The following is a 57,671-nucleotide window of genomic DNA, read 5'->3' as shown; positions in this document are numbered from 1 at the left end:
TTTCCTTGTCTGACAGTGCCGCCGGGCGAGCTGCCGCGTGGTACTTCAATACCCGGATCGACATCCACGCCCAGCTCTTCACCGGCGCCGACTTCATCGATTCGCAAGCCTATTCCCCCCTTCAGTTCACTGATGCCCAGCAGTCCTCTGAAGGTATTGGTGCTGTGAGCATCGGTTGCTACGATCCATTTTCCCGGGCTGTTGAGGTAGACGTCACCGGTCATGATGTCGTTGGTCAGGAAGGTGTTCATCATTTGCTCGTCGACGGAGGGCAGCGGTGTTTTCATTTTGTAGCTGGCGGCGCAATCGATCGCCTGAATCCGAACCCCGTTCGCTCGCGCGACCTGGACCAGTTCCAGTGGGTTGAATCGACCGGCGGGATCGGTGCCCAGACTGTTCAAGTAAGTGTGTAAATCCGCAGTCATATTGCCGCTGGTGAAGTAGCGGTTCAGTTCCACTTGAGCGAAGTCACTGAGCAGGCCGCGCAGGTAGAGGGTTTTCACGTGTCGGGCCAGCGCCGGCATGTTTTCGATCAGAAAACCCATGCTGGCAATGCGATCAAGGGTTTCTCCGACCACCAGTCCGGAGGCACTTTCAAAAACGCCATCGACAAGATCGGTCAGTGGCATCAGCCGGTTGATCTCGGGTATCACCGGGCGCGGGGGCTGGATGACCCACGGCAGGTTCTTGAAAAAACCTCGGGCTGAACTTTGCAGAAGTTGGCGTTTGCCGGCGGCATACAACTCGAACGGATCGTCCATGGCGAAACCGCCGGCACCGTCGGGCTGCAACCGGGCATGGGTTTCGTTGAGGTTTAACGCCCAGGCTTTTATCGAACGGCGTACCGACGGTTCGATGTCAAAGGCACTGGTCACCGGGCGTGGGGGCCTCGATGTCGAGGGTTGCGGTTCTTCTGCCGGTTGCACGGGCGTTTCGGGCGAGGCAGGTTCGAAGGTGTCGAGTTCGAGATCCGGAGTGCATTGTTTGCCCATGCACTGGCCGCCACCCTTGAGACCCAAGGCTGGCATGCGCTCCCATTCTCCTTCGCCATTGAGACGGACAGGCAGCGCGTGGACAAGCTGGTTTGGGCGCTCAGGGTCGACGATCGCCCAGTCGCCGTTGCCGTGAGCGTTGGCGAAGTAGCGCACATAGTACGGCGTGTCATTCATCAGAATGGCATAGGGCGGATCCGAGTCGAGGCGGTAGACACCGTGGAACTTCCCGGACTCTTCGCCGAGTGCTGTGCCATCAAGCAGCTCGTTGCATTGGTAACGTTCGGGCACCGGAGGCGGTAGGGCGTTTTGCGCCGGAATTAGCGTCGTTTCATCGACATTTGGCAGGGTGATGTCGGCATCGTCCGGCACCATGATCGGCTCTTGGTAATCGGCTTTGGCAGAGGCATTCCAGGTTTCGCTGTACTCAGCCATCTCGGCGGCTTCTGCAGCCTCGACCTCGGCGCCAACCTCCAGCATCGGCCCGGTGCCGATCAGCAATGGAAGGTTGAATAACAGATTGATACCACTCAAAACCGCACCCAGCACGCCGGCCTTGCGTTCGGCCCTTGTCTTGCCGTTTTGCGCCTGATCGATATTCAGACCCATGCTCGCAAGGGTGGCGCCAATCACCGGTAACGCCAGCGGCCAACCGACAGTGGCCATCGGAGCAAATACCTTGAGGCCCGCACTCAGATAGCCGATCCACAGTTTCTTGCGCAGATCGCCATTGGATGTCAGAGACAGGTGGGCTTCAGCAAACATCGCCTGACGTGTTGAGTCGCGCAGCCAACTGAATGCATCATCGCTCAGTTCCTGGTTTGTGCGGTTGATCAGGTGATGGTCGGCCCGGCCCCAGGTGGCCACCAACCGATTCATCAGATCGGGCATGTTCTCGCTCATGTGCTGACGATCGGCGAGGGCAAAATGCTCCAGGAAGGTCGCGCGGCGTTTGGCGTCGTTCAGTTGATCCAGAACCCACCAATGCAGGTCTGCCGGCGTTTCCTTGACCACGAACGCTGCGGTCGCACTCGGCAGATAGATAATCTGCCGACCGGCAGAATCGACGAAGCGTAGCAATTGCGTGGAGATATGCCCGTCAATGTCGAAGGCGAACACATCCCCCGTTGTCGTGTGGCTTGATTGCAACATGCTCAGGGTGACCGGCCAGCTAACCGGTCCCACCACTGAGTCCACCAGCCATTGAAAGTCACTGCGGGTGAGTTGCCCAAGGTCCAACGCCTGCACTGCACGGCTAAGGAAATTGCACTTGGCCAAGGTGCGGAAATCCTCGCCGTGGCTGTTCCAGAAGTCCGTCAGCGTGGCGCTGTAGTACCCACTGAAATCGAGGCTCCAGAACGCCTTCAAGACCTCGTTGCCGTGCAGGCACACCTGGTTTTTTTCGTCGAAATTTTCGCCCTGCGGACCTTCGCTGTAGAAGCCACCGTACAGATCGGGCAGGTCGGCGTTGTCCTGGTCGGTGGCACGAAAACGATGAATGACCAGCTGTGTCAGGGTCATCGATTCGTAGGGTTTCTCGCGGATGTGCTCCCAGCCGGTAAACGAGCGAGTGCTGCTCTGGGCCGTCTTGAAGCGATGGAAATAAACCTCATCCGGGTCGAGGCTCGACAGGCCTTTTGCTTCCAGCAGATCACGGGCGGCTTCATGGGCAGCGTCCTGCAGTCCGGGGCAATTGTGGACGACGGTATAGGCGATTCGCTTCAGAGCTGCCTTGTCTGCCGCGTTAGGCAGAAGGCTTTGTTGGGTGGCGTACATGCTTTCTCCATCCTTGAGAAATGAAGGCCGAGCATGGCCGATTCGCTCAAGAGGAGTGCACTACATATATACCGCACATGATCGTTGGAAACGTGTCGGGGTCAGCGCCGTGCCACGTCGGAAAAGTAGAATTTGTCGAGGGTGTGGCGGGATTCGGTGTACTCGAACTGACGCCCGTCCTGGAGGAAGGTCTGGTTGCTGACCACGATCACATGGCTCTGGCCATCGAGGTCCAGGTGCAGTTGATCATCCTTGCTGCGCGGCACCGCTTCGATGGTGCGTTGGGCGTAGGCAATCTGTAGCTGCAGGGTCTGCTCGATATGGGCGTAGATCGATTGCTCGGCGATGTCGAGGGACAGGCCGGGAATCACTTCGCTGACGAAGTGGTTGATGTCGAGGATCACGCGTTTACCGTCGATCCGCCGCACACGTTTGATTCGGGTGATGAGGCTGCCGGGTTCGGCATGGATGTGCTCGAGCAGGGCACCTTCGAGCGGGATCTGGCTCAGCTCGACCACTTCGGTGCTGACATCTTTGCCCAGGCGCGGATAGGTTTCCTGGAAACTGACGATGCCGCCGAGCTGAAATTCGATCGGGTTGGTCGAAAGCACAAAGGTGCCCTTGCCGTGGATTTTCTGCGCAAAGCCGCGCTCCTGAAGCAGTTCAATGGCTTTGCGCACCGTGCCTCGGCTGGCCTGATAGCTGTCCATCAGTTCGGTTTCGGAAGGCAGGCGTGCGCCGCGCTCCAGGCGTTCAGTCGTGATGCTGGCCAGCAGATCGCTATAGATCTGGTTGTATTTGCTCATGGGTAGGCTCGGTGCCGACTGTGCTCAAAGCTTCGAACCTTAAGGCCAGGGTAGGGCTTTGTCCATGTGGGCGATGGAAATCACCCTAAGGCAGGGTAGGAAAATTCGCCTTCGGTCTGGCAGGAACATACATAAACAAACTCGTCTGTACGAGTTGTTGCATTAACTCGTACAGACGAGTATTTTTCGCTTCGGCGTGCTGCCAATAACAACAATCCATAGCGGAAGAACTAGCATGAGCCACGACTATCCGAACATCACCAGGCAATTGCTGCAAAGCCTCGGCGGCAGCGACAACCTCGAACAGGCCGCCCATTGCGTCACGCGGTTGCGGCTGGCCCTGAAAGATCCGGGCCTGGTCGACAGTGCCATGCTCAACCAGATCGACCTGGTCAAAGGCTCGTTCTTTACCGGTGGCCTGTATCAGGTGGTGATCGGTCCGGGCGAAGTGGAAAAGGTCTATGCCGAACTGCGTCGTCAGACCGGTCTCGCGGCGTCGACGATCGCTGACGTCAAACAAAAAAGCACTGAAAAAATCAACGCCATGCAGCGTCTGGTGCGGGTGTTTTCCGACGTGTTCATGCCGATTCTGCCGGCACTGATCATTGCCGGCCTGCTGATGGGCATCAACAATCTGCTGGGTGCCAAAGGCATGTTCATCGACGGGCAGACCCTGCTCGATGCCTACCCGAAACTCGATGGGCTATGGAGCCTGATCAATCTGATGGCCAACACCTCGTTCGTGTTTCTGCCAGCGCTGGTGGGCTGGTCGGCGGCCAAGCGCTTTGGCGGCAGCGAGATCCTCGGCATCGTGCTCGGTCTGATGCTGGTGCACCCGGATCTACTCAACGCCTGGAACTACGGCAAGGCCGTGGCCGGGCTGGACGGGCAGCAGTTGCCGTACTTCGACATTCTCGGATTGTTTCAGGTGGAAAAGGTCGGCTATCAGGGGCAGATCTTGCCGATTCTGCTGGCCGCTTACGTAATGAGCGTCATCGAAAAATGGCTGCGCGCGCGCGTGCCCAACGCCATTCAGTTACTCGTGGTACCGATCACCACCATCGTCGTTACCGGCGTATTGGCGCTGGCCGTGATTGGCCCGGTAACCCGCCACATCGGCATCTTCATCACCGAAGGGCTGGTCATGCTGTTTGACCTGGCACCAATGGTGGGTGGCGCCATTTTCGGTCTGCTGTATGCGCCGCTGGTGATCACCGGCATGCACCACATGTTTCTCGCGGTCGACCTGCAATTGATCTCGACCCAGGGCGGTACCTTCATCTGGCCGATGATCGTCATGTCCAACCTTGCTCAGGGCAGTGCCGCCCTGGCGGTGTTCTGGATGACCCGTAATGCACGGGACAAGAGCATGGCGTCGACTTCGGCAATCTCTGCCTACTTCGGTATCACCGAGCCGGCGATGTTCGGCGTCAACCTGCGCTACAAGTTTCCGTTTTATGCCGCGCTGACCGGTTCGGCACTGGGCTGCGTGTTCCTGTCGCTGAACAAGGTTCAGGCCTCGGCCATCGGCGTCGGCGGACTGCCGGGGTTCATCTCGATCATCCCGCAGTACATCCCGATGTTTGTGCTGGGGATGCTGATTGCCATGCTCGTGCCGTTTGTTTTGACCTGTGCATTGAGCATGAAGATTGTCCGGCCCGGTTATCGGGTTGCCTGAACAATCGCTTTCGCGAGCAGGCTCGCTCCCACAGTTGATTGCATTTCAATCTGGGCGCGAGCCGCACGGACTTATTGAAGGAGTTGTGCCATGCAAGACTGGCAGCGTTCGGTGATCTACCAGATCTATCCGAAGAGTTTTCATAGTCACGCCGGCAACCCGACGGGTGATCTGCTCGGTATCGTCGCCAAACTCGATTACCTGAAGTGGCTGGGCGTCGACTGTTTATGGATAACGCCATTTCTGCGTTCGCCGCAACGCGATAACGGCTATGACATCAGCGATTACTACGCCATCGACCCGAGCTACGGCAGCATGGCCGACTGCGAATTGCTGATCGCCGAGGCGGGCAAGCGCGGGATCAAGCTGATGCTCGACATCGTGGTCAATCACACCTCGATCGAACACGTCTGGTTTCAACAGGCGCGCAGCAGCCTCGACAACCCGTACCGTGACTTCTACATCTGGCGTGATCAGCCGAACAACTGGGAATCCAAGTTCGGCGGTTCCGCCTGGGAGTACGAAGCCCAGACCGGTCAGTATTACCTGCACCTGTTCGACCACACCCAGGCCGACCTGAATTGGGACAATCCCAAGGTGCGCGCTGAAGTATTCCGGATGATGCAATTCTGGCGAGACAAGGGCGTCGGCGGTTTTCGCCTGGACGTGATCAATCTGATCTCCAAGCCTGCGGACTTCCCCGAAGACGACAGCGATGGCCGACGCTTTTATACCGACGGGCCGAATGTCCACGCGTACTTGCAGCAGATGCACCGCGAAGTCTTCGAAGGGCACGACCTGATCAATGTCGGCGAGATGTCATCGACCAGCCTCGAACACTGCATTCGCTATTCGAATCCGCAGTCGAAAGAGTTGTCGATGACCTTCAACTTTCATCACCTGAAAGTCGATTATCCAAACCTGCAGAAGTGGGTACGCGCCGACTTCGATTTCCTTCAGCTAAAGAAAATTCTGTCCGACTGGCAGACCGGCATGCAGGCGGGTGGCGGCTGGAACGCGCTGTTCTGGTGCAACCACGATCAGCCGCGCGTGGTCTCGCGCTTCGGCAACGACGGCGAGTACCGCGAATGCTCGGCGAAGATGCTCGGCACCGCACTGCACTTTCTGCAGGGCACGCCGTTCGTGTATCAGGGCGAAGAGTTGGGCATGACCAATCCGGGGTTCGAATCGATCGAGCATTATCGCGATGTCGAGACGCTGAACATTTTTCGCCTCAAGCGCGAGGCCGGCAGCAGCGATACCGACAACATGGCAGCGATCATGCAGAAATCCCGCGATAACGGGCGCACGCCGATGCACTGGGACGCCGGGCCAAACGCCGGTTTCAGCCGTGTCGAACCGTGGATCGGAGTGCCGGCCAATGCTGCGCAGATCAACGTCGCAAACCAGCTCGACGACCCGGACTCGGTGTTGCATCACTACCGCCGTCTGATCGCGCTGCGCCGCAGTGAACCGTTGATCACCGACGGGCTGTACCAACAATTACTGCCCGAACATCCGCAGGTCTGGGCGTATGTGCGTGAAGGTGACGCCGAGCGTTTGTTGGTGGTGAACAACTTCTACGGGACAACCTGTGAAGTGGAATTACCGGCGACGGTCATCAGTGAATCGATGAGCCAGCGCCAGTTGATCAGCAATTATCCAGAGGGCGCGTTGCGCAAGCGCCAGGTGACGTTGCGACCTTACGAGTCCTTCGTCCTGCACCTGATCGATCCCTGACCTTTAACTAAAAAAACAACGTTCAAAAAACACGCAGAGCACTGCGCGGGGGATTTCTGCGCGCCGAATTCATGCAACCAGACAATAAAAACAATGGGGTGGCTTATGAAAACAACAATAAATCGCAGCCTTGCAGTCGCAGGTTTTTGCCTGGCCTTACCGCCAACGTCACAAGCGCTGGAGTTTGGCGGCTACCTGCGCAGCGGTGTCGGCACGTCAGTCAACAGCAGCGGTCAGTCGTGCTTCCAGTTACCGGGTGCGCAGACCAAATATCGCTTGGGTAACGAATGCGAGCAGTACGGCGAACTCGAGTTGCGGCAGGACCTGTACACCCTTGACGACGGTTCGGTACTGAGTGTCGACGGGATGGCCTCGCTGTATAACCGTTACGACCGCAGCCCCACGTTCAAAGACGACAATGGTTCGATCCGCTTGCCGCAGGCCTACGCACAGTGGTCGGCGATGCCCGCGCTCAACGGTGGTTCATTGTGGGCCGGACGCCGTTACTACAAGCGCAATGACATCCATATTTCCGACTTCTACTACTGGAACCAGAGCGCCACGGGGGGCGGGGTCGAAGACGTGTTGATCGGCGATCTGAAATACAGCTACGCCTTCTCGCGCAAGGACAACCTGTACCAGAAGGACTACATCAATCGGCACGACTTCAACATCGCCGGTTTCAAGACCAATCCTGGCGGTGAGCTGGAGTTCGGCTTGAGTTATATCGACAAACCCGACAGCCGCGATGCCCACCGGGGCTGGGCGATCACCACGCAACATGTGCAGACGGATTTTCTCGGCGGCAAAAACAAACTGGCGCTGCAATACGGTGAAGGGCCGGGCACCGGACTGGGTTATACCGGCAACGTCAAACTGGACGACAGCAATAAAAGTTATCGAGTCGTCGAGTTTTTCGACTGGCAGGTGACGCCGCGCTTCGGCGGCCAGATTGAAGCGGTGTACCAGAAAGACATCCGCCCGGACGGTGTCGACCAGAACTGGATCTCGCTGGGGGTGCGACCGACTTATGCGCTCAGCGAACACTTCAAACTGGTCACCGAGCTGGGTCACGATCAAGTCGAAGCTCCGGGGGGTACGCGCAAACTGAGCAAATTTACCTTTGCCCCGACCTGGTCGCCGAAAGGCCCGGAGTTCTGGGCGCGTCCCGAGGTGCGGCTGTATTACACGTACGCCACCTGGAACGAGGCGGCCAAACGCGCGGCCAACGAACTGGCCAAAGGCTCGGCACTCTCCGACACCGGCGCCTTCGGTAGCGCTCGCCACGGTGCGAATGTCGGATTGCAGGTCGAATACTGGTGGAAATAAGCGATGCTGATGGAGCGTCGCGCTCCATGGGCACTTCAAAGAACAAAACTGCAGGTGACGTCATGGCCACACCCCAACCATTGCAATTGCTGGCTCCCTTGTCCGGTGTCCTGATCGCGCTTGAGCAGGTGCCCGATCCGGTGTTTTCCGGGCGCGTGATCGGCGACGGTCTGTGCATCGACCCGACTTCATCGACCCTGTGTGCGCCCATGGCCGGCGTCATCAGCAACGTGCAGGCCAGCGGGCATGCCGTGAGCATCACCGATGACCATGGCGTACAAGTGTTGATGCACATCGGCCTTGATACCGTGAACCTCGGCGGGCAAGGCTTCACCCGCCTCGTTGAAGAGGGGCAACGGGTTGCCGCCGGACAAGCGTTGATCGAATTCGACGCAGATTACATTGCCCGGCATGCGCGCAGCCTGATGACGTTGATGCTGGTGGTCAGCGCAGAGCCGTTCACCTGGCGGGTCGCGTCGAGCGGATGGGTCGAAACCGGTCAGCCGTTGCTTGAGCTCGCCCGTACTCAGGCTTGTGGCGTGGATGCTGGCGCGGCAGAAGGTCAGGCCGTGTTCTCTCAAACGTTGAAACTGCCCAATCCCAACGGATTGCACGCGCGCCCGGCAGCGGTGTTCGCGCAAGCGGCAAAGGGCTTCGCGGCAAAGATTTACCTGCATAAACAGCAGGCTCAGGCCAACGCCAAATCCCTGGTGGCGATCATGGCGTTGCAGACCGCGTGCGGCGACAGCGTGCAGGTCAGTGCGGTGGGCGAAGATGCTGACGCGGCAATCGAGGCGCTGACTCGATTACTGATTGAAGGCTGCGGTGAAACGGTGACGGCGGTGGCGCCTGTCGAGCTGGTCGAAACCGAGGTTCTGACCCTGTTGCGTGGCGTCTGCGCGTCACCCGGTTCGGCGTTGGGCCAAGTGGTGCAGATCAGCGAGCCGGTGTTCGACGTCAGCGAGTTCGGCGGCGGAGCAGACGGCGAGCGCGAGGCCCTCGCCAATGCCCTGATCGAAGCCGATCTGGCCTTGCAGCATTTGCGCGACACCGCCGCTGGCGAGGCCGAGGCCGAGATCTTCAAGGCGCATCAGGAACTGCTCGAAGATCCGGGGCTGCTCGATCAGGCCCAGGCATTGATCAGTGAAGGCAAAAGCGCGGCGTTTGCCTGGCGCGCGGCCACTGAAGAAACCGCGGCGATGTTTCGCCAACTGGGCAGTGCGTTGCTGGCTGAACGGGCGGCGGACCTGACCGATGTCGGGCGCCGCGTGCTCAAGCTATTGCTGGGGATAGGCGAGCAGGCGATGGAGCTGCCGCATGGAAGCATTCTGATTGCCGATCAACTGACCCCGTCGCAGACCGCCGGCATCGATACCAGCAAGGTGCTGGGTTTTGCCACGGTCGGCGGCGGCGCAACCAGTCACGTGGCGATTCTTGCGCGCGCCTGTGGTCTGCCGTCGATCTGCGGGGTGCCGGTGCAGATGTTGGCGTTGAGTAACGGCACCCCGGTGTTGCTCGATGCCGACAAGGGCGAATTGCATGTGCGTCCCGATCCTGCGGCCGTCAGTCAATGGCAGGCGCGGCACGCACAACAGCGTCAACGCCATGAGCATGAGTTGGCCAGCGCAACGCTCGCGGCGCGGACCCGTGACGGCCATCACATCGAGGTGTCGGCCAACGTCGCCTCGTTAGCGGAAACCGAGCAGGCCATGGCCCTCGGCGGTGCGGGCGTCGGCCTGCTGCGTTCGGAGTTTCTCTACCTGGACCGTAATCATGCGCCGAGCCATGACGAACAGGCTGCGACCTACAGCGCCATCGCTCGCTGCGTGGGACCTGCGCACAATCTGGTGGTGCGCACCCTTGATGTCGGTGGTGACAAACCGCTGGCCTACGTGCCGATGGACAGCGAAACCAACCCGTTCCTTGGCGTGCGCGGCATTCGTTTGTGCCTGGAGCGCCCGCAGTTATTGCGGGAGCAGTTCCGGGCCATGCTCGGCTGCTGCGAGCTGACACGTTTGCACATCATGTTGCCGATGGTCACACAACTGTCGGAGCTGCGTCTGGCGCGGCAAATGCTCGACGAGGAAATCCTCGCGCTGGGGCTAACGCAACGGCCGAAACTGGGGATCATGATCGAGGTGCCGGCCGCGGCGCTGATGGCGGACCTGTTTGCGCCGCTGGTGGATTTCTTCTCGATCGGCACCAATGACCTGACGCAATACACCCTGGCGATGGATCGCGATCACCCGCGTCTGGCCAGTCAGGCGGACAGTTTTCATCCCTCGGTATTGCGCCTGATCGCCATGACCGTCAAGGCCGCGCACGCCCATGGCAAATGGGTCGGAGTCTGCGGGGCAATGGCCTCGGAACGTCTGGCGGTGCCGTTGTTGCTGGGGTTGGGCGTGGATGAACTGTCGGTGAGCGTGCCGATGATTGCACCGGTAAAGGCGACGGTGCGCGAACTCGAGCTGGCCGATTGTCAGATCATCGCCCAACAGGTGCTGGGGCTGGAAAGTGCCGGGCAGGTGCGCGAGGCGTTGCAGCTCTTTCACGAGGCAACCGTCGATACTTTACGGGTTCTGGAGAACTGAAGATGTTGGATAAATTGCAGAAGGCATTCTGGAAGGCCCTGACCCCGGATCTGGTGGTGGACACACCCGAAGCACCCGCCGAGCCGAGCGCCGGATTGAGTGCCGCCATCGTCGCGGCGCTGGGCGGTGTGGATAACCTCCAGTCACAGCAACCGCTGGCGTTGACGCGGGTGCGGGTAGTATTGCGTGATGTGTCGGGTATCGATCAACAGGCGTTGAGCGCCGCCGGGGTCGCGGGCGTGATGCCCTTGGAGGATGGTGTCGTGCACCTGATTACCGGGCTGCGACCTTAAGCCGGTCAAGGGCATGCGGCCTCAGGTCGCCCTTACTGTTTCTCAACCGCAGGTGTATCGTATTCGCCTTTTGCAGGCTTTCAGGGCCTGTCGCTGATACGTGAGGTAGTTGAGTTCATGTCCTTTACCCGTCGCCAAATCCTCGGTGGCCTGGCCGGTCTTGTTGTCGTTGGTGTCGGTGCGGGGGGCGCGTCGCGGTATTGGCTGGGAAAAATGGCCGACGCCGAAGCGGGCCACGACTATGAGCTGATCGCCGCACCGCTGGACGTCGAGCTGGTGCCGGGGCACAAGACCGAGGCCTGGGCATTTGGTCCGTCGGCGCCGGGCACCGAGTTGCGGGTGCGTCAGGGTGAATGGCTGCGGGTGCGTTTCATCAACCACTTGCCGGTGGCGACGACCATTCACTGGCATGGCATTCGTCTGCCGCTGGAAATGGACGGTGTGCCGTACGTTTCGCAGCTGCCGGTGTTGCCGGGCGAGTACTTCGATTACAAATTCCGCGTGCCGGATGCCGGTAGCTACTGGTATCACCCGCATGTCAGCAGCAGCGAAGAGCTCGGGCGCGGCTTGGTCGGGCCATTGATCATCGAAGAGCGCGAGCCGACCGGTTTCAAGTACGAAAAGACTTTGAGCCTGAAAAACTGGCACATCGATGACGAAGGCAATTTCGTCGAGTTCAGTATTCCCCGTGAAGCGGCTCGTGGCGGTACGGCGGGGCGGTTGTCGACCATCAACGGCGTGCCGAACCCGGTGATCGAACTGCCGGCCGGGCAGATCACCCGGGTGCGCTTGCTCAACCTCGACAACACGTTGACTTACCGCATCAACATTCCCGGCGTCGAAGCGCAGATCTATGCGCTGGACGGCAACCCGGTCGAACCGCGGCCGCTGGGCAAGGAATACTGGCTGGGCCCGGGCATGCGTATCTGTCTGGCGATCAAGGCGCCGGCAGCGGGTGAAGAATTGTCGCTGCGCAACGGCCCGGTGCGTCTGGGCACGCTGCGTTCAGTGGCCAATAACGATGCGCCGACTGACTGGCCGAAAGCGCTGCCGGCCAATCCGGTGGCGGAGCCGGACCTGGCCAATGCCGAGAAACTCAACTTCAATTTCGAGTGGGTCGGTTCGGTATCGGTCAACGTCGACAACGGCAGGCCGCCGAGCCTGTGGCAGATCAACGGCAAGGCCTGGGACATCACCGACAAGACCTGCGCCGACCGGCCGATTGCCAGTCTGAAACTGGGGCAGAGCTACATCTTCGAATTGAAGAACATGACCCAGTATCAGCACCCGATCCACCTGCACGGCATGAGTTTCAAGGTGATCGCGTCGAACCGGCACAAGATCATTCCGTATTTCACCGACACCTATCTGCTGGGCAAGAACGAGCGCGCGCAAGTGGCGCTGGTGGCCGATAATCCGGGGGTGTGGATGTTCCACTGCCATGTGATCGATCACATGGAAACCGGCCTGATGGCCGCCATCGAGGTGAAGTGATGCGCCAGATTCGCCCTGCGGCAATTATCGACCGCAGCCGTGATCGCGATTTCATGCGCGAAGCGCTGCTCCTCGCCGCACAAGGCGCAGCCCTCGGCGAAGTGCCGGTGGGCGCGGTGCTGGTGCAGGACGGCGAGATCATCGGTCGCGGTTTCAATTGCCCGATCAGCACCAGCGACCCGAGTGCCCACGCGGAAATGGTCGCCATTCGCGAGGCCGCGCAGGCGGTGGATAACTATCGTCTGCCGGGCAGCACGCTGTATGTGACGCTGGAGCCGTGCAGCATGTGCGCCGGTTTGATCGTGCATTCGCGGGTGGCGCGGGTGGTGTATGGCGCGCTGGAACCGAAAGCGGGGATTGTGCAGAGTCAGGGGCAGTTCTTCACTCAGGGCTTTTTGAATCACCGGGTGTTGTATGAGGGTGGGGTGTTGGCGGAGGAGTGTGGCGCGGTGTTGACCGAATTCTTTCGCGCCCGAAGAGCAAAAAGCCCCTCACCCTAACCCTCTCCCGGAGGGAGAGGGGACTGACCGGGTTGAATGGGCGATCTGCGCCGACCTGAGTTATCGAGTCGAACTCAAGTCTTGAAAAGCTCAACGATCAGCCCCCTCTCCTTGGGGGGATGGGGCTGACCGAGCTGGATGGGCCAAGTCCGTCGACCTGACATACCAAGTCGAACTCAAGTTTTGAAAAGCCCAAAGATCAGCTCCCTCTCCCACAGTGTGAGGGGACTGACCGGATTGGATGGGCGAGGTGCACCGACCTGAGTTATCGAGTCGAACTCAAGTTTTGAAAAGCCCAAAGATCAGCTCCCTCTCCCACAGTGTGAGGGGACTGACCGGATTGGATGGGCGAGGTGCACCTACCTGATTTATCGAGTCGTACTCAAGTTTTGAAAAGCCCAAAGATCAGCTCCCTCTCCCTGGGGAGAGGGCTGGGGTGAGGGGTGGGCTCACCGCGGTGTTTGGGCGATTGGATTATTTACGGGCGACAATCACCGCCCGCATCGGCGCCGGCAAGCCTTCGATGGTTTTGCTGTGGTCTTCGGGATCAAGGAAGTCGCTCAGCGACTGATACTTCATCCACTCAGTCCCGCGCTGTTCTTCAACCGTGGTTGTGCTCACGTCCACGCAGCGAATATCGGTGAACCCGGCACGGCGCAGCCACAACTCCAGCGCCGGCACCGACGGCAGGAACCACACATTACGCATCTGCGCATAACGGTCTTCCGGCACCAGCACCTGATGCTTGTCGCCTTCGACCACTAGCGTTTCCAGCACCAGTTCGCCACCCTTGACCAGGCAATCCTTCAGCGCCAGCAAATGCTCGATCGGCGAGCGACGGTGGTAGAACACGCCCATGGAAAACACCGTGTCGAAGCCTTCTAGGTTTGGCGGCAGGTCTTCGAACGGAAAGGGCAGGTGCCAGGCATTGGGTTCTGACAGATAACGCTGCACGGCCTGGAACTGGCAGAAGAACAGCCAGTTCGGGTCAACACCGATCACACTGTTCGCGCCGGCACCGAGCATGCGCCACATGTAATAACCGTTGCCGCAACCGACATCGAGGATGCGTTTGCCCTTCAAGTCGAGGTGCGGAGAGACACGCGACCACTTCCAGTCCGAACGCCATTCGGTGTCGACGTGCACACCAAACAAGTCGAACGGCCCTTTGCGCCACGGCGACAGGCCCATCAACGCGGTGTGCATCTGCGCGCGGGTTTCATCGTCGCAATCGGTGTCGAGTTTCAGACCGTTGAGCAGGTCGACTTCGCTCGGCTGGATTTTCGGCAGGGCATCCAGCGCACTTTGCCAGCGCTCCAGGTCGCCGTGACCTTTCTCCATTTTCTTGTCGAGTTGCGCTTGCAGAGTGTTGGCCCATTCGGCCAGCGGTGTGCCGGCCAGACGGCGGGCGAGGGGAGACAGATCAATCATGGCAAGGCAATCAACGAGGCAAAGTTAAGACACTGGAACCACGGCACGACTTTCGAGAACCCGGCGGCCAGCAGGCGTTCGCGGTGTTCTTCGAGGCTGTCGGGCTTCATGACGTTTTCGATGGCGCTGCGCTTCTGGGCGATTTCCAGTTCGCTGTAGCCGTTGGCGCGTTTGAAGGCGACATGCAGATCGGTGAGCAGCGCGTGTTCTTCGGCATCGTTGAAGCGCAGCTTCTCCGAGAGGATCAGCGCGCCGCCCGGCAGCAGCGATTGGCGAATGCGCGAGAGCAACGCCGTGCGCTGATCGGGGGCGATGAATTGCAGGGTGAAGTTCAGCGCCACCACCGAGGCGGGCTGGAAGTCGAGGGCGAGAATGTCCCCTTCGATCACTTCGACCGGCAGCAACTCCTGGAACATCGAGTCCTGACCGTTGAGGTATTCGCGGCAGCGCTCAACCATCGCTGCCGAGTTATCCACAGCGATTACCCGGCAACCGTCGGTGCGCACGTGGCGACGCAGGGCTTGAGTGACAGCGCCCAAGGACGAGCCGAGGTCGTAGAGCACGCTGTTCGGCTGGGCGAACTGCGCGGCGAGCACGCCGAGGTTTTCGACGATGGTCGGGTAACCCGGCACCGAGCGCTTGATCATGTCCGGGAACACCCGCACCACGTCTTCATTGAAGGCGAAGTCGGGCACCTGGGCCAAAGGCTTGGCGAAAATACGATCGGGTTCTTTGCTCACGGCGGTTCCGGCGGTGTAAATGGAAAGGCCGGCATTTTAGCCAAAAGGGCGCGGGGATGCTTGGGTTGTCTGATAAAGCGTTTTTTTGCCGGTGATCGTTCCCACGCTCTGCGTGGGAATGCCGCCCCGGACGCTCCGCGTCCCTGCGCAAATGACGCAGAGCGTCACAGGATGCATTCCCACGCGGAGCGTGGGAACGATCAGATTCGTTTAGTCTGGGAGAAAGCGGAGGCGGCGATGCCCCATTGGCCCAGCCAGTAGCTGAGGATGATGACGTACGGCGCGGCGTGGAATGGCGATACAAAGCGATCGATGCCAATCACGCTGTCAGAGAACACAAACGCCACTGCACCGCCCGCCGCCAGCAACGCCGAACGTTTCGGCACATCGGTGCCGAGACGAGCAAGCGCGCGCCAGAGCATCGCGCTGATTGCCGTGCCATAGACAATCACCGGTACTAGCAACGGCCCGAGTCCGCTGGAAATGAGCATCCCCAGCAACACCGCGCCAACACCGAGAGCAAGCACCAGCGGCAACACCGCCAGACGCTTGCAGTCACTCAGATAAGCCTTCAGATAAGCCAGGTGTGCGACCAGAAACGCACCGAGGCCAAACACGAACAAATCCCCCGGCCAAGCGAGCAACACATCACCCAGCAACGAGAAAATCAGGCCGAGACTGATCCAGCGCCGATAGTCGCTGGGTGGCGCATCGTGCAGCCAGCCGAGCAGCGCCAGCACCGGCAACGGTTTGACCAACAGACACAGTAACGCCGCGTGGGTGCTGACACCGTAGAGAAACGTCACCGCGCCCATCAGCGCCAGAATCAGCCAGCCCACGATCAGTTCACCGAAATGGCGCAGTCAAAGGTTTCCACGGGCAGCACTTCCGGTGCCCATGGCTGTTGCGAGGTCAGGCGCAGACGCCCGGTGCCGGGGGCAAATGCTTGAAAGCGCCAGGTTGATACGCCCGCCGCGCCGACGACGCCCGCGTCTTCCGGATTGCTGTAGACCTCGGGGCTGAGTGCACGCAATACGCCGCCAGCCGAATCCTGAATGGCCCAGCGATAGCCGGTGGTCGGGTTGCTTGGCAGCATGATGATGAGGTTTTGCCCGTTAGTCAGCCGTACGGGGCATTCGCTTTGTTTTTCCACGGTCACGTTGTGTTTCGGTTGTGTGGCGCAGGCGGCCAGCAACGAAAGGGCGAGGGGGACAAACAGGCGAGTGGGGGACATAAGGTCAGAGGCTCCGGCGTTTACGACGAACGGCGAGCATAACTGAAGATGAGACAAAGTGTGACAACGCCAAGCCCTCACCCTAACCCTAACCCTAACCCTCTCCCAGAGGGAGAGGGGACTGACCGAGGTGTCTTGTGTCATACATCGACCTGAAAGACCGAGTCGATTATGGATTCAGCGAAGTACTTTCAGGTCGGTGTAACTCTGCAATATTCCGCAATTAGCTCCTTCTCCCTCCGGGAGAGGGTTGGGGTGAGGGGTTTTCTGTCAGAACAATACCTTCGCTACATCGGCAAACTTCTTCGCGAAATGCACCGTAATGCCTTCCTTCAGATAATCCGGCAATTCCTCAAAATTGCCCCGGTTCGGCTCCGGCAGAATCAACTCGAAAATCTTCTGCCGGCGCGCCGCAATCACCTTCTCGCGCACCCCGCCAATCGGCAGCACATGCCCAGTCAGGGTCAATTCGCCGGTCATCGCTACACCTTTCTTCGGCGGCTGATTGCGTGCGAGCGAGAGCAGGGCGCTGGCCATGGTCACGCCGGCGCTCGGACCGTCCTTGGGTGTCGCGCCTTCCGGTACGTGCAGGTGGACGAAGGCTTCGTCGAAGAACTTCGCGTCGCCGCCGAATTGTTTCAGGTGCGAGCTGACGTAGCTGTAGGCGATCTCCGCCGACTCCTTCATCACATCACCCAGTTGCCCGGTGAGTTTGAAGCCACGGTTAAGCGTATGAATCCGCGTGGCTTCGATCGGCAACGTCGCGCCGCCCATGCTGGTCCATGCCAGACCGGTAATCACGCCAGTACCGGACAGCACTTGTTCGTTGCGAAACACGGGATGGCCGAGTGACGCTTCGAGGTCTTTCGGCCCGAGTTTGATCACCGCTTTCGGCTCGTCGATCAGCTTCATCACCGCTTTGCGCACCAGTTTGCCCATTTGCTTTTCCAGCTGACGCACGCCGGCTTCACGGGCGTAACCGTCGATCAAGGCTTTGAGCGCGGAGTCGCTGATGCTCAGGCTGCCCTTGGACACGCCGGCCTTTTCCAGCAGTTTCGGCCACAGGTGACGCTTGGCGATGGCGACTTTTTCTTCAGTGATGTAGCCCGACAGGCGAATCACTTCCATGCGGTCAAGCAATGGGCCGGGGATTGAATCCAGAGTGTTGGCGGTGCACACGAAGAGGACTTTCGACAGGTCCATGCGCAGGTCGAGGTAGTGGTCGAGGAATTCGACGTTCTGCTCCGGGTCGAGGGTTTCCAGCAGCGCCGAGGCCGGGTCGCCCTGGTAGCTCTGGCCCATCTTGTCGATTTCATCGAGCATGATCACCGGGTTCATCACCTCGACGTCTTTCAACGCCTGCACCAGTTTGCCCGGCTGCGCGCCGATGTAGGTGCGGCGGTGGCCCTTGATCTCGGCTTCGTCGCGCATGCCGCCGAGGCTGAAGCGGTAGAACGGCCGGCCGAGGGATTCGGCGATGGATTTGCCGACGCTGGTTTTACCCACGCCTGGCGGGCCGACCAGCAGCACGATGGAGCCGCTGATCTCGCCTTTATAAGCACCCACGGCGAGGAACTCGAGGATGCGATCCTTGATGTCGTCGAGGCCAGCGTGGTGTTTGTCGAGGATTTTGCGCGCGTGCTTGAGGTCGAGTTTGTCCTCGCCGTAGACGCCCCACGGCACTGACGTCGCCCAGTCGAGGTAATTACGGGTGACCGCGTACTCGGGCGAACCGGTCTCGAGGATCGACAGCTTGTTCATTTCCTCTTCGAGGCGCTTCTGCACTTGCGCCGGCAGGACTTTGCCTTCCAGGCGTTGCTCGAACTGTTCAAGATCGGCGCTGCGGTCGTCCTTGGTCAAGCCAAGTTCCTGCTGAATGACCTTGAGTTGTTCCTTGAGGAAGAACTCGCGCTGATGCTCGCCGATCTTGCGGTTAACTTCCGCCGAAATCTCTTTTTGCAGGCGCGCGACTTCGACTTCCTTGCGCAGCATCGGCAGGACTTTTTCCATGCGCTTGAGCATCGGCACGCAGTCGAGCACTTCTTGCAGTTCGGGGCCGGTGGCCGAGGTCAGCGCGGCGGCGAAGTCGGTCAGCGGCGACGGGTCGTTGGGGCTGAAGCGGTTGAGGTAGTTCTTCAGCTCTTCGCTGTACAGCGGGTTGAGCGGCAGCAGTTCTTTGATCGCGTTGATCAGCGCCATGCCGTAAGCCTTGACCTCGTCGGTCGGCTCGGTGGGCTGGTGCGGGTATTCAACCTCCACCAGATACGGCGGGCGGTGGTGTTTCAGCCAGGTCTTGATGCGCACGCGGCTCAGGCCTTGGGCGACGAATTGCAGTTTGCCGTTCTCGCGACTGGCGTGATGGACTTTGACCAGGGTGCCGTATTGCGGCAGGGCGCCGGTGTCGAAGTGGCGCGGGTCTTCCTGGGGCGTGTCCATGAAGAACAGGGCCAGGGAATGGTGTTCGGATTTGCTGACCAGTTCGAGGGTTTCAGCCCAGGGCTCTTCGTTGACGATGACTGGCAGGACTTGCGCCGGGAAGAACGGGCGATTGTGGATCGGGATGATGTAGACCTTGTCCGGCAGGTTCTGGCCGGGCAGGGCAAGGCCTTTGCCGGAAGACGTGTGTTCGATGTGTTCGGCTTCGGTGTAGTCGTCGGGGTTTTCCGGGAATTCTTGCTGGTCGCTCATGGGGCACCTGCGCAATGGAGTATGGGTCTTAGATGGGGCAGGCCTTGGGTGGTTTCAATGGGGGGCGATGTTTCTGCTTGTGTGTTCAGGGTTTTGACAGGGTTTCTCTGCACTTGGCGATCGTTGTTTCCATCTGAACGCCACCCGAAACACGCTCGCTGAGACATTGGCCTGCGCTATTGCTGTAAGGCGCAGAGCGGTGGCATCCGGGCTATAAAAAACCACCGGGCCGTCAAGCCCGGTGGTGGTTGGCAATGCGCAGGTCAGGCCTGACGGTTATTTCACCTCGGTCAATTTCAGATCACTGACCAGCATATCGATCAAGGTCCCCAGATATTTGAAACGCTCATCTTTTTTCTCCCAGCGATCAATGAAAAACAAGCCGTGGTCATTGACCTGAATCGGTGTCTCAACGATGTCGCCGGACCTGGATTTATGCACCAGACGGAGCTCGCCCGTATCCGTATTTTCGATCATGAACATCCCGGGTCGGGTCAGTTTGCTGCGCTCGACGGCCGGCGTCAGGGCTGGTTTTTTCTTGCCGGCGACGGCCACTTCCAACAGGAAATCGCTGCGCAAGGCCCGGCTATTGGTTCCGCGCTCGCTGGCCACCGCTCTCCAGGTCCCGCGATGGATATCTCTGGCCAGTTCCGGAGCGGTGTCGCGTACGTGGAGACTGACCGCCGAGAGCGTATCCGCCAGACCCGGCACACCCAGGTTGTAGTTGGTGTGGGCATTGCCGATGAGGGCCACCCACTTGTGCGGCCCATGTGCCAGTTGGTCGGCATCGATCACATGGGTGGCGAAATAGCTGAACATCTCGTTTCGCGAGATATCTTCGTTAAACACACCCTTGAGGTGGTAAGACGCCGTGCAATCGAGGGCCCTGATACGGACTTTGTACTTGGCCGCCGCCTGGAGGACCTCTGTGTAGGTATCGTTACCGTTATAGGTCGGCATTTGGCCAAGGTCCTGAACGCGCAGGTAATTCTTCAGTCTGTCCGGCATGCGCTGTGTCCGAAAAAAAGTATCCAGATCGGCCTGGTGCAAATCGGTGAACAGATGTTCCACGTAGAGCGTGTCATACCCGGCTTGCTTGAGCGCCTTCATGTACTTTTTCAGCAGCGCTTTGCTCGATACGTGGCTATGGGCCTCACCGATCAGCAGGTTCAAGCGGCCGTCGGCCAGCAGCTGCAAAAACGCCTCGAACGTGGTGTCTGAGGTGAGCGTCGGCAGCGTGGCCGCTTCGGGGGGCGTGTAGTAAGTAAATGCGTCCCTGGCCTTTTTCTCCAGACGTTTGCGGTGGGCGATGAACGCGTCGAACGCCTTTTTTTCACTCGGTACGGTCGGGCTGTAGCGTGAATCCATGGCGTAGGGTTGATGCAACATTTGCGCAATATCGTCGCGCATCGAGGGCGGGATATCGTACTCGCTGAAATGCTCGACAACGGGGGTAATCGCTGCTGGCCTGGAGACGGGCTGAGGCGCCTTGTACGCCGTCGGCCATTGCACACGATAATCGCCCTTGGCGGCCGAATCCCCGGCGATTGCCCCGGCTGAATCGAGGCCGATACGTGCCGCCTGACCCTCTGCGACATCCTCCACGCGCACGGCGACAGCCGCGTGCAAGTCGGCCAGGCCGGGGGTGTTGTCGAAGGTGGACATGCGTGATTGTTCGGTGAGGATCACCCAGCGCTCATCAGGCGCGTCGGCGATATCGGCGGCCAGCGTCTTGTGCGAATAGAAATTCCTCAGGCTGTTGCTGCGAGGGGTCAATGGCGAGACCTCGTCCAGTACCAGCGCGCCTTCCAGTTTGTAGCTGGTCGAAGCATCCAGCGCATGGATTTTCAGGCCCTTTTCGCGAGCGGTACGCACCAGTGCCAGATAGGAAAATGGCGCGTCCTGCTCATGGCCCAGCGCACGGTCGACGGCTTCAAGATGTTTTTCGATGTGTTTCCAGGATTTCCCCTTGTTCATTTTTTCCAGCTTCGCCTTGAAGACATCCGCTGCCAGGTATTCCACGTAAAGTCGCTTGAAGCCACTTTCAACGAGGGTGTCCAGATGATTGATCAGCAGTTGTTTGCTGGCGATCGAACCGGGCTGGGCGCCGATCACCAGATTCTTCCCTTTGACCGCGTCACTGGCGATCAACTGTGTAAATGACAAGTCGTCGGCGATCGGCGGGACTTGGGCGCGGGCTGGCAGCGCGGTAAGGTCAGCGAAATGCGCGGCGGCGTCTTTGCTGAGCTTTTCGACCTGTTTCAGGTAGGCGGTGCGTGTCGAGGCGAGGCGTTCCACGACCCCGACAAGGATCAAGCGGGGATCGGTGCCCATGTAGTCTTGACTGCTAAGGAGGGTGTTTTCCCGGGTTTGCGGATTCATCACCGTTTCGATGCGCTGGCGGTATTCGGGCTCGACGCCATAGATCTTGTGCGGACCGTCTGGCTCTGGCACGGCCTCGTACTTCGGCGCACCGCCGGACACGCCGGCGCGCACCATCACTCCGTCGGAATTGCGCACGGCGAGAATGCCGCTCGAGAGGGGGGCGCCGAATTCCGGGTTGTTCAGATAGAGCACATGACGACCGAGTAAGTCGGCATTTTCCCGGATGTAGTACACCTGACCTCTGAAAAACACCGCACTCATTTCATTCCGCTTGGGGCCAGGTTCCACTTGTTCGATCACGGTCATGACATCGCGTTGTTCGTTGAGGGCGCTGGCGATGCTCTGTCGCAAAGGCCGGCGCACAGTTTTGAGCGAACGCAGCGCCGGACGCAGGTCGGTCAGCAACGCGCCGACACTGTTGAACAGATAACCGACCAGGTGCTGGAACGCTTCGCCGTGGTCACCCTGACGGTACGCGTGCAGCACGAGCATGGCGTCCTTGAACGCCAGGAGCAGGCCGGTGCTCAGGCTCAGCAGCGGGAACGGCGCCGTGGCAATGGCGGTGATCCATTCGATACTGTTCCAGACCAGACCGGCGATCATCTCGGCACGGCTGGTGGTGGTGGCGTTAACGTCGTCGATACGACGTTGCAACTTCATGTCGTAAAGGACAGTGCGCAGGTCACTGACCGCCGCGACCGCGCGGGTCGAGTCGTAGCGTGCAGGGCTGGGTGTGGTTTTATTGAGGTCTTTGGGCAGCCCTTTCTTGATGTTTTCAAGGTATGTGCGAACCCGGGTCCGGGCGCTGACGTCGACGCGCAACGTCAGGTATTCGAGCATGCCGGACTGCTGCTGAAGCAGGTAATTGAACAGCCGCGCTTCGCGGAAAGCGACGCCGTCGGGCGCCTCGGGGGTGTAGAGCAGATCCGGGTTGGCGCCATGGCTGAACAGCCACGCATCGAGCACCCATTCGCCGTCGATCATCAAACGGTGGAGCGGATAGGTCGTGCGCATGGAGCCGGAAGTTTCAGCCATGCTGTCGATACTCTGCTCCAGCCATTGCAGATCATGGCTGGCGATATGGCCCTGCAGCTGGCATTCCAGCGCGGCGTTTTTCATCTGGCGCTGGGTAATGGCCAGGGTCGTGTTGCGCCGGAAGTCATAGCCTTCGCTCGTCGAACTTTGCAGTTCAGCCTTGACCTTGTCGATGTAGCGTTGGCCGATCCACACACCGGTGACCGAGCGTGCGACATTCTGTGCGGTCAGGCTGCTGATATCGATGCCTTGCGGGCCTTTGAAGCGGGCCGAGCGGAAAAATTTCTCATCGAGAAAACCGACGCCGTCGGCGTAGCCATCGCGATACAGCGTGGTGTAGTTCAGAGGTTTTGGCGTCCACGAGCGCACGATGGCGGTCGGCGAGTAAGCCCAGACGGTATCCGGATCGACATCGTTGGTGGTGCGCTTGAGCAAGCGGTTCAAGCTGATTTTGGCTTGCTCGTGTACGTAGTCATCAAACGCCGGAAAGCGACTGCCCGACAAGGCATGCTTGTTGAACGCGCGCAAGGCGCCTTCGGCGTCTTCACTCAGGGTCGTCAGCTTTCGGCGGTTGGCAGCCGTGGTGGAGCGATACCACAGCGGTGTACTGAAGTCATAGTCGTCGATCCGTGTGGCGAGCACATGTTCAGCCATCGCGCGCAGGCAATCGGGATGACTGCCGGTGTGAGCGAACGTGACCTTTTGATGCTCCAGCGCCTCAGGTTTGAAACTCAGCCCGGCCAACACGTGGCGCAGCTTTGCGCGAAAGCGCATGGGCGCACGGCTGATCAGGTAGCCGGCCATGCTGTCGGCGGCATCACTGTGTTTGGCCCAGCCCAGCAGGTGGGTCTGGCATTCGCGCTCACTGTCGAAGGCCTGGAATTGTTGCGTTCGCGGCGCCTGTGGTGTGCACAGCAACAGCCGTTTGAGCGCGCCGCCGTCATCGTACTGGCGCAGCACCCAAAAATCTTGCAACTGGGCGCCGTGCAGCGACAGGGTGGCGGCGCGCAGGCGCGCATCGCTACCGTCACGCAGGCGCTGGATCAGTTGCAGGTCATTGTCGAGCAAGTGCCCTTGCAGCACCGCCGTGTGAGCGAGGGCGACGATACGTTTATCGAGCATCTGCTCGATGGCAGGTTTGATTGCAGGCCTGGCCTGCAGCTCATTTTGCAAGTGATTGAAGTCAATCCGAGGTTGCAGCTCTACGGCTTGCCTGATCAGCCACGCCGGCGTCACGTCAGCGTAGGCTGGCGGCAAAGGCGCGTCATCGTAGGTGAGGGTGGTGTACTTCAAAAACTCCGAACCCGGTAATTCATCGCCGGTGTGCGGGCCGCGCAAGGACAGCTCGAGCAGACTGGATTGATGCACATAAACGCCGTAGCCCGGCACTCGGCGATCGGTCGAAAGGCTTAACTTTGCCGGCTCGAGGTCGTCGATTTCCAGGTCTTCGCTCAGGCGCTCCAGCCATTGCTGGCGGGCCAGTGCCGTCAGGCTGCCGGCCGGCTCCAGCAAGTCGAGCAGGTCTTGCCGCGCCTGCTGGTAGTTGCGCAGATGCTGCGCCAGTGCGTCTTTTTGCGCGGTGCTGGCGCTTCGAAACCAGTCCGGTGCGCTGTAGCGCAGGTGGCGCTCGAACAAGGTTTGCGCGCGTAATTCCAGGCGCGGCGTGAGATCCGGCAGGGCAGCGGCAATGGCGCGGTCCAGCGCGGTGAGCAATTGCCTGGGGTCTTGCTGTGGATTTTCGGCGAAGCTCAAGGCGCGCTCGATATCCTGCGTGCGTTTTTCGATCAGCGCGTCGTAGGTGTGTTCGAACAACGGTCTGCTGTCGATTGGCGCGAGCAGCAGCGGCCAGATCCCTGCTGCGCCCACGGCGTGATAGCGCGTCGGCAACATGGACATGAACTCCTCGCTACCGCTGGCGTGGTTCAGCGATGTTCGCAGTTGGCTGTCGAGATCAGCAAGGGAGTTGAAGAATTCGATGCCTCTTGCGGGGGTAAACAGCAGGGCGAAACCCATGCTCTGGTCGGTCTGCAGGTCCTTGACGCGGCGAGTGTCTTTTTCCGTGACCACAAAGGCGCCGGCCAGCTCAACGGTGGTGTCTTGATAGCTGAACTGCAGCGCGTACATGGCCGGACGCAGCATCGGCACCGCATCGAGTTTTTGCAGCAGTTCGCCGGCTTGCGGGTGCAGCAGGCGGTCGGTGACGGCCTGTCTGGCTTCGTGGCCGATGGCGGTGAAGCCTGCGTCATATTTGAGGAAGGTTTTCGCTGGTTTATCGTCGATCCGGTCGCGCTGATCCATGTTGATCAGTTGGGTGGCCAGCCTGACTTTCAGGGTGGCAATCAGTTGTTTGCCTTCGTCGCTTTGCAGATCGCTGTTTTCCAGCGCCTGATACAGCTCGCGGCTGCGTTGCAGGTAGCTGGTGCGATAGGTTTTCAGTTGTTCGTCGAGGCGTTTCAGAAAGGCCTGTTCGGTACTCGGTTTTTGTTCGGGAAGCAGCGGGGTTGATGTATTGAACAGGTGATGGGCGATCGCGTTGAGATCGTTTTTGACCTCTTCGGCGGTGGGGGGGGCGGCGAGGTTCATGGGCATTTTTTCCATGCTGAGGGTGAGCGGCCAGCATGGCGAGGGGCAGTGGGGGGCGGGTGGTATATATGTATAGGGGGTTATTGGTCTGTCGATGTAGAGCTTGGGTTCGACTCGGTATTTCACGTCGGCATGCGTCTGGCCTTTACCTGTGATGGAGCGGCAGACGCACGTTTAACCCGACGAGTGAAATCCTGATCTGTTTGTTAGATAGGGGAAGTCAGCTCTTGGAGAAAAAAGTATCCGCTACCGGTGAGTTCACGTGTTTCATCACCGTGGCGTGCCTTACCGGAAAGTTGCAAATTATCGAGGGAGTATAAGTACAGGCCGCTATTGAGTTGACTTACAGAAATGTCGGAAGAGGATGTCACTTCATAGTCATAAGGCTGAATACCTCGTTCGGTCACGACATATTCAAGGTAGCCAGCGATTGCAGGATCCAGCAGCTTGCGAAGCGAGATGGAGATGGCTCGTAGGCTCGATGAACCGTGGTTATCTTCGAAAGAAAAATTGTAACCGCCGAGCTGGTTGACAGAGGTGGAAATGCTGGTTGTCGTGAAGCTGGTCAGATTAACCGGCGTACCGCCAATGGTGCCTTTTACATTAACGTTGAGAATACCGTTTACCCAAACTGCTGGGGATGCCTTTGGATGGGTCATGGGGTGCTTCCTGTGCCTGATTTTGGTTGGAGAAGGAAGTCTGATTGGGCGGGTGAAGACAGTGAACTGTCATATCTGACAGGTTTTTATACGTGTTCGCGATGAGCCTTCTTGATAGGAGTTATATGGCAGGCACAGTGTTGATCAAGTGCGGGGCAGGCTTGCTCGCGAAAGCACTGCGTCAGTCAGTCCAACTGCCGAATGCGCTGACGCCTTCGCGAGCAGGCTCGCTCCCACAGAGGGTTAGCTGTGTGATGGGGATTGGGGGATTTCGTGGTTATCCAGCACGCGGTTCACCGCCAGTTCGGCGAGCATGATGATTTGCTGGATGGCCAGAGTCGTGCGCCGCTGCGGCAGGTCGATGTAAGCGGCGATGTCGCTGGTCATGAGGCTGGCCTGGGCCAGCGATTCGCAGGCGTGGACCAGCAGGCTTTCGCTGTCCTGTTCGGGGGCGACCTGGAACATGGTGCTGGGTTTGTGAAAGCGCAGGGTCAGGGCGTTGGGTTTGAGGTAGTGGTCGAGGGCGCGTTCGGCGGCTTCGTGGAATCGCTTCGAATCGGGGGATTCGTAGGGAGAGGTGTCGTTGTTTTCGGGCGGATTGGGTGTTGGCTTTTTCATGGTGAATACTCAGTTGGTGAAAGTGGAGCTGCCTTCGATTGCCGCGACGCAATCTGAGGTGGCAGCTGTACGCGGGTTCGCGGACCGATAACTGAGAAATCGGCATACCTCCAAGAAGGTATCCCGCGCACAGCCGCCATGACACAGACAAACAGCACCGAGGTGCCGTCAGGTTGGCGATTATGCATCAGTTATCGGGCCGCGACGCCCGTTCGCTGAATTTGCAGCGACCCCCCGAGCCTATCCAGCCGATTTCCGAGGCACAACCGACACGACTTGTCGGAAATCTCCCTGCAACTCCCAGCATCTGTAGGACAAGAACAATTCCTACAACCAACGCTGATCAAACTGTGGGAGCTGGCTTGCCAGCGATGGCGTTCTTCCAGCCGGCATATGTGCCGGCTGACCCGACGCTATCGCTGGCAAGCCAGCTCCCACAGGTTTCTCCAGAGGATTCAAAATTGGCAGGCACAAAAAAGGCGATGTCCCTTGCGGGGCATCGCCTTTGTTTTACCGCCGCTAAAACTTATTCCGGCAGTTTGTACGCAATCACATAGTCACCCATCTTGGTGCCCAGCGAGCCATGACCGCCGACAACCAGCAGCACGTATTGCTTGCCGTCCTTGCCGGTGTAGGTCATCGGTGTCGCTTGACCACCCGCCGGCAGACGCGATTTCCACAGCTCTTTACCGCTGTTCACGTCGTACGCGCGCAGGTACTGGTCGAGGGTGCCGCTGAGGAAGCCGACGCCGCCAGCCGTGACCATCGAACCGCCCATGCTCGGCACACCCAGGGTGAAACCGATCGGGATGGGCGAGCTGTCGCGGCTGGTGCCGTTTTTACGTTTCCACACGACTTTGCTGGTGGTCAGGTCGATACCGGCAACGTAGCCCCAGGCCGGAGCCTGGCACGGTACGCCGAATGGCGACATGAACGGGTGCATGATCACCGCGTATGGCGCGCCGGTGTTTGGCTGCACACCAGCGGTTTCGCTTTCGCGTTTGCTGCCGGCGGCGACTTGCTCGCGTGGCACCATTTTCGAAACGAAGGCCATGTAGTTCGGGCTGGTGAACAGCATTTGCCGAACCGGATCGACCGAGACGCCGCCCCAGTTGAACACGCCGACGTTACCCGGGTAGATCAGGCTGCCCTGTTCCGACGGCGGGGTGTACTGGCCTTCATAACGCAGTTCCTTGAACTGGATGCGGCACAGCATCTGGTCGAACGGGCTCGCGCCCCACATGGCTTTTTCGGTGAGTTCCGGGGCCAGCAGGTTGAGGTCCGAACGGGCCTGGGTCGGTGCGGTGTGGTCGCCTTTGACGGCGCCTTGCGGGACCGGGATTTCCTTGATCGGAATGATCGGCGTGCCGTCACGACGGTCGAGGACGTACAGGCTGCCCTGTTTGGTCGGAGCGATCAGCGCCGGTTTCACGCCGTCGGCGGTTTTCATGTCGAGCAGGGTTGGCTGGCTGCCAACGTCCATGTCCCACAGGTCGTGGTGGGTGAACTGGTAGTTCCAGCGCACTTTACCGGTGGCCAGGTCCAGAGCCACGATGCCGGCGCTGAATTTCTCGGCGCCCGGGGTGCGATCAGCGCCCCACTGGTCTGGGGTCTGGTTGCCCAGTGGCAGGTAAACCATGCCGAGTTTTTCGTCGACACTGGCCAGCGACCACATGTTCGCCGAGTTGCGGCTATAGGTTTCGCCCGGTGCCAAAGGCTCGGTGGCGTCAGGCTTGTCGCTATCCCAGTTCCATACGAGGTGACCGTCGCGCACGTCGAAAGCGCGGATCACGCCCGATGGCTCGTTGGTCGATTCGTTGTCGGTCACGTGACCGCCCATGATCACCAGATCACGAGTAATCGCCGCTGGCGAGGTGGAGTAGTAACCACCGGCGGTGAACGGGCCGATGCCTTGGGTCAGGTCAACCACACCGTTGTTGCCGAAGCCTTCGCAGATCTTGCCGGTGTCGGCGTTCAGGGCGATCAGGCGGGCATCAGCGGTGGGCAGGTACAGACGACGCGGGCAAGCCTGAGCAACGGCTTTGCCAGCTTCGGAAATTACCGCCGAGGCTGCGTTTTCAGTTTTGGCGTAAGCGGCTTCGTCGTAGTACGACACGCCACGGCAAGTCATGTGGGCGAAGCCTTTGAAGCCGACCGGGCTCTTGATCTGTGGGTCGAAGCGCCACAGTTCTTTGCCGGTGTCCGGGTCCAGGGCTAACACTTTGCTGTGCGCGGTGCAGGCATAGATCATGCCGTTGGCTTTCAGCGGAGTGTTTTCGTTGGTCAGCTCGACCGGGTCATCAGCGGTCGGCAAGTCACCGGTCTGGATGCGCCAGGCTTCTTGCAACTTGCCGACGTTGGCCGGAGTGATCTGCTTCAGTGGCGAGTAGCGGTCACCGAATTCGGTGCGGCCGTAGGCCTGCCAGTCGCCATCGGGCATGGCTGGCGCGGTGCTGGTGGTGTCCGCGGTGTCGCGGCCCAGTTCGCCGAAGGTTTCGCCCGGGTGGGTGAACAGGCTGGCCAGAGCGGTGACGCCGGCCAGCACCACAGCGACGGTCAGACCGCCAGTGCCCATCGGCGCCGGGCCGTTAAGCAGCAGCGGACGACGGAACCACGGCAGCAGCATGACGAAGCCGAGGACAAACCACAGGGCCAGGCGTGGCACCAGTTGCCACCAGTCCAGACCGACTTCCCACAGCGCCCAAACGGTGCTGGCAAACAGAACGATGGCGTACAGGCCCAGCGCCGCGCGACGGCGCATCAGCATCAGAATGCCGGACAGCGCGATGCCGATACCGGCCAGCAGGTAGTACAGCGAGCCGCCGAGCATGCTCAGCTTGACCCCACCGGCCAACATGGCCAGGCCCATCAGTAGAAGCAGAATGCCGAGCAGGCTCGGTAGCAGACGGCCCCGACTCGAAGCACTTTCGGTGCTCATAGTGTGATTCTCCGTGACGTTTATGTAGTCCCGCGCTGTAGTCACTTTAGATGACGATTTGGCACAGGCATGGTTCAGATAAAAACTTGTCTAGCTAACGAATTTCTTTTTTGTAGGAGTGAGCCTGCTCGCGATGGCGGTGTTTCAGTCACTGGAGATGTCGCCTGAAACACCGCTATCGCGAGCAGGCTCACTCCTACAATGGATTTACGTAAATCTTTAGAACGAGGACTGGATCTTGATCCCGCCGATCAGGGCGTCGTCGACGTCGTTCACGCCACCGGGGTGGCGGATGTATTGCAGGTTCGGGCGTACGGTCAGCCAGTTGGTCACGTGCACGCCGTAGTACAGCTCGGCGCTGTATTCGGTGTCTTGCGGCGGCAGGAAGGACGGATCGTCGTAGTCGTAGACCGCGTTGGCGCGGTTGCTGGCTTCGGCATTTTTGCGGAAGGCCGGGTTGACGTGCACGCGGGCGAGGGCGAAACCGATGTCATCCTTGGCGCGCGCATCGAACGGGCCTTTGTAGGTGATGCCGGCCTGCACGTAGTTGTCGATCGCGTTGGTTTTCTTGTCGTGCATCGTGCCGTTGGCGAACACGCTCAAGCCGCGACTGTTATCGCTGGCCATGCTGGTGATCTGCTGCTGGATGCCCAGCCATACGCCGTGTTTGCTCGACGCGCTGCGATAGGCTTCACCGCTCAGCGCTGCCGGCTGGCCTTGGCTGTCTTTATAGACGTCGCTGGCCTTCGCGTTGCTGTAGTAATAACCGGCGCGGTATTCGCCCGGCAGGCCGTTGAGTTTCGGCGTCCACACCAGTTCGATCGGCAGGATCGCGCCCTGGGTGCCGCTGCCGCTGAGTTTGAAACCGTTGCCGCGATCGAGGTTCGACGGGTTCTGCTCGTAAGCGCCGACCTGTGCGTACAGTTCCGGGGTGAGGTGATATTTGACGCGCAGCGCCCACTGGCTGACCGGCCAGTTGTACCAGATGCCGCCGACCCAGTTGCCGACCTGCGAACCGCAGAACGCGAGGTTCTGGAAGTCGCACGGAAAGCTGTTGAAGTCTTCGCCTTCGCCGAAACGGCCGACCTTGATGTCGAGTTTCTGATCGAAGAATTTCTGCTGGTACCACATCTGCGTCAGGCGTGTGGTCTGGCCACGGCCCCAGACTTCCTGGGCCGAGGTGAAGCCGCCAACGCGCGGATCGTTGATGCGGTCGTTGCTGATGTTGTTGCCGCTGCGCTTGGTGATGGTCAGTTGAAACTCGGCGTAGTCCCAGCCGAGGATCTTTTGCAGGTCGAGGTGTGTGCCCAGACCGAACTGATCGCTATAGCGCGCAGTGCGGTCGTGGTCGTAGCCGCCGTGCAGGTTGCTGCCCATTTCGCCGGTGTAATCGAGCTTGAAGTCGTAGCCTTTTTCCGAGAGTTCGGTGCGCGTGCCGTTCCAGTCACCGAGCATGTACGGTGATTCACTGTCGAACGCGGGCGCCGCTTGAACGCAAGTGGCGAGGCCGAGGGCGGTAAAGCCGCCAAGGGTGCGCAGGGTTGAGATAGCGCTGTCTCGGGAGAAGGAAAAATCGGGCATGGCTCAGTCTTTTTTTGGTGTTTTCGGGGTGCAATTCGAGCGCTTCAATATGTCGCAGGCAGTGAAGCGATTCAGCGGAAGGGCGGCAGGATAAAGATCTGTTACAAAAAGACAAAGGCCTTTTGTGAACATGCAGCGTTTCGGATTCGGTAACAGTGCGGCAAACGGGCGCATTGTCGGCCGGATCGTGGCCTGCGATCTTTCCGGGTTGGCCTACATTTAAAGTCAGGCCTTCCACCCAGTCAGCCCCTCGGCTAAGGTGCGCGGCTTCCGCATTTTCACTTCGCCCATAGGCCTGGCATGAACGAACAAACTCCCGATCCGCTGCACGGCGTCACCCTTGAACAGATCCTCAATGCACTGGTGAGCCATTACGAATGGTCGGGATTGGCCGAGCGCATCGATATTCGCTGCTTCAAGAGTGATCCGAGCATCAAGTCGAGCCTGACGTTCCTGCGTAAAACGCCATGGGCGCGCGAGAAGGTCGAGCGTCTGTACGTGAAATTGATGCGCACCAAGCGACCGCTCTGAAATGCATACCGGTTGTTGGCGCCGCCGCCTGATCACCTGCGCAGCCATATTGGGCTGGGCGGGGTTGGGCATTCAGCTTTATCTGATTTTCTTTGCGCGTTTAAGCGTCGGCGCCAGCCTGTTGGGCGGGCTGGTGAGCTTTTTCAGCTACTTCACGATTCTGACCAACACGCTGGTGGCGACGGTGCTGACCTGTGCCGTGACCGCTCGCGAATCCGCCGCGCGCCGCTGGTTTTTGCAGCCGTGGGTCAGCAGTGGCATTGCCGTGAGCATTGCTGTGGTGGGGCTTGCCTATAGCCTTTTGCTGCGGCATTTGTGGCACCCGGAAGGCTGGCAATTTATTGCTGACGAGTTGCTGCACGACGTGATGCCGTTGCTGTTTCTTGCTTATTGGTGGCTCTGCGTACCGAAAGGCACGCTGCGTTTGTGGCATCTGCCGGTGTGGCTGATCTATCCGCTGGTGTATTTCATCTACGCCTTGCTGCGCGGGCATTTGCTCGGCGCGTATGCGTATCCGTTCATTGATGTGGCGCTGTTGGGTTATCCACAGGTGCTGCTCAATGCCGGGGGGATATTGCTGGGGTTTGTGGGGATTGGCTTGCTGGTCATTGGCCTCGACCGCTGGAGGCTTGCACGAAGTTAAAGCACCTGTAGGAGCTGCCGCAGGCTGCGATCTTTTGACTTTGCTTTTTCAAAAACAAGATCAAAAGATCGCAGCCTGCGGCAGCTCCTACAAGGGATATCACTCTTCTTCGGAAGTGCCTTCAGCGCGCCAGTAGCCGACGGCTTTGATGAGTTGTTCATCCAGCCCATGCTCATCAATCAGCACCCGGCGAATCTGTCGCGAGACTTTCGTTTCGGTCGCCACCCACGCATACAGATTGCCTTTAGGCACCTGCAGTTGCTTCACCGTCGCCAGCAGGTTGTCCTTGCTACCCTCGCGCAACACCCAGATCACATTGACCTGCGCCGCGCTTTCGAGCACTTGCTGTTCGGCGCCGTTTTCCACTTCGATCACCACCAAGGCCTTGCGATTGGCCGCCAGGCCTTCGAGGCGGCGGGCGATGGCGGGCAGGGCGGTTTCGTCGCCGATCAGCAAGTAGCTGTCGAAAATATCCGGGACGATCATCGAGCCGCGCGGGCCGCCGATGTGCAGGTATTGCCTGGGTTGCGCTTGCTCGGCCCAGGTCGACGCAGGGCCGTCACCGTGCAGGACAAAGTCGATGTCCAGTTCCAGCGCATCGAGGTCGTAGCGACGCGGCGTGTAATCACGCATTTCCGGTTTTGGTCCATCGTCCTTGCCGGCGCCGAGCACCATGGTCTCCAGCGCGGCGGCTTGTTCGGCGTTCTGCGGGAACAGCAGTTTGACGTGATCGTCAGTGCCCAGGCTGATAAACCCGGCCAGCTCCGGCCCGCCGAGGGTAATGCGGCGCATGCGCGGGGTCAGGTCGACCACGCGCAACACCTCAAGCTTGCGGCGTTTGATTTCGTGCATCACACGGTGAATGGTTTGGGTATCGACTGCAGTCATTCGGCTTTCTCCGGGGCAGGTTGAACGGCAGGGCCGTCGACGATGGCTTTGGCGGTGTCGTTAAGCAGGTCACGCACGCGCAGGATTTCTGCGGCGCTCCAGCGGCCGTGGTGCATCTGCAGGGCATGGCGCAGGTTGTGCACGGCTTCGTGGATTTCCGGCGGCCGATCATGGCCGCGCAACGAGCGTTTGCTGACGTCGATGCGCATACGCACACCGTCCAGCGCGACTGTTTGCTCACTGAGTGATAAACGACCGGCCTCGGTGACGCTGTAGCGTTTTTTACCGCCCTCGGCGTCGCCAGTGATCAGTTCGCTCTCTTCGAGAAAGGTCAGGGTCGGGTAGATCACCCCGGGACTGGGGCTGTACGCGCCGTCGAACATGCCTTCGATCTGGCGGATCAGGTCGTAGCCGTGGCACGGCTGTTCGGCCACCAGCGCCAGCAGCAGCAATTTCAGGTCACCGGGGGCGAATACCCGTGGGCCACGGCCGCCGCGCTCACGTCCGGGGCGCTTCTCGAAGCCGTCACGGCCGTCGCCGTGTTCGCGGTGGGGGGAATGATGGTCTCTCATTTCAGTCTTCTCTCGTCGTGTTTAGATACAACTTAAGATATATCTTAAGGTCTGCGCAAGACGTTTTTCCCGCGTCGCGACCTCGGCTGACGAGCGGCAGCCCACCCGCCAATGCAAGCGATGATTTTTCAGGGGGGTGTAAGTCAGCGATAACTTGAAAGTTAAAGTCATCACTCTATTTGATGTAGAGTATATGTTCTAAATGACCCTGAGTTACCGCACTATCAGGGCGAAGTTGCTGTATGGTTTTTTAATTTAAACTGTCTGTAGGGGATAACTTACAGTTACTGTTTCGAATATCGTTATTTTGTTCTTTTTTCTGGCGAGTCATGGGGTTGTTTAACTACGAGGTTATCGGAAGTTGCTTGCTTACTTTCCAGAGGCAACAGTCGATGATGCCTAGGCGTTGAACGTTCAAGTTGATCTGGCTCAACTCGGGCAATGATTTACCTGAACTTTCAATGTTCATCCCCCTATCAAGAAAACAGGTACATAACGATGTTCAAGAAACTCGCAATCGCCGCTCCACTGGCTCTTCTGGCACTGGGTTCCACTGGCGCATTCGCCGCTGGTGAAGCGTCGCACTCGATCAGCCTTGTCGCGCATGTGCCGACCAACGGTTTCTATGTGGTGCCGACCGATCCGGATCTGGTCAACAAGGACCAGGACATGAGCTATCAGCCAACCACCGGCAAGATGCGCGACGTCAATGGCTTCTTCGACGTGCGCAACAATAACGGCTCGGTACACGCCAGCCTCGAGAGCCTGCCAAAACTGGTCTCGGGCAGTACTTCTATCGAACTGCGCGTGCTGTTCAACAACAAGGAACTGACCCTGACTCCGCAACTGGTCGTGGGTGAAGCCGAGTCCGACGTCAACTACCGTGCGCCGCTGAACATTAGCGCGGTGGGCAACAACTTCCAGCCTGGTGATTACACCGGGGCCGTGGCGATGATCTTCGACGCCGTGACGCCATAACAGCAGTCACTTGATCGATCGATCAGGCACTAAGCCCAACTTCAATGTTGACGCTTGACCGTCGGGGCTGACGATTTGTTTGCCTCGACGGACTTCCATTGTTTGTTATCCGAGTACGCGTTCATGTTCCCGATGACACCCATCGCGGCTGCGCTTGCGCTGTTGTTTTGTGCCAGCGCAGCTGTGGCTTCCAACTCCACCGGCACCACACCACGCAGTCTGCTGGCGCAGGCCAAGGGTTTGCCGGCGGATTTCGAGGAGCATTTCTTTGATGTACCGCTGGCGGTACGGGTCGAAGTCGATCAGCAACCACTGGGTGAGGCCATGGTGGTGTTGTCCCGCGACGATCGCCTCACCCTGCTCGAATTCACTGACACCAGCGAAAATCGTTTTGGCCCCGCCGAGCGGGAAAAATGGGCGAGCTATCTGAAACCCGGCGTGCCCTTGGGTGCGTGCAGCGGTTCCTGCCCGGACCAGTTTCTGGCGGTGCATTACAACCTGGAAAACTCGCTGGTCTCGATTCTCACCGAAAATGCCGAACGCGACGTTGAAGCCAAGCGTTACTTCGAACAGCCTGATGGTGGCAGTCATGGCTTGATGGTGCGTAACCAGCTCAACCTCAATGGCGGCCAGGATCAGGATCTCGGCGGGCGTTTCGGCCTCGAAGCCAGCTCAAGTCTGGGCAGTTGGAGTCAGACACTGAATCTGCAAGTGGCCCGTCTCGGCGGTCCGGACGACAAGCTTTATCACGCCGTTCAAGAGCTGCACACCCAGCGCGAACTGCAAGGCAGTTTTTTCCGCCTGGGCTATTTCACCCCCAATTCCGAAGGGCTGACACGCCAGCCGCGTACGTTCGGCAGCAGTCCCGACACCGCCGTCGGCGTGATGTACGGCAGCTCCGACAGCCTGGCCATCAACAGCCCGATGCCCAGCGTTTATCCGATCTATGTCACGGCCAACCGCCAGGGTTCCGTCGAGATCTGGCGCGATGGCCTGCTGATCAATACCCAATCGGTGCCGGCCGGTTTGCAGACCCTCGACACCCGGCCGCTGCCCGGTGGCATTTATGAGGTGGAAGTCCGGCTGATCGAAGACGGCCAGATCACCTCCACTACTCAGGAGTTGGTGTACAAGCCCAACAACTGGCGCAACCTCGACGAGCGCTGGCGCTACAACGTCTTTGCCGGCGAAGAACAGAAACTGCTGAGCAACTGGGACACCCAGGCCAGCGGCAGCCCGACAGCGGGCGCTTCGGTGAATTACCTGTTGCATCCGCGCGTCATCCTCGGGCTGTCGGCGCGGCAGATTCGCGAAAAGCTGCAATACGGCACGTCCATCGACTGGACCTTGGCCAATCACATCAGCCTCTACGCCAACGTCTACAAGACCGAGGATTACGGCACCGGTCTCGATCTGCAAAGCCTCTACAACTACGGCGCCGGCAGTCTTGTCGTCAGCCATAACCGCAGCTGGCTCGACACCACCAATACCTACGACACGTTGCCGGACGGCACCCGGGTGCGCCCGCGCAATGTGTTCATCGGCCAGACCAGCAATTCCTCGCTGGCGCTCAACCATCGCCTCAGCAGCAAGAGTTCGGTCAACGCGCGGGTCTCGCACAGCGAGGGCAATGTCGAGGGCATGGGCGTCGATCTGGGCTGGACCCAGCGCACGATGGTGCTGGGCAGCGATGCCAGTTGGCGCCTGTCGATTTTTGATCGTCCCGGCAGTTTCAGCAGCGGCGATGCGCGCAATCGCGGGGTCGACCTGAGCATCAACATGGCGCTCGGCGCCCCCGGTCAGCAGATCAGCGGCAGTATCGGCTCACGCACGGCCCGTGACGGTGCGCGTGACAACAACGCCTCGCTCGGCTGGCGCAAGGATTTCCGGGATCACGTCTTGCAGAACGTGTCGGTCACGGCACTCACCGACACCTACGGGGTGGGCGTCGCCAGCCTGGCCAACTTCCGCACCGACGCGGTCAATGGTGACGGCTTTATTCAGCGCTCCTCCTACAACGGCAATTTCACCGGTGGCCTCAACCTCGACAGCACGCTGGTGGTCGGTGCGCAGCAGATGCTCATGACCAGTCAGACCGAAGTGCGCGGCGCCGGGCTGATTGTCGATGTCGAGTCGGACATCGAGGACATCGTTCTGCGGGCCGACGATTTCAGCGGTGGCGGTGCGGCGTTGAAGCCGGGGCGCAATTTCATCCCGATCACCGCGTACCAGAACAGCTCGGTGAGTTTCGACTTCGAGGGCAACCACGTGCCAGCCGCGTCCATCGAACCGCCGCGCACCCGCTATCACCTGAACAAGGGCGGCGTGGAGTACCGCAAGGTCCGCGTGATGAAAACCATGACCGTGCTCGGCCGACTGGTGGATGGCCAGGGGCGGCCGCTCAAGGGCCACCACGTGATCAACCACGCTAGCCGTGGGGTGAGCGAAGTCGACGGGTTCTTCTCGATGGAAATGAACGCCGGCTCACCGACCCTGGAAGTGCGTCAGGGCAACCAGTTGCTCTGCCAGTTCCGCCTCAACGAGTCCGACCATCGCAGCGAAAACAATGTGCTGATGATCGGCGATCTGCGCTGCACGCCGGACACCCTCGCTGACGCTACCTCCACCGAACAGAAGGCAGGTTGATCTTATGAAAAAACTTACAGGTGGTTGTGCATTGCTGCTGGCGCTAAGCATGCCCACGGCACAGGCGATAAATCAGGAAATCCGTGCGCTGTTTCAACCCGATTCTTCGCAACCGGGCAAGAACCTGTTCGTCAACCAGACGCCCAATAGCGGCTATTGCGTGAACTTCCCTGCGCAGTGCGCCAGCGCCAACATGTTCAGCATCGAGTTGCCTGTCGGCTATAGCTCAACCGGCGAGCTTATGCCGGGTGACGATGTCTCAGTGCAGGCCCCCGCCGACTGGAAACGGTTGACGGTGACTAATCAGGATACTCAGGAAACGGAAACCGTAGAGGTGCGCATCACCGGCATAGGCTCCAACTATATCCTGAGCGATACCGTGGAAAAACTGACCGGGGTGGAGCACCCGACAGGCCATGACATCCTCTGGACGTCCCTTAGCGGTTGGCTCTACGCCCCCGCGCCTTGCAGAGGCACTAGCGTGTCCGGGTACAGCGCTCGCACCTATCGCTTTTTCTGGCAGACGCCTGTGCAAGCGCCCTGCACCAAGACCGCTGCTTTCCGTATCCCCTCGATGTCTTTCGAGAAGATCGATTTTGCGTATGAGCTGAGAACCCCCAACCCGTTGAGCATGTCGAGCGGTCTGTATACCGGATCCATCGAATACTCGATGGGACCCGGTGGCGATTTTGACATGGGCGCGGCTTTTCAGCCGGACGAAGGCAGGCTGACCCTCGACTTCGTACTGGACGTACAGCACACCCTCAAAGTCGATCTCCCGCCGGGTGGCAGCAAAGTGTCGCTGGAACCCGAAGGCGGATGGGCGCAGTGGATCGACAGCGGGCGTAAGCCGAAGCGGATCTTTCGCGACCAACCGTTCTTCATCTCGGCATCTTCGCGCTTCAAGGTGATGATGCTATGCAATTCCCAGGGCGGGCCGTACTGCAATCTTGGCAGCCCCTCGGGCGACACCACATCGGTCAAGGTCTCGATGACTTTGCCCGCGGGAATCGACGGCGCCGGCAATGGCCCCGTCAATAGATTGCCGTTGGACTTCAACAACTGGGTCGGCCCGTTCCAGCCCAGCCTCTATGTCGAGCGCAAGCCCGGCGCGCTGCATTTCGAGCTGGACCCGTTTGCGATCGATTTCCTCCTGCGCCCCGGCAAGAACGACCGGCTACGCGGCAACATCACCATTATCTGGGACTCGGATGCGTGAGCGCTCCAGTCCGGCCCATTTCGATTTTCATGGAGTTGAACGCGATGAAACGTGGTTTTCTGCTGGGCGTGCTCAGCATGTGTTGCCTGACGGCGCAGGCCGGCCCGCAAATCAATGTCGGCACCGTCTACGACTATCTCGACGCTGATAAAAGTACTTACCTGAAACGCGTATTCAACAGCGGCGATGCCACGGCCTTCGTCAAGGTCAATGTGCTTGAGATCATCTACGGCGCCGATGGCGTGCCGCAGGAAGTGCCCGTGCAAAACGCTGCCGACGGTGCTTCACGCAATGGCGTGATGGCCAGTCCGGCGCGGCTGATCGTCCCGGCGCAGGGCATGCAGGGTACGCGTTTGCTGTACATGGGCGAGCGCGATCGCGAGCGCTATTTCCGCGTGCGCTTCGTCCCGGTGGTACCGGAAAAGGAAGACGAATTCGTGGTCAGCAGCGAGGAGCGCGAAGACTACAAAAACTCGCTTTCAGCCGGGGTCAACGTAATGACCGGGTTCGGCACGATCTTCTTTGTGCGGCCGAAGGACGCGCGTTTTGCCACCGTCATCAATGACACCGAAAAACGCTATGAACTGCGTAACGATGGCAACACCGTGCTGATTGTCGATGAGTTCAAGAGCTGTTCACTGAGCAAAGAAAGCGACTGCGGCGCGACCACCAAACACCACGTGCTGGCGGGCAAGACCTTTGCCTTCGACAAGGAAAAGGGCCGCGAATACCGCTTCTTCCTGATCGAAGGCAGCGAGAAAAAAAGCATGAAGACCGCCAGTCGCTAGGTTTGTTTTCCATTGACCCATCGGGTAACCAACATGATCAAGCAATGCACCGCCGCCGCGCTGATGGTCGCCACTGCGCTGACCGGCGCCGGGGCGTGGGCCGCGCGCGAAGAGCACACCTTCGAAGTGTCCCTGACCATTCCCAGCCGCCCGTTCTATATCATTCCGGCAGAACCGGACTGGATTCACCGGCCACAGCGGCTTGAGTGGGACTATCAGCGCTCGACCCTCAGCGGGCTGATGCGCAATTTCGATGTGCACCATGACAGTAGCGCGATTGAAGCGCGTCTGGCGTTCGATCCTTATCTGGAGAATGGCCGCCCCGGCGAAGTGATCGATCTGCTGGTCTCCTTCAATGATGTCGAGCTGAGTTCGCACGTCACCCCGCGCCAGGTGTTGTCCGTGGAAGAAGCCGCCAGGGGCAAACGCGTGGCGTTGAAAATCGACCCGATCGAGCCGGAGGGCGGCTATCGTTCCGGGGATTACCACGGCAGTGTCGTGCTGATGTTCAATGCCAGGGCACCGGGGGCGGAATGAGTGCGGTTTGGCCTGACCCAGAGCACGCAAGCCCGGGCCTATGGGGGGGCGAAAAGCTGTCGCAGGGGCCGGCCAGTCCTTGATGGTCTGACCGGTTTGCAAGCCTGCCGTCAGAGGTTCGCGATTCTCATGGCCTCCCGGGTCAATTGTCGGGAAAGGTCATCGCGCTGATAACCGATTTGTTTCTGCAGGTCCTGGTACAGCCTTTGGCTCAAGGGCTCATCCTTGAGTACATCGGCCACGGAAATGCCGAGTTGGTTCGCAAGACTTTCCAGTTTTTGCGTCAGTGGTTTTATCTGACCCGGATCCTTGAGTTCAGCCCACTGCGCTTTTATTTCCTTCAATTCTTCGACCCATTCGAGTTTGTTCTCAAACAGATGATCATTGCGCTCGTATTGTGTCGGGTGAGTCTTGCGCAGGTGGCGCTCCCAGAAATTGTCCGAAGGAAGATTGATCATTCCATTGACCAGACCGTCGCCCTGTTCCCGCCTCATGATCATCCTGTAAGCCAACTCGATCTCCGCTTCGTTGACACCAGAACGAGGCTGGTAGCGCATGCCTTCAGACTGCCAGGGCAGTTCAAGTCGTTCAGCCAGTCCGGTTTCGAATGCCAGATGGACCTCGACCTCATCCGGAGCGAGGTTGTTCGGGTCGATCAGGTTCTGTTGTTCCTGACGGCTGTATTCCACGCGAGCCTCGTCGCTCACCAAGTCCAGCCGCGCAGCACTGCGGGCCAGGCGTACGAGGGTGTTATCCAGAACCTGGGCCGATGTCGGCGCTGTATAGGCTTTGGACACCAGCACTTTCATTCCCAGTGAATTGAACAATTGCGCACCGAGATCGCCGCAGTCCTCCGGGGACACGATCTGTTTGAACAGTTTTTCGCGCAGCTCCGAATCGAGGGCGGCGGCTTCGACCATTTCCCAGACACGTTGGGTCAGCTTGCGGCGTGCGGGCTCCGTCCGGTAGTCGGCGCTTTCTCTTTGTTTGGCAATCACGCTGAAAAAACCGGCGGAGTCCGGCTCGGCCATCAGGTCATGCCAGGTTTCTTCGCGGTATTTGCTCAGTGCCGAAGACGGGCCGAAACCGCCGGGTACATCGGCAACGAGTTGCCAATGGCGGAGTTCGTCATTGGCGGCGGGAAAATAATCCTGCACAAAACCCAGGCCTGAAGACTCTCGATACTGGCCATAACGCACCCGCTCTTCATTGGTCAGTTTTTCCGGGCTGAAACGTGCGCGGCTGAGCACAAACGCCTGATCAGAGCCAGGCGTGACTTCGGGCAGGGTATTGATCGGCGCCCCCCGCATGTCGAGCATGAAACTGCGTGGCCGGTGTCGGTTGGCTGTGCCGACCTTGAACAGTCCCTCGGGCCAGGTCTGGATGCCGGTATTGGCCAGGCTCAGCTCCTCCAGCCGGTACATTCGCCCGACATCCGGGGGTATGCGCAAGGGATTGCCGTTCAGGTTTAGCGTGCGCAGACGTACCAGTGCGTCGAGTTGTTTGCTGGAGCGATACGTCAAATCGATACGGTTATCGGCCAGATCCAGATCCTCAAGTTGACGCATCTGGCCGATGCTGGAGGGTATTTCTTTCAGATTGCACTGGCGGGCGCTCAATTGGCGCAGATGAGGGAAGCTGCCGAGCAGTCCGTCGCGATTTGCCGAGAGGGATGTCTTGTTGAGCCTAAGTGCGGTGATCTGATCAAGGTGTTGCTTCATGCCGGGTTGCTTGCGCAATTCTTCCCACCAGTATTCGAGATCATATCGGTTCAACTCAGTGGTCAGGTCCAGCGTATAGCCTTGCTCTGGATGATGGATCTGTTCGTCGAACCCAGCGCTTTTGCGCTCGAAACACTCAATTAACCTTTCTTCTATGTGCCTCCCGCCAAGTTGCATGTAATCCATGGACGCTCCGTAGCCCGGATTTCCCTCGTCGTCCACGCCGGCGGGTTGTTTTTCACGCGATGCCTGTAATTTACGGTGCAAATCCTTGCGCTCGCTTTCCAGCTTTGCGATGGCATCGACTGCATTGCCCTCGCTCTTGCGCTGCAATATTTCAATGAACGTGTTCACCTCCCTTTCATTCATTTTCGGGTAGAGCTTGCCGATACGTTTTTCCAGCGTCGGCTCACCCCAAAGCCATGACCAACCGCGCACCAGCGTTTCGGTTTCAATCGTCGCCACCGGACGGATGGGCGGCTCTGCCAGCGCAGTTCGGCGCTGCGCAGGGCCGGCGGCCTCTTCCATGATCCACAGTTTCAACGGGCGTCCCTGGCCGCGCGAGTAACCCACGGCAGGCAGTGTTTCGGCAGGCACGGCATGCAGAATCGACTCATAGAAATCATCCGCGTCATGCAGCGAGCGGTTGCCTGCGTCGAGCACCTCATAGCGGCCCTGTGCGTCGCGGATCAGGCGCCTGACGACGGCTGCATCATCCGATCCGACACTGCAGCGCAGCGGGCCGTCATAGGTGCCATCGCGCACCTCCAGACGCAGATCGGCAAAGGTGTCGGTGTTGAGCTTGAGGGTGTTGAGCGCAAGGCGTTCGCTGTCCGCGGTCAGCAATTCGTCGTGATAAAAACCCTCATAGGCGCGGGCGGCGCAGGCTTCGAAATCCAGTTCTCGGGCCTGGACCTTGAGGCGTAACGGTAGGCGTTTTTCCTTGGCGATTCTTTGCAGTTCGGCGGGTCTGGCCTGGGCCACGAGTTTTTCGGCAAGCGGCAGCGGCAGATCGGGAAAGGTCTGTCTAACGGTTTTGATGTCGGTTTTGTCGGTTCTTTCCCCTGCTTGATAGACACGGCGGGAGACGTCCCCGCGACGTTCATCGACGGCATTGGCGAGGTGATTGCGCAAGACCGCTGCACGGTCGTCGCGAGGAATTTCCGGGCCCAGCAGGTGGTTGAATTCTTCATTGGTGAGGAAGTTCGTCACGCGATCCGGCAACTGTCCCGCATTCAGATCGTTGAGGCTGATGCGCAACGTCTCCGCCGGCGCAGCCTGCGGATTGCCGTACTTGCGCGAGTAACCACTCAGACTGGCATCGGCAAACACCTCCAGCGCTTTGCTGTAAGGCCAGCCCGGCAAACCGGTCAACACCGGTTCCAGCCAGACGGCCTGTGGATCGATCGGGCGGCCCGCGCGGATGTCGGCAGTCGCCGTGAGTACATCGTCGTAGGCGCTGAAGCGTTTGACTGTGTCGGCCAACAGCGGCGGAGGCGGGCTGTTGTCGATATGCATCTGACGCAGGGCGTCGTGATCGGTGCCGCTGCCGATGCGGATCTGCTCAAGTTCCGCGGGCGAAAAGCGTTCGACGCTGTGGCCCAGTCGTCGCATCAGCGCGTCATTCGGCCAGTTGTGCGGGGTCTCCGCTTCATGCACCCAGGCGCCGTGGCCGTTGTGTTCGATTTTCGGCCGGTAGGCGTTGGCGCGGCTCGGGTGCTTGATGCGGTGGGTGTTGGACGTCGCATCAGTCGTGGCCTTTTCGACGACGTACAGCTTGCCTTCCAGCGGCAGGACGTGTTCGTTGCGGTACTGATGCAGGCCATGGCGATCGGGTTTGGCGCCGGGCGAGAGCATCAGTTCGTTACGTTCGTAGGGACTCAGGTCCGGGTGCCATAAGCTGTTTTTGCCATTGGGCAGCTTGACCGGTTTCATGCCGTCTACCAGCGACGACAGTTTGACGCGAAAGGTTTCGCCGATCTGCGCGCCGGCGGCGAAGGCGGCCAACTGAATGATGTCGGTGACCACACTGATGACATGCCCGGCAGCGTCCTGCCAAAGCCCTTCGGCCAGATCAACGATGCCTTCGATCACATCGCTGGTTAGCTGGTAGGCCGTGTAGGCCATCATCAGTTCGCCCAGCCCCGGCACGAATGGTGTGGCGATCAACAGCGCCACGTTGAAAATGTCCGAAAGGATTTTCTTGAAGTTGTCCCACCACGCCCAACGCGCTTTGCTGTCGGTGTCGGCGGTGGAGACGGCGATCTCCCGGGCGTCGTTGAGGATCTTGTTGAGCTTTTGCTGATAGGCGTGGCGCCAGTAATCGCCCTGCAATTTCACCCGACCGAACTGTAGGTTGGGATTGTCCTGCGGGTCCTTGCGCCACGGTGGTTGCTGATCGGTGGGATCCTGACGCGGGTGATACCTGACGATGAACAGGCGTTGCTCAAGCTCGGCAAAGAAATGCCCGCGCTGCTGATGGTCGACAAACTGGCTGAAGAACTGACGGTAGGTCTGTTCGGTCCACTCGCTGAATCGGTCCTCACGAAGCTGGCGCACCAACTCCTCCCGGAAGGCTTTCAGAGAGTTGTACTCCTTGACCGGGTGATCCGGGTCGTGGGGAATGTAGACGATCAGGCGTCGAACACCGCGGCTGTCCGATGCCGTGTGCGTCAGCAGCAGAATCCCGGTCAGCCGGGTGCCGAGCAGCGACAGGTCAGCGCACTGCATCGCGCGGCCATTGAGCAGCAGTTGCGGTTTTTCCTCGGTCAGGCTCAAGAGCATTTTGTAGGCGTCGTACTGGATATCGTCCTTGATCAGCGCCAAATGTGCGGCGACGGCGAGGGCGTCCTTCTGACTCTGGTTGACCTTGTACTGCAGCACGCTCTCGGCCAGCGGTTCGCCGGGCAGCAGGTAACTTTCCAGGTGTTTTTTGTACTGCGCGCCGATATCCAGATCGCGGCACAGCGCCTGAAACTGGCTGATGGGCATGGCGCTTTTGATCGGTACGACATCGAACAGACCGCGCTCATCGGGCTCGCTGATGTAGTCCGAGCCATGGCCGACCGTTTCACTGCTGGCGAAATTGTGCAGGGCGGCATCCAGCAGCGAGATGGTGCGGGTCACGACGCCTGCGGAAAGGTCGATGGCGTACCACGGTTTGTCCTTGGGCAGGTAAAGGCGCAGAAAGGTGCTTTTGACGTCCGGCTCGATGCCGTGCCGCTCCTTGATTTTTGCCTTGAGCAGCGGCTCGGCGAAGGCATGGAGATCGACTTTCGCCAAGAGATGATCAACCTGGTTCTGCGATCCCCAGGCCTTGAGGTTGGCCGCAGCGAGTTTGTTCAGATACGCGGAAGGTGCTTTGGTGTACCAGGCTTCATTCTTCAGTGGCGAAGCTGCCAAGGCGAGGCTCCGGCTGACGGTGGCACTTTTGAAATTGTCGTTGACGGCGGACTTGATGAATTCGTAGTGCCGTCCTTTGTCCGCGTTTTCCGCAGGCAGGGGAGAGAGAGACATGGCCAATCATCCTTGATTGTTGAGGAGTGATCAGCCTACTCAGGGCAGGGCAAAACAAAAGTTCAAAGATCGGGAGGCAAACCGCGTTGCCGGTCACCAACCCGACGAAAATTCGAATCTGAAAAATACATAAATACCACCCGCCAAACTGAAAATTCGTCACCCTGATGCAGAAAAACCCGACACGATTTGTTACCTCGCCGTAGGGCGCAGCGCTTCGAGCATCGCCACGCTGGCGGTCTGCGTCGGTTTGCACTGTGAGTCGCTGCCCGGTTGCAGATACGGCGTCAGAATCGGCGCCATGCCCTTGAGCACCTGCACTGGCAGGGCCGAGGTGAACTTGAAGTTCTCTGCCGAACGCCCCGGAACGAACGCGGTGAGGGTGCCGAAGTGGTGATCGCCGATGTAGAAAACGAACGTCGCCGTGCGGTTGATCGACTTCGAACTGAGGATGCGTCCGCCCGAACCGATGGCTTCGATGCGGTTGTCGCCGGTCCCGGTTTTGCCACCCATGGCCAGTGGGCTGCCATCAGCCAGTTTGAAACTGCCGGAAACACGTTTTGCCGTGCCGGCGTCGACCACTTGCGACAGTGCCTCGCGCATGGCTGTGGCGACCTCGGACGGCATCACCCGTTTGCCGACATGCGGGTCATTGACCAGTTGCGTTTCGTAAGGCGTGCCTGCGGCGAAATGCAGGCTGTCGATGCGCAGCGTCGGCATGCGCACGCCGTCATTGAGGATGGTGCCGATCAACTCGGCCAGAGCGGCAGGGCGGTCACCGGAGCTGCCAATCGCGGTGGCCAGCGACGGCACCAGATGGTCGAACGGGTAGCCGACTTTCTGCCAGCGCTGGTGAATTTCAAGGAACGCTTCAATCTCGAGCATGGTGCGAATACGGCTGTCGCGGGCGCCCTTGTGCTTGCTCTTGAATAGCCAGCTGTAGACTTCCTGACGTTCGAAGTGACTGGCCTTGACGATCTCGCTGAAGGTCGCGTCCGGGTGGTTCAACAGGTAGCCCATCATCCACAGATCCAGCGGATGCACCTTGGCGATGAAGCCTTGATCGGGCAAATCGTAACTGCCGGGACCATAGGAATCGTAGAGGCGGATCAGGCGATCATCAGTGAGTTTTTCGGTGAGCTTGGTGCCTTTAAGGTGCGAGCGGACGAACGTGTTGAAGTCTTCTTGGCTGGCATCGGGTAGCAGGTAGCGATGCACGGCGGCCATGCGGATCGGCGTCGGGCGCATGCTGTCGAGGAAGGTGTCGAGACGCGCCTGCGTGTCTTTGTTCCTGTATTTTTTCCAGAACTTGAGCTGGAACGCCGTGCCTTCGCGGTCGGCGAAACTTGCCAGGTATTCCTGCCGACGCGGATCGCGATCGTCCTTGAGCAGTTCGGCACTGCTATTGGGCCCTGAATAAGTGACATAACGCACCACATCACGCATCAGCCGAATAAACGGCAGGTTGATCGATTCGCGCAGGGCGTCGCGCAGAGTCGGTATGCGACCGTTGTCCTCTTTGCGAAAGTTGTGAAATGTATGCAATCCGCCGCCGGTGAAAAACGCCTCGCCGGGGCTGGCCGAGTATTTGCGGTCGAGGGCTGCGCCGAGCATCTTCGACAGGTCGTGATCCTTGTTCTGGATCAGGTAATCGATGACCCACTGGCTCAAGCGGTCCTGATCGGGGACTTCGACTTTCTTCAGTTCCGGCACGCTCATGGCGCCGTACTTGTCGTGCAGTTCGGCGATGATTTGCAGGTAAGTGGTGAGCACGCGCATTTTCGCGGTGGAGCCGAGTTCGAGTTTGCTGCCTTCGTTGATATCGAACGGCTGGTCAGTGCTATCGGTCTGCACCCGCACGCGGGAACCGTCCGGAGTCAGTTCGAAGAGGGTAAAGCTGTAGCGCACTTGGGTGGTGCTGGTCGGGGTCAGCAAACGTTCACCGAGCAAGCCGATTTCGGCGGCATAGGCCGGGTCGGCGAGTTTCTTCAGGTAAGCGGTGGCCTGGGTTTGCAGTTCGCCCTGCAGGGTGCTGGTGGCCGAGAGGTCGAGGCGGTCGAGGTCGTACAGCGGCCGGTTGAGCATGCTCGCCAGACGACTGCGGGCAACGCTGATGCCCTTGTTGGTTTCGATCGGCTGAATGGTCGGCTGGGTCTGCCAGTCGCGGTAAGTGACTTTGCTGGCAAGGGCGGCATCGGCTAGCGCGTTGTCGATCACACCGTTCTGTTTGAGCAGGCGCAAATGGCTGTCGGTAAGCTCGGCAAGCTCTTCACGGCCCTTGGTCAGGTAACGCGAAGGGCGGCGCTGGGCGATCATCAGCGACAACATCTCGCGCAGGGCCAGGCCTTTGGCGGCCATGGTCTTCGCATCGGTGGCCGGGCTGTTCAGTTGTTCGTTGGCCTGGTTGAAGTCGCTGCCGTACCAGACGCGCAGGCCTTCGGCCATGCCATGTACTTCGCCATGCCCTGGCACCGCCGACAGCGGCACGCTGTTGAGGTAGTCACGCACGATGTTCTGTCGTGCCCCGAGGGTTTGCGGGCCGGGCTGATAGGCACGCACGCTGGCCGACATCATCTGCCGCAGTTTCTCGGCACCGGACACCGTCAGGCCATCCGGGGAATGCCGGTACTTTTCCAATTGCGTGGCTAACGTACTGCCACCCGCCGACTGGCCCGGCAGGCGCAGCAATTTCGCCACTTGTGACCACGCGGCCATGCCGAAGCGCGGCCAGTCCACCGCCGGGTTGGCCAGCGGCTGTTTCGGGTCGAGCAGGAAGCGGTTTTCGATGAATAACAGGCTGCTGACCACCACTGGCGGGATGGATTCGAAGCTTGAATATAGCTGTTGCGGGTAGTTGTACTTGTACAGCGGTGCGGCCCGGCAATCGGTGATCGACAGCCCGGCCTGAATCTTTTCGGAATACGGCACGAACAGGCCCTTGTCGGTGTAGCTGAGCAGTGCCGGGGAAAACCGCGCCTGTTCGGTGATGACGTAGTTGCGTTTGAGCAGGCGCGGCAGGAATTCATCCAGCGAGCTGTAACCCAGGCGCAGATCGAACGGGCCATTGCCCGGATAACGAATGGCTTCGCTGGGGCCGGGTTCGAGGGTGTACGTCAGTGACGCGGCGTATTGGCTGAGCTCACGCGCCTGGAAGCGCGAAGTGCGCATTTCCTTGGACGCAGCCAGCCCCACGACGATCGCGATAATCACCAGCAACAACCAGAAAGCCTTCCACCCATGCCGGTTGCGGCGGGGTTTTTCAGGGACAGGCGCTTCATCCACTCGTTCAGTCGGAACCACGGCTTTACTCGAATCGGTTTGCCACAAAGCGCCCATAGTCGATTGATCCATTCACGCAGATTGATCGGACTTGTCTGAAGCTTAGACGGTGGTTGGGGCTGGTGAAAAAAATGTGCGGGATGGGCGAGGGGAGTTGCTGAATAAATCTGGAAGGCGGGTGCCGGAGCGAAAATGAGCCTGAAGCAAACTTTGCGGCGAGGGAGATCTGAGCGGCCGCAATAGAACCGTTCAGCAATAAAGTTGACCAAGCGGACACATGACGATGCACCAATGCTGTGCAATACTCGGCGGCTTTTTCGGCGGCGAATATTCCTACGCAAAGCAGGGAATGCCTCTCGGCATACCGGGCTTTTACCGAGAGTTGTCGCTGAATGTTGTGGCTTATAGAGTGAAAACTCCTGCCAAAGGCTTTTTATACTGCACGTCCCGCTGATCTTGCAGGCTGTCCTGCAAGACGTGTCTGCTCACAAAGCAGGCGCGGTTTCATTTCAAGCCAGGGCTTATCGGCCGACGCTTCGACACTCGGTGGTCATATCCAATAACAAGACGAGGTTGCACCCCTATGCCAGTCGGCAATCAACTGCCTCACGGCGACACCGCTCAGGGCGGTCCGCTCAAACGCGAACTCGGCGAACGGCATATTCGCCTGATGGCACTCGGTGCCTGTATCGGCGTCGGTCTGTTTTTAGGTTCCGCCAAGGCCATCGAAATGGCCGGCCCGGCGATCATGCTGTCGTACATTCTGGGTGGTCTGGCGATCCTGGTGATCATGCGCGCTCTCGGCGAAATGGCCGTGCACAATCCGGTCGCCGGCTCGTTCAGCCGTTACGCGCAAGACTACCTCGGCCCGTTGGCGGGCTTCCTCACGGGCTGGAATTACTGGTTCCTGTGGCTGGTGACCTGCGTCGCGGAAATCACCGCGGTGGCCGTGTACATGGGCATCTGGTTTCCCGATGTACCGCGCTGGATCTGGGCCCTCGCGGCGCTGATCAGCATGGGTTCGATCAATCTGATCGCGGTAAAGGCCTTCGGTGAGTTCGAATTCTGGTTCGCCCTGATCAAGATCGTCACCATCATTGCGATGGTGATCGGCGGCGTCGGCATCATCGCCTTCGGGTTCGGCAATGACGGCGTGGCACTGGGGATTTCCAACCTGTGGGCCCACGGCGGCTTCATGCCCAACGGCGTGACCGGCGTGCTGATGTCCCTGCAAATGGTCATGTTCGCCTACCTCGGCGTGGAGATGATCGGCCTGACCGCCGGTGAAGCGAAGAACCCGCAGAAGACCATTCCTGATGCGATCGGCTCGGTGTTCTGGCGGATTCTGCTGTTCTACGTCGGCGCACTGTTCGTGATTCTGTCGATCTACCCGTGGAACGAAATCGGCACGCAGGGCAGTCCGTTCGTGATGACCTTTGAGCGTCTGGGCATCAAGACCGCCGCCGGCATCATCAACTTCGTGGTGATTACCGCAGCATTGTCGTCGTGCAACGGCGGTATCTTCAGCACCGGGCGTATGCTCTACAGCCTGGCGCAGAATGGCCAGGCGCCGGCCGGTTTTGCCAAGACTTCGAATAACGGTGTACCGCGTCGAGCGCTGTTGCTGTCGATCGGTGCGTTGTTGCTGGGCGTGCTGCTCAACTATCTGGTGCCGGAAAAAGTCTTTGTCTGGGTGACCTCGATTGCCACCTTCGGCGCGATCTGGACCTGGGTGATGATCCTGCTGGCGCAACTGAAATTCCGCAAAGGCCTGAGCGCCAGCGAACGTGCCGGCCTCAAGTACAAGATGTGGCTGTACCCGGTCAGCTCGTACTTTGCGCTAGCGTTTCTGGTGCTGGTGGTCGGCCTGATGGCGTACTTCCCGGACACGCGCGTGGCGCTCTATGTGGGGCCTGCGTTCCTGGTGCTGCTGACCGTGTTGTTCTACGTGTTCAAGCTGCAACCGAGCAACGTGGCGCAAGGTGCGGCGCGTTCGGCTTCGTAAGTTTTAGCGTCTGCATCAACCAAGCCCCGGTCGCGAGACCGGGGCTTTTTATTGCCCGTGCCGCGGATCGTCTCCAAGGCTGTGCCACCTGCGCTTGCTGCAGCGGCAGTGTGATGTCCACTCGTCGGAAGTAGCCGCGCACCTGTAATTTCTGACAGTAGACCTGGCACCTGCCTTGGCCTAGGTTGAAATTTCGCCAAACGTGGCAAGAGCGGGGCACCGGCATGAAGGGATTCTCGGCATTGACGGTTATCGGAATCGCCGATGGATTGATCCATTGGCAGATCTTTTTCGTCCTGTGCACGGCTGCCGAACTGACCCAAGCCGCCAGCAATTTCGCGGCTTTCTGCGTAGCGGCCATGTTCTCGTTTTACGTGAACATGCTGTACACCTTTGACAGCCGAACGTCGGTGCTTGGTTATCTGCTGTTTATCGTGGTGATGGGCGCGCTCAGTTTTGCTATCGGTGCGATCGCCGATACGCGTGATCTGCCGGGATTGCTGACGGTGGCGGTGTTTACACTGCTGAATCTGTTGCTGGGGTACAGCTTTTTCAGGTTTGTATTGTTTCGCAGACAACGGCTATGAAGACTTTTGCGGCCGTTGCATTTGTCAGACGAGCCTTTACGCCAGTGCTCGTTGATCGATTCGCGCTCGCTATCGTTTTGATCCTCGCACTACTCGTACGGTTTTACGCTATTTCAGTACCCGCCATCTGGAACGATGAAGCCTATAGTCTGCTGCTTGCACGCGAAACACCGGAGCGCATCTGGGCGCTGACGGCACGGGATGTGCACCCACCGCTTTACTACATGCTGTTGCACTACTGGGTGTCGGTGTGGGGAGACTCGGCGTTGTCTGCCCGGGCCTTGAGTGCACTCGCGGATCTCGGCACTCTTTTACTGTGTATCAAGTTGATGAGCCTGATTTCAACGCGCAGGGCGACATGGATTGCCGCGCTGCTATTGGCGTTACTCCCGATTTCGGTGCGCTATAGCCAGGAAGTAAGGATGTACAGCCTGCTCGGGTGCTGGTTGATGGCTGCAACTGTTGCGTTGGTTTGTTGGGCGAGGGTTGCGGAGCAAGGCCGTTTTGCGGTGATCTACGTGCTCCTGATGAGCGCTGCTTTTTACACTCACTACTTCGCAGGTTTGTGTGTACTGGTGCATTGGTTGTTTTGGTGGCTGAGCCGGAATAACCGTCCCGGGATGGCGATTACCCTAGGGCAATGGCTACTTGCTAACCTGACTATCGTGGTCCTGTATTTGCCTTGGGTACCTCATCTGATTGCTCAACTTGCGAATACGACGGGCTTGGGTTGGATCAAACCGGTGACGCTGCAGGAGGCGTTGTCGCTAGTCTGGCAGTTCACGCTGATGGGAAATGGGGCTTTTCAAGCATCGGCGTGGCATCTCCTGCCTCTGGCGCTTTTACTGTTCTGCGCCACAACAGTCATCGCGGACTACTCCCTAAAGCGACCTTTTCGTTTTTTGCCGATTGGTTATTTTTTTGTTCCGCTGACAACGCTCTATGTGTTTGCCTTATTCCTTCCGCTATTCGTTCCTAGATATCTGGTTTTTTCGGCGCCCGCCATTGCGATGATTGCAGCGTTGGCACTTGACGGCATCTGGAGACGTCGAGCGTTGTTGGCGACTGTTGGTTTATTGCTTTTTGTTGTTGTGCAATTAAATGGTCTGACTGCGGTTTACCGGCAGACAGATGGCTTGAATGGAACGAATTACCGCAGAGATACCGAGTTTGGTCAGTTGGTGAAGCGGCTCAATCAGAATGCCCTTCCAGGTGATGAGGTGATCATTGCTAACCCGTTCTGGTACCCGACATTCACTTATTACGACACCACTGGTATTGATCCCCGGTTTGAGGTGCGCTCATCGATTGATGATTACCTGAAGCTGACCAGTCGTGGTCTTTTGAGCCTGATCAAAGATCCCGTAGCGAGTATGTATATTGATGGGATAACGGTTTTGGATTGCCGCAGCCAAAGAGTCTGGTGGATCACAGATGCTGATTTGCATGCTGACAGGCCACAGTTCGCAAAGGATCGGACTCCCGTGTTGACGATTCACGGGGGAAACATTTCTGCGTATCTGTTTACTGCCGATTCGGTGCCGGCTTCAGCGCAGGCCAGCACCTATTGCACACTTAAGCCACGGCCACTTCCTGCGGCTCAAAACTGTCCGCCCGCGCCATCTGCCACATCCGCGAATAGAACTCGCCATTCACTTCCCCGGTGAGCAATTCCCCCGGTTTCAGGAACACATGCAACTGCGAGAACAGTTTGATCTCGGTCGCCGACATGCGCCGCACCAAGTGCTTGGCCGACAGTTGCGACGGATGCTCAAGACCGGCGGCGGCAAGCATTTCTGCCAGCGCCTTGAGGGTATTGCGGTGGAAGTTGAACACGCGCTGTGCCTTGTCCGGCACTACCAGCGCGCGTTGGCGCAAGGCATCCTGAGTGGCCACGCCGGTCGGGCATTTGTTGGTGTGGCAGCTTTGCGACTGGATGCAGCCGATGGCGAACATGAAGCCGCGTGCGGAGTTGGCCCAGTCTGCACCGATGGCCAGTACGCTGGCGATGTCGAAGGCGCTGACGATCTTGCCGCTGGCGCCGAGTTTGATCTTGTCGCGCAGGTTCAGGCCGACCAGGGTGTTGTGGACAAACAGCAGGCCCTCGCGCATCGGTACGCCGATGTGGTCGGTGAACTCGACCGGTGCGGCGCCGGTGCCACCTTCCTTGCCGTCGACGACGATAAAGTCCGGGAGGATGCCGGTTTCCAGCATGGCTTTGGCGATGCCCATGAACTCCCACGGATGGCCGAGGCAGAACTTGAAGCCCACCGGTTTACCGCCGGACAGTTCACGCAGTTGCTGGATGAACTGCATCATTTCGATCGGCGTGGAAAACGCACTGTGACGTGACGGCGAGACGCAATCTTCGCCCATCAGGATGCCGCGTGTTTCGGCGATTTCCTTGGTGACTTTGTGTTTGGGCAGGATGCCGCCGTGGCCGGGTTTCGCGCCTTGGCTCATCTTGATTTCGATCATCCGCACTTGCGGGTTCTGCGCCTGGGTGGCGAAGCGTTCCGGGTCGAAACGGCCGTCGCTGGTGCGGCAACCGAAATAGCCGCTGCCCAGCTCCCAGGTCAGGTCGCCGCCGTGTTCGCGGTGATACGGGCTGATGCTGCCTTCACCGGTGTCGTGGGCGAAGTTGCCGAGTTTCGCGCCTTGGTTCAACGCGCGAATGGCATTGGCGCTGAGCGAACCGAAGCTCATCGCCGAGATGTTGAATACCGAGGCCGAGTACGGCTGACTGCACTGCGGGCCACCGACGGTGACGCGGAAACTGCTCGGGTCGCTCAGCGGCGCCGGACGCATCGAGTGGCCGATGAATTCGAAACCGGATTGATAGACATCGATCAGCGTACCGAACGGCTTGTCGGCGGTTTCGTTTTTCGCTCGCGAATAGACCAGCGAACGCTGGGCGCGGGAGAAGGGCAGGGCATCGCTGTCGGACTCCAGCAGGTACTGGCGGATCTCCGGGCGGATGCCTTCAACCAGATAGCGGATATTGCCGAGGATCGGGTAGTTGCGGCGCACCGCGTGCGGGCTTTGTAGCAGGTCGAACAGACCGATCAGGCTCAGTACACCGGTGACGGCGGTGATTGGCCATAGCCAGTCATGTTCGAGGAAAGGCAGGCTGGCGAGGGTGAACATCACACAGACGGCAAAGAAGGCGTAGCGGCTCAGGAGTGACAGGCTCATACGGTTTCCTTGGTTCGGACTCAGAGATTTCGGCGAAAGGCTCAGGGATGTACAAAATCCCTGTGGGAGCGAGCCTGCTCGCGAAAGCGACCTGTCAGTAGAAAAATTATTGTCTGATCCGACGCATTCGCGAGCAGGCTCGCTCCCACAAAAAGCAACTTCACCAAACGATCAGGCGTTTTGTGCCTGAAGAAAAATCGAAAACAGCTCGGACTGGGATTTGATCCCCAGCTTGCTGTACATGTGTTTCTTATGGACTTTCACGGTTTCTACGGAGATTTCCAGCTTACGGGCGATTTCTTTACTGGAGCAACCGCTGAGCATCAAACGCCCGACATCCAGTTCCCGGGCAGTCAGCTGCGCGCCCTTGAGTTGCTGCACCGACGCCTCCAGTTGCACCCGCCAGTCTGCCCGGACAGGGGCGGCGGCGAGGGCCACGGTTTCGTTGATCTCGTACGGCAGGCGCTGGCGCAGCAGGCCCAGCACCCAAGGCTGGATCAATGACAGCAAGGCGATATGTTCGCCAGTGAAACGTTTTTCACTGCCCAGCGACAGACACAAGGTGCGATCGCCTTCGAGCTGACAATTGAACTGGATTTCGTCGGCCACGACATTCAGACGAAAGTATCGCTGGTAATACTCGGTCAGTTCGAAATGCTCCGGCGCCACTTCCGAGAGGCGATACAGACCGGTGCGGGTTTGCTCGCGACAGGCGATGTAGAACGGGTCCAGCAAGTACAGACCGCGCAGATAATCCTGAAACAACGGGTCAGGGTTGCCGTCTGCGCCCGGGCATTCGGCGAAGACTTGCGGGTGTTGATCGGCGCTGAACAGCAGCGCCACCCAGCTATCGAACGGCACGTATTGGTCGAGCAGTCGCACCAGTTGCGCCCAGAAATTCGGCTTGTCGAGCGCGTCGATCAATTGCCCGACGGCGCGGTGCCAGGTGATGTCGTCAAACGAAAGTGTCATCGATCTACCCCTATCGGGTTACCCCGGCCGCGTAATTCCCTGGCCGGCTGCTTGCTGCGCATACTGGCCCACAGACAGCCACCGGGCAATCTTTCAGCGCCCGCCGCTTATCACAAGGAATTCCCATGAAAGTCGAACTCGCGCAATTGGCAGGCCGTGACAATGCCACGGTCTACAACCTCGAACGCGCACTGGCAGCGATTGCCGCGTGTGCGGCCGACACGCAATTGATCGTGTTCCCGGAAACCCACCTGATGGGCTTCCCGACGGCCGAAACCGTGGCGCAAACCGCCGAACCGCTCGACGGCCCGACCGTCAGCACCGTGCTGGCCGCCGCGCGTGAACACAACATCGCCGTGGTGATCGGTATGGCCGAGAACGACAACGGTCGCTTCTACAACACCACGTTGCTGATCACCCCTGAAGGCATTGCCCTGAAATACCGCAAGACCCATCTGTGGGCGTCGGATCGTGGCGTGTTCGAGGCCGGCGACCGTTACACCACCTGCGAATGGAACGGCGTGCGTATTGGCCTGTTGATTTGCTACGACATCGAGTTTCCGGAGTCAGCCCGTGCCTTGGCGCAACTGGGTGCCGAGTTGCTGATCGTGACTAACGGCAACATGGACCCGTACGCGCCGACTCACCGCACCGCGATCATGGCCCGTGCCCAGGAGAATCAGGCCTTTGCGTTGATGGTCAATCGCGTGGAGGCGGGGGACGACGGCTTGATGTTTGCCGGTGGCAGTGCGCTGGTCGATCCGCTGGGCTCGCTGTTGTTCGAGGCCGGGCGGGAAGAAGGGACGTTCAGCGTCGAGCTGGATTTCGACCGGTTGGAGATTGCGCGCAGGGATTACCGCTATCTGGATGATCAGCGCTTGAAGTTGCCGGGGGAGGTGGTGGAGCGCGGCGATGGTGTTCGTGAGTTGTTGATTCCACGCCGTTGACCGCTGCCCTCACCCTAGCCCTCCCGAAACGTCGGACCGCCCATAGGGAGAGGGGACTGACCGAGTTGATTGTTCGAGGTACGCCGACCAGAAGCAACGGGTCGAACTCAGGTTTTACCCGATCGTTCCCACGCTCTTCGTGGGAATGCAGCCCGGGACGCTCCGCGTCCCAAGAGCGGACGCAGAGCGTCCATTGAGGCATTCCCACGCAGAGCGTGGGAACGATCAGCCACACCCGAAAACACTCGCCGAACCCGGCTCTGCCATAAATCCAATAACATTCGGAGTAAGTCGCCCATGGCTCGTTTGCAACGCACCCTTTCATTAGGGTCGGTGGTGCTGTTCGGCATCGCCTACATGACGCCGATCATTGTCCTCGGCACCTTCGGCATCCTCGCCCAGTCTACCGCCGGCATGGTGCCTGCCGCGTATCTGGCGGCGCTGGTGGCGATGTTCTTCACCGCTATGAGTTACGGGCGCATGGCCGCTGCATTCCCCGTCGCCGGTTCCGCCTATAGCTACGTGCGCAAGGCAATCAGCCCGAAACTCGGCTTCATCGCCGGTTGGGCGGTGTTGCTCGATTACCTGTTTCTGCCGATGGCGATCTGGCTGATCGGCGCGGCTTATCTGGCCTCGGCATTCCCGTCGATCCCGCAATGGATCTGGGTGCTGGCCTTTATCGGCATCACCAGCGCGATCAACATCATTGGCCTGAAACTGGCCAACGGCATCAACGCCTTGTTGATGCTGGTGCAGTTCCTCGTGCTGATCGCTTTCGTCGCGCTGTGCGTGCACTACATCGGTGGCGATGCGAGCACGCCGTTGTGGTCGATCAAGCCGTTCTTCAACGGCGACATGCAGATGCCGCTGATCATGAGCGGTGCGGCCATCGCCTGCTACTCGTTCCTCGGCTTCGATGCGGTCAGCACGCTGACCGAAGAAACCCGCGATCCACGCCGCACCATCCCGCGCGCGATCATGTTGATCACCTTGATCGGCGGGCTGATCTTCGTTGGCGTTTCATACTTTGTGCAGATCGCCCATCCATCGTTCCAGTTCGACAGCGTCGACTCCGCCGCCTATGAAATCGCGCGCAATATCGGCGGCGATCTGTTCGTCTCGATCTTCCTCATCGGCCTGATTGTCGGTCAGTTCGCCTCGGGGCTGTCTGCGCAAGCCAGTGGCTCGCGCCTGCTGTTCGCCATGGGCCGCGACGGCGTGTTGCCCAAGTCGTTCTTCGGCACTTTGCACGCGCGCTTCGGCACACCGGTCAACAGCATCCTGCTCTGCGCCGTGGTGGCGTTACTGGCACTGAAACTCGACGTGACCACCTCGACCTCGTTCATTAACTTCGGCGCGTTTCTGGCGTTCAGCCTGGTCAATCTCTCGGTGATCTTTCATTACTGGATCGGCGGTGAGAAAAAAGGTCCGCGCGAGCTGCTGCTGTTTCTGCTCTTCCCGTTGATCGGGCTGGTGGCGGACTTGTGGCTGATGGTCAGCCTCGATCACCTGGCGGTGTACCTGGGCTTGAGCTGGCTGGCGATCGGCGTGGTTTA

Annotated in this window: 37 protein-coding genes (2 of these 37 cut by a window edge); 19 read left to right on the top strand and 18 right to left on the bottom strand. The window is 59.3% G+C overall.

Features of this window, described 5'->3' with window-relative positions; genetic code table 11:
- Nucleotides 1-2,768, bottom strand: partial view of a membrane-targeted effector domain-containing toxin gene (locus CKW14_RS19585; RefSeq protein ID WP_095125903.1) — the 5' portion only. It extends 319 nt beyond the left edge of the window; 2,768 of the gene's 3,087 nt are visible here — the first part of the coding sequence; it begins with the start codon at nt 2,766-2,768; the stop codon falls past the left edge of the window.
- Nucleotides 2,769-2,869: 101 nt separating this feature from the next.
- Nucleotides 2,870-3,574: a trehalose operon repressor gene (gene treR / locus CKW14_RS19580; RefSeq protein ID WP_095048339.1), complete on the bottom strand. Its 705-nt coding sequence runs from the start codon at nt 3,572-3,574 to the stop codon at nt 2,870-2,872.
- A gap of 235 nt (nt 3,575-3,809) precedes the next feature.
- Between treR and treP the strand changes: the two genes are divergently transcribed.
- From treP to tadA, 7 genes are all read left to right on the top strand, one after another.
- On the top strand, nt 3,810-5,252 hold the full coding sequence (gene treP, locus CKW14_RS19575) for a PTS system trehalose-specific EIIBC component (protein ID WP_095125902.1): 1,443 nt from the start codon (nt 3,810-3,812) through the stop codon (nt 5,250-5,252).
- Between the two features lie 90 nt (nt 5,253-5,342).
- Entirely contained in the window at nt 5,343-6,992 is a 1,650-nt protein-coding gene (gene treC / locus CKW14_RS19570) for an alpha,alpha-phosphotrehalase (protein WP_095125901.1), read from the top strand.
- A gap of 105 nt (nt 6,993-7,097) precedes the next feature.
- A complete protein-coding gene (locus tag CKW14_RS19565) occupies nt 7,098-8,321 on the top strand; it encodes a carbohydrate porin (protein WP_095125900.1) in 1,224 nt (407 codons plus the stop codon).
- Between the two features lie 62 nt (nt 8,322-8,383).
- Complete coding sequence (gene ptsP / locus CKW14_RS19560; protein WP_095048394.1) at nt 8,384-10,912, top strand: phosphoenolpyruvate--protein phosphotransferase; 2,529 nt, start codon at nt 8,384-8,386, stop codon at nt 10,910-10,912.
- A gap of 2 nt (nt 10,913-10,914) precedes the next feature.
- Complete coding sequence (locus tag CKW14_RS19555) at nt 10,915-11,205, top strand: PTS transporter subunit EIIB (protein ID WP_095125899.1); 291 nt, start codon at nt 10,915-10,917, stop codon at nt 11,203-11,205.
- A 117-nt stretch (nt 11,206-11,322) separates the two neighbouring features.
- Nucleotides 11,323-12,699: a multicopper oxidase family protein gene (locus CKW14_RS19550; protein WP_095048335.1), complete on the top strand. Its 1,377-nt coding sequence runs from the start codon at nt 11,323-11,325 to the stop codon at nt 12,697-12,699.
- Nucleotides 12,699-13,199, top strand: coding sequence for a tRNA adenosine(34) deaminase TadA (gene tadA, locus CKW14_RS19545; RefSeq protein ID WP_095048334.1), 501 nt, complete (start codon nt 12,699-12,701; stop codon nt 13,197-13,199). Before CKW14_RS19550 ends, tadA begins: the two co-directional genes overlap by 1 nt.
- 474 nt (nt 13,200-13,673) lie before the next feature.
- Here tadA and cmoB read toward each other — a convergent pair whose 3' ends face one another.
- The 10 genes from cmoB to CKW14_RS19495 all read right to left on the bottom strand — a co-directional run bounded on the left by cmoB (nt 13,674) and on the right by CKW14_RS19495 (nt 31,091).
- Nucleotides 13,674-14,630, bottom strand: coding sequence for a tRNA 5-methoxyuridine(34)/uridine 5-oxyacetic acid(34) synthase CmoB (cmoB, locus tag CKW14_RS19540; RefSeq protein ID WP_095048333.1), 957 nt, complete (start codon nt 14,628-14,630; stop codon nt 13,674-13,676).
- Nucleotides 14,627-15,370 carry a carboxy-S-adenosyl-L-methionine synthase CmoA gene (gene cmoA / locus CKW14_RS19535; RefSeq protein ID WP_007916813.1) on the bottom strand — a complete coding sequence of 248 codons (744 nt, stop codon included), beginning with the start codon at nt 15,368-15,370 and terminating at the stop codon, nt 14,627-14,629. Before cmoA ends, cmoB begins: the two co-directional genes overlap by 4 nt.
- 200 nt (nt 15,371-15,570) lie before the next feature.
- Complete coding sequence (locus CKW14_RS19530) at nt 15,571-16,209, bottom strand: lysoplasmalogenase (protein WP_176471311.1); 639 nt, start codon at nt 16,207-16,209, stop codon at nt 15,571-15,573.
- Nucleotides 16,210-16,211: 2 nt separating this feature from the next.
- Entirely contained in the window at nt 16,212-16,604 is a 393-nt protein-coding gene (locus tag CKW14_RS19525; RefSeq protein WP_093430626.1) for a protease inhibitor I42 family protein, read from the bottom strand.
- 270 nt (nt 16,605-16,874) lie between these two features.
- Nucleotides 16,875-19,292 (bottom strand): endopeptidase La, encoded by a 2,418-nt coding sequence (lon, locus tag CKW14_RS19520; protein ID WP_095125897.1) that lies wholly within the window; start codon nt 19,290-19,292, stop codon nt 16,875-16,877.
- 276 nt (nt 19,293-19,568) lie between these two features.
- Nucleotides 19,569-25,295, bottom strand: coding sequence for a membrane-targeted effector domain-containing toxin (locus CKW14_RS19515; RefSeq protein ID WP_095125896.1), 5,727 nt, complete (start codon nt 25,293-25,295; stop codon nt 19,569-19,571).
- 206 nt (nt 25,296-25,501) lie between these two features.
- The gene (locus CKW14_RS19510) at nt 25,502-25,954 is read right to left on the bottom strand and encodes a hypothetical protein (RefSeq protein ID WP_095048329.1); all 453 of its coding nucleotides are present in this window, start codon (nt 25,952-25,954) and stop codon (nt 25,502-25,504) included.
- Nucleotides 25,955-26,197: 243 nt separating this feature from the next.
- Nucleotides 26,198-26,572 (bottom strand): DUF6124 family protein, encoded by a 375-nt coding sequence (locus CKW14_RS19505; RefSeq protein WP_095125895.1) that lies wholly within the window; start codon nt 26,570-26,572, stop codon nt 26,198-26,200.
- 526 nt (nt 26,573-27,098) lie between these two features.
- On the bottom strand, nt 27,099-29,510 hold the full coding sequence (locus tag CKW14_RS19500) for a glucose/quinate/shikimate family membrane-bound PQQ-dependent dehydrogenase (RefSeq protein WP_095125894.1): 2,412 nt from the start codon (nt 29,508-29,510) through the stop codon (nt 27,099-27,101).
- Between the two features lie 219 nt (nt 29,511-29,729).
- On the bottom strand, nt 29,730-31,091 hold the full coding sequence (locus tag CKW14_RS19495) for a carbohydrate porin (RefSeq protein ID WP_095125893.1): 1,362 nt from the start codon (nt 31,089-31,091) through the stop codon (nt 29,730-29,732).
- Nucleotides 31,092-31,391: 300 nt separating this feature from the next.
- Here CKW14_RS19495 and CKW14_RS19490 point away from each other — a divergent pair, with 300 nt between their 5' ends.
- Both CKW14_RS19490 and CKW14_RS19485 read left to right on the top strand, forming a co-directional pair.
- Entirely contained in the window at nt 31,392-31,622 is a 231-nt protein-coding gene (locus tag CKW14_RS19490) for a VF530 family DNA-binding protein (RefSeq protein WP_007916799.1), read from the top strand.
- Nucleotide 31,623: 1 nt separating this feature from the next.
- Nucleotides 31,624-32,265, top strand: coding sequence for a Pr6Pr family membrane protein (locus CKW14_RS19485; protein WP_095125892.1), 642 nt, complete (start codon nt 31,624-31,626; stop codon nt 32,263-32,265).
- Between the two features lie 99 nt (nt 32,266-32,364).
- On the opposite strand, the gene CKW14_RS19480 is transcribed toward CKW14_RS19485, so the two are convergent.
- Together CKW14_RS19480 and CKW14_RS19475 are read right to left on the bottom strand one after the other, a co-directional pair.
- Nucleotides 32,365-33,153 (bottom strand): siderophore-interacting protein, encoded by a 789-nt coding sequence (locus tag CKW14_RS19480; protein WP_095125891.1) that lies wholly within the window; start codon nt 33,151-33,153, stop codon nt 32,365-32,367.
- Nucleotides 33,150-33,725 carry a PadR family transcriptional regulator gene (locus tag CKW14_RS19475; RefSeq protein WP_095125890.1) on the bottom strand — a complete coding sequence of 192 codons (576 nt, stop codon included), beginning with the start codon at nt 33,723-33,725 and terminating at the stop codon, nt 33,150-33,152. The genes CKW14_RS19480 and CKW14_RS19475 overlap by 4 nt, the downstream gene beginning before the upstream one ends.
- A gap of 498 nt (nt 33,726-34,223) precedes the next feature.
- Between CKW14_RS19475 and CKW14_RS19470 the strand changes: the two genes are divergently transcribed.
- The 5 genes from CKW14_RS19470 (at nt 34,224) to CKW14_RS19450 (ending at nt 39,893) form a co-directional block, all read left to right on the top strand.
- A complete protein-coding gene (locus tag CKW14_RS19470) occupies nt 34,224-34,703 on the top strand; it encodes a CS1 type fimbrial major subunit (protein ID WP_095048323.1) in 480 nt (159 codons plus the stop codon).
- A 123-nt stretch (nt 34,704-34,826) separates the two neighbouring features.
- Nucleotides 34,827-37,349, top strand: a complete 2,523-nt coding sequence (locus CKW14_RS19465; protein ID WP_095048322.1) for a CS1-pili formation C-terminal domain-containing protein — start codon at nt 34,827-34,829, stop codon at nt 37,347-37,349.
- A 4-nt stretch (nt 37,350-37,353) separates the two neighbouring features.
- Complete coding sequence (locus tag CKW14_RS19460; RefSeq protein WP_095048321.1) at nt 37,354-38,568, top strand: hypothetical protein; 1,215 nt, start codon at nt 37,354-37,356, stop codon at nt 38,566-38,568.
- A 44-nt stretch (nt 38,569-38,612) separates the two neighbouring features.
- Complete coding sequence (locus tag CKW14_RS19455; protein WP_095125889.1) at nt 38,613-39,356, top strand: pilus assembly protein; 744 nt, start codon at nt 38,613-38,615, stop codon at nt 39,354-39,356.
- 33 nt (nt 39,357-39,389) lie between these two features.
- Entirely contained in the window at nt 39,390-39,893 is a 504-nt protein-coding gene (locus CKW14_RS19450) for a CS1 type fimbrial major subunit (protein ID WP_176471310.1), read from the top strand.
- A 110-nt stretch (nt 39,894-40,003) separates the two neighbouring features.
- Here the strand turns inward: CKW14_RS19450 and CKW14_RS19445 are convergent, their stop codons facing one another.
- Both CKW14_RS19445 and CKW14_RS19440 read right to left on the bottom strand, forming a co-directional pair.
- Nucleotides 40,004-45,130, bottom strand: coding sequence for a dermonecrotic toxin domain-containing protein (locus CKW14_RS19445; protein WP_095125888.1), 5,127 nt, complete (start codon nt 45,128-45,130; stop codon nt 40,004-40,006).
- 192 nt (nt 45,131-45,322) lie between these two features.
- On the bottom strand, nt 45,323-48,466 hold the full coding sequence (locus tag CKW14_RS19440; RefSeq protein WP_095125887.1) for a transglycosylase domain-containing protein: 3,144 nt from the start codon (nt 48,464-48,466) through the stop codon (nt 45,323-45,325).
- A gap of 526 nt (nt 48,467-48,992) precedes the next feature.
- Between CKW14_RS19440 and CKW14_RS19435 the strand changes: the two genes are divergently transcribed.
- The 3 genes from CKW14_RS19435 to CKW14_RS19425 all read left to right on the top strand — a co-directional run bounded on the left by CKW14_RS19435 (nt 48,993) and on the right by CKW14_RS19425 (nt 52,668).
- Nucleotides 48,993-50,414 (top strand): amino acid permease, encoded by a 1,422-nt coding sequence (locus CKW14_RS19435; protein WP_095048316.1) that lies wholly within the window; start codon nt 48,993-48,995, stop codon nt 50,412-50,414.
- Nucleotides 50,415-50,638: 224 nt separating this feature from the next.
- Nucleotides 50,639-51,001, top strand: coding sequence for a GtrA family protein (locus CKW14_RS19430; RefSeq protein WP_095048315.1), 363 nt, complete (start codon nt 50,639-50,641; stop codon nt 50,999-51,001).
- A complete protein-coding gene (locus CKW14_RS19425) occupies nt 50,998-52,668 on the top strand; it encodes a glycosyltransferase family 39 protein (protein ID WP_095125886.1) in 1,671 nt (556 codons plus the stop codon). Before CKW14_RS19430 ends, CKW14_RS19425 begins: the two co-directional genes overlap by 4 nt.
- On the opposite strand, the gene CKW14_RS19420 is transcribed toward CKW14_RS19425, so the two are convergent.
- On the bottom strand, nt 52,577-54,196 hold the full coding sequence (locus CKW14_RS19420) for an FMN-binding glutamate synthase family protein (protein ID WP_095048313.1): 1,620 nt from the start codon (nt 54,194-54,196) through the stop codon (nt 52,577-52,579). The genes CKW14_RS19425 and CKW14_RS19420 overlap by 92 nt on opposite strands.
- 171 nt (nt 54,197-54,367) lie before the next feature.
- Nucleotides 54,368-55,168 (bottom strand): LuxR C-terminal-related transcriptional regulator, encoded by an 801-nt coding sequence (locus tag CKW14_RS19415; protein ID WP_095125885.1) that lies wholly within the window; start codon nt 55,166-55,168, stop codon nt 54,368-54,370.
- A 125-nt stretch (nt 55,169-55,293) separates the two neighbouring features.
- Here CKW14_RS19415 and CKW14_RS19410 point away from each other — a divergent pair, with 125 nt between their 5' ends.
- Nucleotides 55,294-56,115: a carbon-nitrogen hydrolase family protein gene (locus tag CKW14_RS19410; protein WP_095125884.1), complete on the top strand. Its 822-nt coding sequence runs from the start codon at nt 55,294-55,296 to the stop codon at nt 56,113-56,115.
- 297 nt (nt 56,116-56,412) lie between these two features.
- On the top strand, nt 56,413-57,671 hold the 5' portion of the coding sequence (locus tag CKW14_RS19405; RefSeq protein ID WP_095125883.1) for an APC family permease. It continues 67 nt past the right edge of the window; only the first 1,259 of its 1,326 coding nucleotides appear in the window; it begins with the start codon at nt 56,413-56,415; the stop codon falls past the right edge of the window.

Source organism: Pseudomonas sp. Irchel s3a12 (genome assembly GCF_900187485.1).
Lineage (GTDB): Bacteria > Pseudomonadota > Gammaproteobacteria > Pseudomonadales > Pseudomonadaceae > Aquipseudomonas > Aquipseudomonas neuropathica.
This window is presented reverse-complemented; position numbering and strand designations above follow the sequence as displayed.

What these genes read in the sequence shown, in the direction of transcription:
- CKW14_RS19565 (WP_095125900.1), top strand. Translation starts at nt 7,098, where the DNA reads ATGAAAACAACAATAAATCGCAGCCTTGCAGTCGCAGGTTTTTGCCTG.
- CKW14_RS19505 (WP_095125895.1), bottom strand. Translation starts at nt 26,572, where the DNA reads ATGAAAAAGCCAACACCCAATCCGCCCGAAAACAACGACACCTCTCCC.
- CKW14_RS19490 (WP_007916799.1), top strand. Translation starts at nt 31,392, where the DNA reads ATGAACGAACAAACTCCCGATCCGCTGCACGGCGTCACCCTTGAACAG.
- cmoB (WP_095048333.1), bottom strand. Translation starts at nt 14,630, where the DNA reads ATGATTGATCTGTCTCCCCTCGCCCGCCGTCTGGCCGGCACACCGCTG.
- treC (WP_095125901.1), top strand. Translation starts at nt 5,343, where the DNA reads ATGCAAGACTGGCAGCGTTCGGTGATCTACCAGATCTATCCGAAGAGT.
- CKW14_RS19410 (WP_095125884.1), top strand. Translation starts at nt 55,294, where the DNA reads ATGAAAGTCGAACTCGCGCAATTGGCAGGCCGTGACAATGCCACGGTC.
- CKW14_RS19415 (WP_095125885.1), bottom strand. Translation starts at nt 55,168, where the DNA reads ATGACACTTTCGTTTGACGACATCACCTGGCACCGCGCCGTCGGGCAA.
- CKW14_RS19425 (WP_095125886.1), top strand. Translation starts at nt 50,998, where the DNA reads ATGAAGACTTTTGCGGCCGTTGCATTTGTCAGACGAGCCTTTACGCCA.
- treP (WP_095125902.1), top strand. Translation starts at nt 3,810, where the DNA reads ATGAGCCACGACTATCCGAACATCACCAGGCAATTGCTGCAAAGCCTC.
- ptsP (WP_095048394.1), top strand. Translation starts at nt 8,384, where the DNA reads ATGGCCACACCCCAACCATTGCAATTGCTGGCTCCCTTGTCCGGTGTC.
- CKW14_RS19480 (WP_095125891.1), bottom strand. Translation starts at nt 33,153, where the DNA reads ATGACTGCAGTCGATACCCAAACCATTCACCGTGTGATGCACGAAATC.
- treR (WP_095048339.1), bottom strand. Translation starts at nt 3,574, where the DNA reads ATGAGCAAATACAACCAGATCTATAGCGATCTGCTGGCCAGCATCACG.
- CKW14_RS19485 (WP_095125892.1), top strand. Translation starts at nt 31,624, where the DNA reads ATGCATACCGGTTGTTGGCGCCGCCGCCTGATCACCTGCGCAGCCATA.
- CKW14_RS19475 (WP_095125890.1), bottom strand. Translation starts at nt 33,725, where the DNA reads ATGAGAGACCATCATTCCCCCCACCGCGAACACGGCGACGGCCGTGAC.
- lon (WP_095125897.1), bottom strand. Translation starts at nt 19,292, where the DNA reads ATGAGCGACCAGCAAGAATTCCCGGAAAACCCCGACGACTACACCGAA.
- CKW14_RS19500 (WP_095125894.1), bottom strand. Translation starts at nt 29,510, where the DNA reads ATGAGCACCGAAAGTGCTTCGAGTCGGGGCCGTCTGCTACCGAGCCTG.
- CKW14_RS19460 (WP_095048321.1), top strand. Translation starts at nt 37,354, where the DNA reads ATGAAAAAACTTACAGGTGGTTGTGCATTGCTGCTGGCGCTAAGCATG.
- tadA (WP_095048334.1), top strand. Translation starts at nt 12,699, where the DNA reads ATGCGCCAGATTCGCCCTGCGGCAATTATCGACCGCAGCCGTGATCGC.
- CKW14_RS19455 (WP_095125889.1), top strand. Translation starts at nt 38,613, where the DNA reads ATGAAACGTGGTTTTCTGCTGGGCGTGCTCAGCATGTGTTGCCTGACG.
- CKW14_RS19445 (WP_095125888.1), bottom strand. Translation starts at nt 45,130, where the DNA reads ATGTCTCTCTCTCCCCTGCCTGCGGAAAACGCGGACAAAGGACGGCAC.
- CKW14_RS19470 (WP_095048323.1), top strand. Translation starts at nt 34,224, where the DNA reads ATGTTCAAGAAACTCGCAATCGCCGCTCCACTGGCTCTTCTGGCACTG.
- CKW14_RS19420 (WP_095048313.1), bottom strand. Translation starts at nt 54,196, where the DNA reads ATGAGCCTGTCACTCCTGAGCCGCTACGCCTTCTTTGCCGTCTGTGTG.
- CKW14_RS19465 (WP_095048322.1), top strand. Translation starts at nt 34,827, where the DNA reads ATGTTCCCGATGACACCCATCGCGGCTGCGCTTGCGCTGTTGTTTTGT.
- CKW14_RS19525 (WP_093430626.1), bottom strand. Translation starts at nt 16,604, where the DNA reads ATGTCCCCCACTCGCCTGTTTGTCCCCCTCGCCCTTTCGTTGCTGGCC.
- CKW14_RS19550 (WP_095048335.1), top strand. Translation starts at nt 11,323, where the DNA reads ATGTCCTTTACCCGTCGCCAAATCCTCGGTGGCCTGGCCGGTCTTGTT.
- CKW14_RS19510 (WP_095048329.1), bottom strand. Translation starts at nt 25,954, where the DNA reads ATGACCCATCCAAAGGCATCCCCAGCAGTTTGGGTAAACGGTATTCTC.
- CKW14_RS19440 (WP_095125887.1), bottom strand. Translation starts at nt 48,466, where the DNA reads ATGGGCGCTTTGTGGCAAACCGATTCGAGTAAAGCCGTGGTTCCGACT.
- CKW14_RS19435 (WP_095048316.1), top strand. Translation starts at nt 48,993, where the DNA reads ATGCCAGTCGGCAATCAACTGCCTCACGGCGACACCGCTCAGGGCGGT.
- CKW14_RS19515 (WP_095125896.1), bottom strand. Translation starts at nt 25,295, where the DNA reads ATGAACCTCGCCGCCCCCCCCACCGCCGAAGAGGTCAAAAACGATCTC.
- CKW14_RS19555 (WP_095125899.1), top strand. Translation starts at nt 10,915, where the DNA reads ATGTTGGATAAATTGCAGAAGGCATTCTGGAAGGCCCTGACCCCGGAT.
- CKW14_RS19450 (WP_176471310.1), top strand. Translation starts at nt 39,390, where the DNA reads ATGATCAAGCAATGCACCGCCGCCGCGCTGATGGTCGCCACTGCGCTG.
- CKW14_RS19495 (WP_095125893.1), bottom strand. Translation starts at nt 31,091, where the DNA reads ATGCCCGATTTTTCCTTCTCCCGAGACAGCGCTATCTCAACCCTGCGC.
- CKW14_RS19430 (WP_095048315.1), top strand. Translation starts at nt 50,639, where the DNA reads ATGAAGGGATTCTCGGCATTGACGGTTATCGGAATCGCCGATGGATTG.